This window comes from Bariatricus sp. TF06-38A, from assembly GCF_027690675.1.
Taxonomy (GTDB): Bacteria; Bacillota; Clostridia; order Lachnospirales; family Lachnospiraceae; genus Allocoprococcus; species Allocoprococcus comes.
Genome location: NZ_JAQFCE010000001.1, coordinates 328,650 through 386,320, shown reverse-complemented (window position 1 = coordinate 386,320; position 57,671 = coordinate 328,650). Strand labels below are relative to the sequence as shown.

Here is a 57,671-nt window from a genome sequence, read left to right as displayed (position 1 = left end):
GCCTTCGGCATTGCGATATAATCTTTAAAACGTCCCGGTACCGGTGTATACATCTCATGGATAACTCCAAGTGCCGCATAACAGTCTTTTACAGAATCTACGATAATACGGACTGCAAACAGATCATAGATCTGATCCACCGTCTTATCCTGGTTCACCATCTTCTTATAAATGCTGAAGAAATGCTTCACACGTCCGTTCACTTCTGCATCAATGTTCGCATTCTTCATATGCGTGGAAACCTCATCCACGATCTGCTGGACAAATTCTTCCCTTTCCGTTTTTCTTGCATTGATCTGCTTTACCAGATCGTTAAAAACCTCCGGCTGGGAATATTTGAGTGCCAGGTCATCAAGCTCTGTCTTGATCTTGGAAATACCAAGCCGTTGTGCGATCGGAGCATAGATATCCATGGTTTCTTTTGCTTTTTCCAACTGTTTCTCCGGTCGCATATACTGCAGGGTACGCATATTGTGCAGACGGTCGGCAAGCTTGATGATGATAACACGGATATCTTTTGCCATCGCAAGGAACATCTTACGAAGATTCTCAGCCTGGACCTCCAGCTTATCCGCTGAATAGGAAAGCTGTCCCAGCTTTGTGACACCGTCTACCAGAAGAGCCACCTCATCTCCGAATTCCTGACGGATTTCTTCGTCCGTCATCACCGTGTCTTCTACCACATCATGAAGGATGCCGGCAACGATCGTCTCTTTGTCCATCTCCAGTTGTGCCAGAATTATTCCTACCCACAGAGGATGGATAATATACTCTTCTCCGGATTTCCGTGTCTGCCCTTTATGCGCATCTCTTGCAATATGATATGCTTTTTCGATCATAGAGACGTCCGCCGAAGGATGGTACTTTCTGACTCGCTCGATCAGACTTTTATAGAGCAGTTCCGGATTCTGATAATCTTCCACATCCTTTACCGCATGACCATCTACGATCTCCAGTTTTTTATGTGTTGGTTCGATCAGCATCTCCTGCTGGATTCCGATATCGTCTGCCATAGCCTTCCCTTCTTTCTCATTAGTTTCCCGGATACTGGATTACGGAATCTACTTTGTATCCTTTCAGTTTTTCCCGTCCTTTTAATCCCATCAGTTCGATCAGGCAGAGAACTTCTACAACCTCACCGCCAAGTCCTTCGATCAGTTTGATCATTGCTTCTGCCGTACCGCCTGTTGCCATCAGGTCATCTACAATCACAACCTTGTCTCCCGGTTTGATCGAACGCTTGTGGATCTCGATCTCTGCACTTCCATATTCCAGATCATACTTGATCGATGCTGTCTCGCAAGGAAGCTTTCCTTTTTTACGGATCGGCACAAATGCTTTTTGCAGATTATATGCAATCGGCATTCCAAAAATAAATCCTCTGGACTCCGGTCCGATCACGATGTTGAAATCCATGCCTTCAAGCTTATCCTGCAATTCCCGAATAGAAAGCTGAAGCCCTTCCGGATCTTCAAGGATGCTGGTTACATCTCTGAAAATAATTCCTTTTTCCGGATAATCCGGAATGCTGACAACATATTCTTCAAGTTTTTTCATCTTTCTTCTCCACCTTACCTACAAATATATACAATATCTATTAGTATAGCATAAAATTGCTGTTTTTCAAATTATTTATAATTTTGGATCACAATCTGTGGCGTACGGACTCCCCGATACTCATTGATATCAGGATAATAGGTAAATGCCATAACAATTCCATGCCCATGTCCGCGCAGCAGACACTCACAGGCAATATCTCCAAATTTTTCACGCACATATTCCACAAAGGTATTCACATCTCCAAAATACATGGCATCCATCCTTGTACCGTGAAGATCCTTCACCTGCAACTTCAGCACATTTTTATTCTTACCAAGGATTCTCGCACTTTCCACCTGTACCTGTCTTTCTGCAAAGACCGGACGTGCATTTCCTTTGCCAAATGGTTCCAGAGCCGCAAGCTCTCCGATAAATTTTTCATTGACACATTCAAACGGGAGCTGCATATCTATGGCAATCTTTTCATTCAGATCCTCTGGTGTGATCCCGGATTTTTCGTTAATCTCCTTACGGAACTGTTCCAGATTCTCCTCCGGCATGGAGAGACCTGCCGCCATCTTATGCCCGCCAAATTTTGACAACAGATGCTTTACCCGGTTCAGTCCTTCGTACATGTGCCAGGTCTCGATCGATCTTCCTGAGCCCTTTAAACCTTCCGCACCCTTCGTCAGCACAAAGACCGGACGGTAATATTTTTCCCGGATCCTTCCTGCCACGATCCCGGCAAGGCTTTCATGACATTCCGGCAGGTAGACCACCAGCACGTCTGCATCCTTAAGTTCACTGTTCTCCACCTGGATAAACGCCTCTTCTACCGCCTGCGCCGTCATATCCTTCCGGCTGTCATTGAGTGCTTTCAGATCACCTGCCAGCAGATCCGCCTCCGCCACTTTCTTTGCCTCCAGAAGCTCCAGGGCACGCTTTGCTGTATCCAGTCTTCCACTGGCATTCATACACGGACCGATCACAAATCCAATGTGATACGGAGACAGCTTATCTACATTCACACCAGTACATCCCATCAGCGCCTTCAGTCCCAGATTCTCCGTCCGTTTCAGCATATCCAGTCCCTGTTTAACGAAAATACGGTTTTCGTCCACCAGATCCATAACATCACCGATCGTTGCGATTGCCACATTTTCCATCAGATAATCTGCATCTTCCGCATCTTTTCCCATGGCTTCCATCAGAGCCTCCACCAGCTTGTAAGCAACCGCAGCCCCGCACAGCCCTTTGAACGGATAAGTACAGTCCTCCTGCTTCGGATCCACAACCGCATCTGCCTCCGGCAGAATATATCTTCGTCCCGCGCCAATTTCCGTATACGGGACCTCATGATGATCCGTCACCACAATCGTCATTCCCATACTTTTTGCATAGGCGATCTCCTCTGCCGCCGCAATCCCGTTATCACAGGTAATGATCGTATCCACGTCGGCCTCCAGCGCCCGGTCGATCAGGTTCCGGTTCAGACCATACCCGTCCTTCATACGATCTGGAATGTCACTGTCCACATCAGCTCCGAGCATCCGGAATCCCTCCAGAAGAATATAGGTCGACTGGATTCCATCAATATCATAGTCTCCGATGATCCTGATTTTTGCATTTTCTTTTATCTTTTCTCCAAGAACCGCTACTGCCTTGTCCATATCCTTCATCAGCATTCCATCGTACAGATCGGCGATCGTACCGTTTAAATATTTCTCGATTGCATCATCCCCGATCACATCCCGGTTTCTTATCAGGGAAGCCACTCGCGGACTGATATGGAATTTCTCACTGATATGCTGAAAATCCGCTCCTTTTCTCAGAAGTACCCAGTTCTCCATTTTCTCTTTTCCTTTCTTTGGTAGTCAGATAATACAAAGATGCCGGAGGATTCTCCTCCGACACCTCATTTTCTGTCAGTTATTTCTTTTTCGCTGCTTTTTTGCCGCCGATTTTTGTTTTCATTACATACCATAATGCACCGGTGATACATACAGATGAATATCCGCCACCTGCAATACCAACCATAAGAGGTGCTGCAAATTCTTTAATAGAGCTTACACCCATGATATAAAGAACCGCTACCATGACAAATGTAGTAAATGTTGTGTAAATACTTCTTGTCAGTGTATAAGTGATACTTCTGTTTACAAGCGCTTTCAGATCATCGTTTCTCTTCATGACCCGAAGCTCTTCACGGATACGGTCGAAAATAACGATCGTCGCATTGATAGAATATCCAAGGATTGTCAGCATACATGCGATAAATGTATTACCGACAGATGTTCTTGCAAGTGCATAGAATGTAAGCACAAATAACAAATCGTGTAAAAGAGCAAGAACCGCACTTGATGCGAAACGTACATCTTTGAACCGGAACCAGATATAGATCAGCATACAGATCGCTGAAATGATAACTGCAATGATCGCATCCTGTCTCATCTCGGAGCTTACCGTAGAACTGATATTTTCTGCTGTAATTGTCGATGTGTCTACACCAAATTTATCAGCAAGCGCATTGTTAAGTGCTTCTCTTTCGTCAAGATTCAGCGTCTGTGTCTTGATGATGATCTGATTGCTGTCTTTTACTTTCTGTGCCTGTACATTGTGATCTCCGGTCACATCTTCTACAACCGGAACGATCTTTGAATCAATCTCTTTGATCGAATAATCTTTATCAAATGTTACGGTTGTAGCCGTACCGCCCTTGAATTCCAGGCTGTAGTTCAGCGCACCTTCACCTTTTCCCGACTGGACTCCCATTGTTACAAAACCTGCTGCGATCACAGCAATTGATATTGCAAAGAAAATGGCTTTCTTTCCGAGAAAGTCGATAACTTTTCTTTCTTTTTTGAATTTCTTCGCATAAAATTTCACATCACGAAGACCAATCGCGTACAGAGAGAAAATGATGATCCTGGTAATAACAAGTGCCGTAAACATTGACACAACAATACCAAGTGCCAGTGTCTGTGCAAATCCTTTTACAGAACCTGAACCCTTGAACCAGAGAATAGCTGCAGCGATCAGAGTTGTTACGTTACCGTCAACGATCGCAGACATTGCTTTGTGGAAACCATTCTTCAGGGAAGTCTTAACACTGATACCTGTTGTCACTTCTTCACGCACACGGGCGAAAATGATAACGTTGGCATCCACCGCCATACCGATTCCAAGAATAATACCTGCAATACCCGGAAGGGTAAGCGTGATATTGAATGCATTTAAAAGCACCAGAATCAGTCCTGTATAGATCAGAAGTGCAAGACCTGCTGCAAGTCCCGGAAGCAGATATACGAAGCACATAAATACGAAGATGATGGCAAGTCCGATGGCACCAGCCATTAAGCTTGTGCTGATTGCTTCTTCTCCGAGCTGTGCAGCTACTACATTAGAGCGAAGTTCTTCCAGTTCCAGAGAAAGTCCACCGATTCGGATGGTAGCTGCAAGATTGTCTGCTTCTTCATAGCTTGACATCCCTGTGATAACGGCTTCTCCGCCTTCGATTGCCTGATTAACTCTTGGTGAACTGATTGTCTGTCCATCATAAATAATGGAAATCTGTTTTCCTACATTTGCTGCTGTTGCTTCTGCAAATTTGGTTGTTCCTTCTTTGGTAAGCTGCAGAGCTACAACATATTCTTTATTCTTAGTCGTAGAGTTTTCCTGCGTCTGGGCCTCTGCATTTTTAACATCTGTTCCTTCAAGAACGGTGTTGCCATCTGCATCCTGAAATACCAGTGATCCTGGTTTGCCGAGTTCTTCCAGAACTTTATTGGCATCGGATACACCTGGGATCTCGATGTTGATCCGGTCGTCCCCTTCTTGATATACACTTGCTTCTGTACTGTACTGCTCTACACGCTTCTGTAACTTGTAGATGGTATCCTTCATATCTTCTGCGGAAGGATTTTTGTCTTTTGCCTGATAAGTGATGCTGACACCACCTGCAAGATCAAGACCAAGATTGATATTTCTTGCAGAACCTGTGTGGGAGGAACCAAATCCCTGCCAGCAGGTAAATCCAAGAAGTCCTAAAAGTGCAGCAATCAGAACAAGGCTTACTATTCCTTTACTCTTCTTCATGTCCAAGTCCCTTTCTTAGTTTTCGTCTGCCATTGCAGCCTTTATCATAATCGCGCATTCCACGCGCTTACGTTCCATCTCACAGCCCAGATCATAAGAATCATTTAATCCGTCTGCATACTTGTATGCGTTTGCCATACACCCGCCACTGCAGTAGAATCTTGCAAAACATTTCTTGCATTTTTCTTTGGTATATACATTGCAGCAACGGAACTCATCTGCGATCTCCGGTCTTGTAATTCCTTCGTTTACATTTCCCATCAGGAAATTTTCATCACCTACAAACTGATGACACGGATAGAAATCTCCCCATGGTGTAACAGCAAGGTATTCTGTTCCCGAACCACATCCGGACAGACGTTTGTACAGACAAGGTCCTCCTTCCAGGTCGATCATAAAGTGGAAGAAATTGAATCCTTCTCCCTTTTTGTCTTTCTCAATGATATATCTTGCAAGCTTGTCATACTCATCAAAGATCTGCGGAAGATCTTCTTCACGGATTGCATACGGATCAGATTCATCCCCGACAACCGGTTCGATCGACATCTGCTTGAAGCCAAGCTCTGCAAAATGCTTTACATCCTCTGAAAAATCCAGATTGTTTCTGGTAAATGTTCCGCGGATATAGTAGCGCTCCTGATTACGTGAATCAGCAAGCTTCTGGAACTTCGGTACGATCAGATCATAGCTTCCCTTTCCATTTCTGAACGGACGCATTCTGTCATTGACTTCTTTACGTCCGTCAAGACTGATGACTACATTGTCCATTTCTTTATTGATAAACTCCTGGATATCATCATTCAGAAGTACACCATTCGTAGTTACAGTAAAACGGAAGTGCTTGTCATGAAGCTTTTCCTGCTCTCTTCCGTATGCCACCAGGTCTTTGACAACCTGCCAGTTCATCAGCGGCTCCCCGCCAAAGAAATCAACTTCCAGATTTCTTCTTGTTCCGGAATTGGCAATCAGGAAATCCAAGGCTTTCTTACCAACTTCATAAGTCATAAGTGCTCTTCTTCCGTGATACTCTCCTTCTTCTGCAAAACAGTATTTGCAGGCAAGATTGCAGTCGTGTGCGATATGCAGGCAGAGTGCCTTCACAACCGTCTTACGCTTGATAACCTCCCCGATAAAAGGTTCATATGTATCAACAACAAAAAGCTGTCCGTTTGCAGTCAGCTCTGTCACATCATCCAATATATCTCTAAGTTCTTCTTCGGAATATTTCCCTTCCAGCTCATCTTTCAGCTGGTTCCATGTACTTTCTTCTTTCAGCGTCTGCACTGTCTGATTCTCGTTCATACGGTTCAGACATGCAATAACTTCGTACCCCGGCTCGTCCACTACATGAACGCATCCGCTGTTGACATCAAGTACAATATTATATCCATTGTTCTGGTACTGATGAATCACAACCGGTACCCCTTTCTATCCTTATTTTTCAAATTTTTCCTCATACGTCAAATGACAGCGGCTTTAAAGCCGCTGCCTGCTTGTCATACTTATTCACTACACTTACAAATATCTCTTATTTGCTGTGTTCGCAAGTCTGATTTCCTACTGTACAAGAAGTCTTGCATGCTGACTGACAGGATGTCTGGCATTCTCCGCATCCGCCCTTCTTTACTGTATTGTTCAGAGTCTGTGTATTCAATGTTTTAATGTGTTTCATTGTAATATCCTCCTTCTTTGCTCATTATGTGATACAGTATAGCACATTTTCCAACTTACCGTCAACGCAAAAATCCAATCTAAAACAAATGACAGGAGGTATTTTCCCTAGAATTTGCTGCCTCCGCCACCGTGGGTTCTTCCTGCTGAAGAAGTATGTGTACTGCTGCCGCCGGAAGAGCTCTTCTTTTCTTTCGCCGTTTTCGAAGTCGTTTCATAAAGGAACATATCTCTGCTTTCTGTAATATCCAGACTATCGTCTTTTACATAGCTGCCTGCCGCTGACTGGAAACGCACTGTTTTAAGCTGTGCCTTCATCCTGCCGACAATGATAAGTGACAGAACAACTCCTACCCCAAGGGAGATCAGAATCCAGATTGGGGATAATGGCTCCTTTGGAAGACTTTTCCTGTCATACGGCTTTCCGTTTCTTGCCTGTGTAATGAATTCGTCACACAGCTCTGAAAAAGTCTGAAATGCCGAAAAATAATTTTCATCCTTCAGATCACTCGTCATTTCTTTTGAAATGTATTTGATCCCTGCATCGGTAAAAGCTGTGATTCCGTAACCACAGGTTGAAATATAACAGTCATTCTCTTCTCCCAGACTAATGAGAAGAAGGATTCCATCCTTATCCTGTCCATATCCGAAGTTTCCGTAATCATAAATATCATCGGCGTATTCTTGCACCGTTTTTTCATCCAGCGTATTTGTTGTCACAACGACAACATCCATTTTCTGTCGGATACTCAGTTCATCAAGTATGTCATTTAATTTTGCTTCCTCACTATCCGTCATAAGTCCCGCCATGTCCTGCACACGACAATAATCATTTGCAAATCCTTCTGCATCTTCGGCTGAAACCGAAAACGTCATCCCCAGGCAAAGGGCCAGAACAAGCAGAAGTGATATTATTTTCTTTTTCATTCCGTCACCCCCTAAAACAGTCCGAGAAAGTGCAGAAGTGTTGCTGCACCGTATGTTAATGCAGTGAACGCACCTGCCAGTACCAGTGTCCAACGGGTTGCTGCCGCCTTATCTACCGGCAGGTCGCCGACGAATTTTCCGGTCTGTCCGTTCATTGCAAATGTATATTTGTTACCATTCCATGTGGTATTTAAAAGCCACACCGGATATAAAGCATACTTGGCTTTTCCGCCATGGAACTGTACACTGGTATTTTCAGCTACTACAGTATCGTAACCAATGACTGTTTCGGCAAATGCCTGCTCCGTAGATTTTTTCACACGCTCATTCGCCCGGTCAATGCTTTCTTCTGCAGTCACATCATACTTATCTGCCAGGTAACCGGCAAGATAAGCCGTCTGGAAATCCACTGCCTCCCTACAGTTAAACGGTTCGATGGATTCCATCAGATCATCCGCCATTTTTGTAGAGCCATCTACCGGAACGTATTCAAATCCAACACTTCCGCCTCTGTGCACCATATAATAACTGGTCTGGGTATAATTGTAATCACTGTCACTCCAAGTACGGATCTTGGTTGCCTTATAACGGACCTTAGCGTCTACATCGGTATCAAATAGCCAGAACGGTACATAGACTCCTTTGATCTCGTCAATATGGTTCTGATCCTTAAAAATCTTCGGCAGAAGACGTTTTCCTGTAAGATGCTTCATGAGCCCTTCTTTTGCTGCTTTTTTATCCAGTTTAAACGGAATGACCAGATCCGGTTTCAGGGAGCCGGAGAATTGTCCCATCATAACGATTGGATTATCACAGAATGGGCAGGATGTTGCCGCTGTATTTGCGTCACCTACAATTTCTCCTCCACAGGATTTACACACATAAGTACGCAGACCATCCGTTTCTCCTTCTCCCCATTCACCGCCTGCTGCGGTTTCCCATTCCATGCTGTCTGTTTCTTCGTCCTGCAGTTCGGCATCATATCCCTTCAATGCGTCCATTTCGAACTCTGTGTCGCAATACGGACACTTCATCTTCTGGATCGTACTGTCAAAGGCTATCGCACCGCCACAGCAGGGACATTTATATTCCTGCAAGCCTGCCATAAAAATCCTCCTCTCTTAATGCGCCTGTCGGTCAAATTCCGCAAGTGCTTCGTCCGCTCTCCGGATCCATTCTGTACGGTCGCCATAGATTGCACATTTGTTTGCCATAATTCATCCTCCTTTCAGCCAATACCGGATTTCCGGACATTTTCTTTTCTTATTTATGATTCTCCTGTTGCTTTTACGACCCATTTGGCATTGTCTACCTGGAAGCTATAACCACAGAAGGAACAACAATTGTGTTCATCCGGTATGAAATTGGCTCCACAGGATGGGCAATCTTTTTCCTTGAAAAATGCTCCGTCCGTCTTCCTTCTTTCTGGATATCTCGCCCTCTGCAAAACGAGTGTCGTTTTTGTTTTCTTTGTATACGGTTTTCCACTCTCAGGCAGGTAGGTTTCACTTCCATATGCCGTAGCGGTGATTTCTGTTGTTTTGTCTGTATTTACAACATTTTTAAGTATGATCGATCCGATTCCATAATCCATCAGATCCGGCTTGTTTACATCCTTATAAAGTGCATCATTGATGCAGGATCTCAGATAATTTTCCGAGTATCTGACGATCTCCTTCGGCAGCTTTTCCTGTTTCTCTTCCTTGGATTGAAAAATTTTCGCAATTCCCAGAAGTATAAGCAGTGTAGCAATTACACCTATGGTAAGAGAAATATCCGTGTCTTTAATCAGGTAAAAGCACAAGGTCAGACACAGGAACATGATGCCCGAGTAAGCAAGCAATAACAATCCATATTGCATGTTCGCACCCATTTTCTCATAAATTTCGAATGCCTCTGTCTGCCAGTCGTAGAATTCACTTTGTATCACACCGCCACAATATGGACAGATGACTTGCTGACTGCTCAGTTCCACCTCAGCTCCACAGGATGGACAGATGATCGTCCCTTTATCGGAATAAAATTCCTTGTTCTTACCCTGACGGTCAGAATGACGGATATGCCTTGACTGAAGAATCCGAAGGTAACTGTTTTTCCGATAGATCTGATGCACTGTCTTACCAGATTGAGGAGAAATAAGACGTTCCAAAGAACTACATTGCAGGATAGACTCCCTCCACTCCCGTCCGTCATCATTCCATCTTTTGAAATTATTTTTTGGAAGTGGTACAACGTCCGTCACCTGGATATCTCGGCAAAGCTTACGCTTTCCCAGCAGTTCCACCTGATGAACCATCTTTCTGCGAAATGTAAGATCCATTCTCTTTGGAAGATAACCCTTATCTGCTTTTCCAAGTGGAAGTAATACATTTTCAAAGGAATCCTTGATATCCTTCTGAAGCCTTGCCCCCTGCAACGGTGTTTCACGCTTTGCAAGAATTCTTTTCATTTTTGCTTTTTTCAAATTCTCTGGCATAAACTGTTCAAAGTCTATGTCAATGATTTTCTCAGCAATGGCAAACGCACAGATTATGGTAGCTGCAAACGCAAACAGCATTGCCTCTGACAATCCCATATTTATCCCTCCTCATCTATCATTCTATCTGGTTGACCTATTGTTCCTCTTGTTCCTTCTCTTTGCTCTTACCAAATATTTCATAGATCAAGAATATGGAGATAATGATTCCCGCCGGGATCATCATAACGGAGGTAATGTTATCACCTATATCGCCTGTGTAAAGCTTGTATTCTCCATTCAAAGCCCGGTAAGCCTTCTCTGTCACTTCATCCCCCCGGGATATATCTCTGGAAAATACATCTTTTCCTGTATAGGTTTTTCCATCCACTTCAAAGGACAGAATTGCGTGATACTTTACATTTTCATTGCCATTTTCATCGGTCTTAACACTTATCTGATAATCTTTTACAACGGCGGTTACCTGACGAACATCGGAAGATAGTTTATATTCTATACTGGAAAAAATATGAGTAACTCCATATACAACGAGCCCAATCGAACCAATCAGTAAGAATACACATATCACCTTATTTTGTGCTTTATCTGAAAGTATCTTCATGCAACTCCCTCCTTCCATACTTACAGTCTTCTACCCTCTTTTTCTTCCCGATGATACTTGATAAGATCTTTACTTAATCCAATGAAACCAATGAGACCTAGCGGAATCATTACAGCAAATGCAAGGAAGTAAATCGGAGTTGGTCCCGGTTCCAGTTTATATTTTCCTTTTGAGTTCCGGTAAACGGTGATCAGTACAGTATCTCCTCTCCTTATTTCTTTATTGCGAAATTCAAAATCATCATATGTTGTTCCATCGATTTCATAAGTAAACCTTACTTTATATTCTTCTTTTCGGTCTCCCTGATTGTCTTTTTCATGCGTTTGTTCACAACTGTAAACGGTTGCATGAAGCGTTCGAACATCCGTGGAATTCTTAAACTCACTGCTTTCATGCTTCGTATATATCATGCCGCCGATTCCTGCGATAATAATGAAGATACTTAAAATCAAAGCACCGATTGTGGTCTTATGTTCCTCTTTTTCTGATGGGAGTCTAAACATAGAATTCCCTCCTCTCCCGCGAATTACTGTCTATCGTTCTCGTCAAAGATGTCGCCACATTCTGGGCAGAATTTTGGTGGGTGTGTCGGGTCTTCCGGTTCCCATCCACATTTGTCACAACGGTAAAGCAGTGCACCTTCCGGTTTCTTTGCTCCACAGTTTTGGCAGAATTTTCCTTTATTCACTGAACCGCAAGAACAGGTCCATCCTTCTTCCTCTACCGGTTTTGGTGATCCGCATTCCGGACAGAACTTGCCGGTAACAAAGTTTCCGCAGCTGCACTTCCATCCGTCTGCCTGCGGTGCCGGCTGCTGAACGGCCTGTTGTGCAGCCTGCTGCGCCGCCATCTGCTGTGCCTGTTGCTCCTGCTGTTGCTGACCCATTGCAAATAAATTCTGTGCGTTCATACCGCCGCCCTGATTCATTGCCATGCCCATGCCCATGAAGCCTGTCATTGCACCGGCCTGATTACCGGCTGCAGTCTTCATTGCATCAGCCTGTGCTCCGACCAGCGTTGCTGCTGCCATTGTAGGATCGCGCATGATCGCTGTACGCTGAGCCTGTTTTATAAGTTCTGCATCTTCATCCGGAAGTGTCACAGATCCAAGGGCAATACTTACAACCTTCAGTCCGCGAAGTGCGCCCCATTTTTCTGAGAGTGCCGTATTCATCGCATTTTCAAGATCTGTATTATGTGTCACGATCTGATTCGGACGAAGCTCCAGTTCAGACAAATGTCCGAATGCCGGCTGAAGAGCAGAGATAAACTCTGTCTTAAGAGTAGCATCCAGTTCCTCTCTGGAATATTCCTGCTCCACATTTCCGCAAACATTAGAGTAGAACAAAAGCGGATCGGCAATCTTGTAAGAATAGACACCTGAACAGCGGATCGATACGTCGATATCAAGTCCGATCTTGGAATCCACAACACGGAACGGAACCGGATTCGGCGTTCCGAAGCGATTTTCCAGAATCTCCTTGGTATTAAAATAATAGATTCTCTGATCCTTTCCGGTATCTCCTCCGTAAGTAAAACGTTTTCCTACAGTTTTAAAGGTTTCTTTGATACTCTCTCCAAGGCTGCCTGCAAAAATAGACGGTTCGGAAGAAGTATCATAAGTAAATTCTCCCGGTTCTGCACAGACTTCTACGATCTTGCCCTGTTCTACGATGATCATACACTGTCCGTCTGCTACAGCAATTCCAGAGCCGTTCGAGATAATATTGTCATTTCCTTTGGTGTTCGCTGAACGTCCGGTGACACGTTTTTGTCCTTTTGTAACGAGTACCTCCTTTGGCATCGATTCACAGTAGAAAAATTCCTTCCATTGATCTGCAAAAGTACCTCCAAGAGCACCCATACCTGCTTTAATAAGTCCCATAATATTTTCTCCTTTCCTTTTTGAAATGATCTTCCTCTATGTTATCCGGTTACACCGGAAGAACACGGTTTAATATGCGGCATTCCATGTGTCTGTAAAAACATCATAAATATAAATGAGATTATCACAAACGCCGTAAAGCTGTTCCTGCACAAACTGTTCTCCATTATCAGTTCCTAATACAAAAAGCATACAGCTGCCTCCGTTTATGATCTCTGATTCTCCTGTATACATAAGCTTCATTCCATTTTCCAGTCCCTGTCTGACCTCTCCATACTCCAGCAGGATCTCTGTTGCGATTTCAACTGAACGTTCATCCGGTGTTTCCTCATAGACTGAGAAATCATATACTCCGGCAAGTTCCGCCAGATGGCCGTCCATTAATGAAATCGACGGATGGAAATCTATGGCATCGCCACCATCTGTCACCGAAACCAGTACATTGGAATAGATCTCACTGAAATTACAACGTAGCACAAGCGCCTCTCCTGGTTTTCCTTCAAATAACGGATGACTCTTATCATCTGCATATTCACCATTTTCCGTGATATCAGAAGGATAGACGGTCACTCTGCCTTTTTCATTTGGCGGAACGATGGCATACAGCTCCTGCCCATCCGCCATGTAACAGGCTGCTTCTGACAAAAACGGATACTCTTTTGTTAAATGATGAAATTCCAGGTAAAATGAAAGATCTGTCCTTGTAAATTCACTGTCCACATACCCGAAAAGTGCAACCCCTGCACCGCAGCTGTTTTGATTGATCTGTTTTTTGAGAAGTGACAGTTCCGTATCTTCCGTCTCGACGATTTCTGTCTTCCCCGGCTCTTCTTTTTCCTTCTCTTTTTCTTCCTTCTTCTCTTCTTTTTTATCATCCTGCACTTTCACAAGACCGCTTTTATTCTCGCCTTCCACAGGCTTTTGCGGACTGCTCTTATGAGGCAGTCTGCATCCGCATAATAAGCCGGCCTGCAGGATTATCAAACAAAACAGTAATGATATTTTCTTCATATTACATTTCTCCTTGTAAAGACTGAACCTTTTTTCTTTCTCCAAAACGGCAAGCATCTATTTGCCGTTTTGGAGAAAGGGCTTTCCTGATCAGAAAGCCGCTTTCTTAGGTATGTCTATTTTCTTCTGTGGGAAACGGTTGTTAATCCTATAAAAGCAAGAGCAGCTGCAAGAATCATTGTAGTCCAGATAACCATCAGGCTGTCGTTACCGGTCTTAGGAGATTTCATTTTATCGTCCGGAGCCTTCTTCTGTACCGGAGCTACTGCTTTCTTCGCATTATAACTGTTCGTGAAAACAGCTTCCCGTACTTCATCCTCCTCATTAATATATCCATCTTTATCAAGCTTATAAAATGCCCAATCCTCTACACCGTTCTCATTGATATATGGTACTACATAATAGCTTGTCTCATCATAAGTCCATCCGCTGGCATTTCCTTTAATCTGACGTAACACAAAGCCTTCTGAAATATTTCCAAGCAGGTTACTGTTGATCGTAAAAGCAAAAGTGCCATTATAGGTTTTTTCGCCGTTTGTTTCGATAGCATCGGAAATAATCTTATAATCTACCGGTGCTCCGAACTCTTCGATCACAAACTTAAATGTTTCTTTTGTCGGATCAGCTTCGCCGGTCTTTTTCACAACAAGTTTGTATGGAAATTCCATATGGATCTGTTTTATTTGTTCTTCCATTACCCATCCACATACCTTACAGGTAATTGCATAATCTTCCGTAGCGTGTCCTTCATGATCCGGAATATGTACAGCAAAATCCAGTTTTTCTTTGCAGTCCTTACATTCATGCCAGTGTCCGGAATAATCACTTTCCCAGACATCGGACGGATTATGCTTTTCAGGATTTTTTTCTCCTTTGAAGGTATGATTTCCATCACTTTCAATCGCTCCGCATTTTTCACAAGTATAATAGAACACTGCTTCATTAACACAAGTACCCGGAGTCATTACTGCATCCCCCGAAGCTTCTGCTAATGAAAACTCATGTTCACACGTATCCGGTTCCACCCCTTCTTCGGAAGCATGCACCGGCACTGCAGTAAACAGTAGACCACTTATCATAACCATAGATAATAATAAAGATGTAATTCTCTTTCTCATAATCAAACTCCTTTTTCTTTGTTTTTCTTTTTTGTATGGCTCTTTTTTTCCCCAGCGACTTGCCAAATCACCGTCCCTTTTTTCACCTCTCTTTTCTTCTTTATTTCAGTCGGATATATACGCAGTTTCTTCTCGGTGGTTCTTCCATTTCCTTACATCGCATAAATCTGATCCATCAGATATTCAGCAGTCATGGATCCATAGAAGAACTGGTCGATAAGACCGTTTTTCTTCGCATCCCGAATGTCTTTTGCCGCCTGCTTTTCTGTATTGGAATCCACGATGAAAGCAATTTTACAGTCAGGACACACCCTCTTTACTTCATCCCGAAGCTTCATTCTTTCACAAAGCTTCCACGGAGTATAGCCCGTCACCTCCATGATAAGAACAAACGGTTTATAAAGCTTACAAAGTTCAACCGTATCTTTTGGAGACTCCGTACGGACTACATCAATCTCATAATCCGATTTTTTGAAGGCAGTCGCTACGGAATCCGCAAACAGAAAATTCTGCATATCAACCACTATTTTTCGCATCGAACCATCCTCCTTTCTTTCAGCGATATATCCGATGTGTCTGCTACATTTCTTTTTTTCTTTAGTCTAACAGAGAAAAATAGCTCTGTCTGTCCTCATAAATGTGGACAAATAAGCATTTTACACAAAAAAATCGCTCTACCTAATAAAAAGCAGAGCAATTTTCACATCTAAATCCTATTTTATTTTCTTCTTATACGTCGAGCTGACTGCTCGGTACGACCAGGCGTTTGCTTACCGCCGCAACCATCAGGCGATTGCGGTTTGTGTATCCTGTTTTCTCTAACATCCGGTTGATATAGGTACGAACCGATGATTCTGCCACATGAAGCTTAGCCGCAATCTCGGCATTCGTCTTCCCTTCACACAACAAACGTAAGGTTTCCATTTCCTGATCGGAAAGGTCACAGGAAAGTGCTTTTCCAAGCTGCACAGCCGGCACCTTGTCCGGCCAGAAATTTTTACCTGCAAGTGTCCCTTCGATCACGCTAATAAGATCACCGGAAGGAGAATCCTTATACCAGAAGCTGTCCGCTCCTATTTTCCTTGCACGATCCAGAAATCGTCCTTCTAACATGGAGGTCACCATTACGATCTTGATCCGTGGATAGTATTTTTTGATTGCTTCAGCCGCATCTAATCCATCCGAATCATTTTCTGTACAAATATCCATCACCACCAGGTCAATATGCCCCTCACCACATCTCTGCAATGCTGCATCTGCCCGGGTCAGGGCAGATGCCATTTCACATTCTGTGCTTTTTTCTATGCAAGAGCACAAATACTTACGGGCAAGCATCTGATCTTCAACAATTAGTATTTTTTTCACTTTCATTCCTCCCTAACGTGTTAAATCTTAGGAATTTCTATTACCAGAGCAAACTCCGGAAAACTCTGTACGAGCATCCTTCCGCCTTCCGTTTCAATCCGGTGACGCAGATTGGTAAGTCCTCCACCTTCCCGGATTTCTCTTTCCGGAGGCTGTCCGTTGTTATAGATCATCACGGTATAGCTGGTTTCATTTTCAAAAACATTTGCCTCCAGTTCTGTCGCTCTCGCATATTGAAGGGCATTATTCAGACATACCTGCATAGCAGCATACATCATCTCTGCTGCTTTTCCCGGTGGTTCCTTTCCTTCTATCTGCACAAGGACACCACTGCTTCTTGCACTGGCAAACAATTTCTCTTTTTCTGATAAATGTTCGACCTCCCGAAAAACAATATTCTTCTCCCATTCCCGCAGAACTGTTTCCACATCGATCCCGCCGAAATCTCCGGAAAGATACTGCTTTATTACAATAATACTGGCTGCAAGATTATCATGCATAGCAGATTTTGCCGTCAAAAGTTCTTTCTCCCGGGCAATCTTCTCCACATTTTCAGATAACCTTTGCAGATGTTCTTCATCCTCGGCAAGCTTCTTATTTTCCACAAAAAGCAATCCGAGCACATGGCACAATTCCGTAACATCCGCAGCTGTAAGCTGGATATAGGTTTCTCCATATCGATCCGTTACTTCTGTTTTCTCAAACTGCCATATGGTATTATCCGGAAAACGATAGGTACCCTCCATATTCGAAAGCTGCCGAATTCCTTCCGGGGGGCTCGCAAGTGCCCGCTCAACTTCACCGAGATACTGCATATCACTTTCAAATAAATAATGACTCAGACGATACATCTGCCTGTTGCAAAGAACAATACTTCCTCTGCTGTCAAAAAAGCAGATCGCCGTAGGAAGCTGGTCAAATCCTTCCTTGATAAGATTAAACCCAAAGCGCCTCAACCTACGCATTATCCTCTCCTCCTATTGCTGTACGTATCAGCCACAATCCATCCTCCCTGTCGGCCGTTACCTCAGAAGAGATAATTGGGGACAAATCAGCCGCGCATTCTACAGACAGATTCATCTCCTGATCGGACACAGAAATAAACAGCGAATGCAGCTCATTTATCGTCATTTCCGTTACCGTTTTTAGCAGTTCGAACAAACGCACAACCTCTTTTGATGCTATCGGTTTTGTGGTTAAATAGACCGCACCACATTCAATTTTGCAGGAATTCATTGCACGTACCAGTTCATCGATCGTCAGCCTGAGTTCCTGCTGTGGAAGCTTTTCGTATTCCTGAGAAAGAAAATACAGATTCGCACTTCGCTTGATATAAGTACCGAGCAACAGAATCTCTTTCATACACGCCTGCATTACCTCAGGCTTTGCATTCTTACACTGTTCAAGAAGTTCCTTTATCCTCCTCGTCTGGGTTTTGTGTTTTTCTTCCAGTTCATCATAAATACGGTTCTTTTCCGTTAGTTCGTATAGCTCCTTCTGCACAAGATAAGCATCCTTTAATTTCTTTTTGTTACTCTCTCTTTTTCTTTTATTCTCATCAAGCTGCTTGCGAAGCTTGGTAAGGTGCTGCAAGTTATCTCCCCAGATGACAAAACCATCTTTAATCGGTGCCGAAGAGATGCGCATTCCATCCGGATAAACGATACTCTCCCCATCTTTTGGACATACCATATCCTCTCCTGCTGTGCGGGAACGAAGCAAAATCCGCCCATTTTGATCTGCAATGCAGGAGGCAAGCGTTGTCGCCTCATATAACTCGACATACCCTGTGTTTGACTGTATCATACGGCAATGGATACAGCTTTCGTATATTGCAGCATAAAAGAGACAAAACATTACATTCATATCTCCAAAAACATCACGGATGACCTGAAATCCCAAAAGATAAAGTGCTCCATACAAGAGCATCACGCAGCTCAAAACAAAAGGCATCATTCTCCGCTTTCCAATACTTGGAAGCCTTGTTTTTTTCAGCAGCTGAAATACTGAAAAAAATACACAGCCTATCGTCCATCCAACACTCACAAAATAAAGCGGACGATGGAAAAAGACCTTGTTATCCGGCACCCCCGGAATTCCGCTCGCAAACGAAAATACTTGCTGGTGGAAATCATTTGTGATAACAGCCAGAAACAATGCTGTCGGAATCAGCGATAACAACCAGCTTTTTCTGGAAAGCTGATAATCTTCGGATTTTCCCAGAAAAATTGCAGTATATGCACCAAGCAGCGGAATAAAAAGAATCGGCAGGTAATAAAGATACCACAAATAACGTGCCACGGTCAGATCTGTAACCACCTCATATTTCAAAGTACGCAAAGTCAACCAGATAAGCATCAGAACATCCATCAAGCGAAGACAGTGCAGCACCGGTTTCTGAATAATCCGCTGATCCAGAGAATACCCCCACAAGACAAATAATAATAAATACAATGCGGCACGCACATAGCTTGGATAGTTCCCTCCTATATCAAACCATGCCAGCAGCCGGCAGGAATATGCTGCTATGATTATCGCAAAAACAAAAAACATCAAATAAAGCTGTCTGGTGTTCCTTTTCACGAGTTCCTCCCTCTTACCCGGCTCATCACCTCCGGGCATTTTTATCACCTATAGTATAGTATAAGCTTCCTTTTGGCGCAACTGCTTCCTCCGGATTAAAAAATAAAAGTATCGCCCATATCCCTTGATACCGTCAACGCAAAAATTACATCTCCGCCCCTTCAGGACACCATACCACCGAGCATTCCGCCTGCTCCACAGAGGATCCAGGCAATCATCATCTGCATTCCACCCTGCACGCTCCGGTAGATCCCTGCTGAAATTGCAAGCAGTAGCAGAAAATAGAGCATTCCAAGCATAAATCCCCTCAGGAATTTCCTTGTCTTCCCCATTTTTCCCATGGCAAATCCACCGGCAAATGTGGAAATTATGTAAACCGCAAGGATCCCGATCCGGACTGTTTTCTCACTTAAGTCAAACTTATACAGTCCAAAGGACAGTCCGAGCAGCATCAGCATCGTAAGAAAGTAAGAAAGCATCAGTGCTTTCACAAGTCTTGTAAAACAGATATTTCCAAACAGCTTTTTTTCCATAAGAACCCCTCCTGTCCTTTTATACTATGAGAGATTCTTATGAAATATTCCTTTACTGTTCCATCTGTCGTCCCAGAAATCCTGCTGCGCAGAGTATCATCTTCTGTTCCAACTCACCGGGTTTTTTCCTGCCGTCCTTTGCCAGGATCACAACAGAACCGATCGCATCTCCGGCGCAGATGATCGGACTTACCACCTGCCATTTCAGTTCTGCATTCTGTCCCGACACGATGACCGTGAACTTCCGATCCATAGAGGATGCCAGAAACTGCTCCCTTCTTGCGATCACTTCCGCAAGCTGTCTTGTGATCAGCTGTTCCTGAAATTCTTTCTTCCCCGGTCCTGCTGCTGCGATCACCTGATCTGTATCTGTGATACACACCAGATATCCAAGCGTCTGTGCCAGACTTTCCGCATATTGGTCTGCAAAATTTCCCATTTCCCCAAGCGGTGAGTATTTTTTGAGAATGATTTCTCCTTCCCGGTCGGTGAAAATTTCAAGTGCATCACCCTCACGGATACGTAGCGTGCGCCTGATTTCCTTCGGAACGACAATTCTGCCAAGATCATCGATCCGGCGGACAATTCCTGTAGCTTTCATATTGATTCTATTCCTCCTGTGTTCCACATATTTTCCATATTTTATTCGATATGGGTAGTATGTGGAAATACGCAGAATTTTATTACTCCGTATCCCTGAAATCTTTATTTATAATATCTTTCTTCGATCATATCCAGAAAATCCCGTTTTAAATAGTCTTCCATCTTTTTAAATGTTTCTTCGTTGCGGATCAGTCTTCCCGGCTCCTGATATTCTACCCACGCCATTGCACACCATGTAATTCCCCTGAGACACGTGATCGGAATAAAAATGTTCAGACGTTCTTCGATTCCACTCACATCAAATCTGCCATTTACCGCCTGGATATATTTTCTTGTAAAATCAGCCATCTCTTCTTCTGTCAGAATCACATCTGTTTTCCAGAAAGTTGTCGTTGGTGCAAGGAAATGCCCCAGATCCTGAACCGGATCACCATAAAGCGGCTTTTCCCAGTCAACCAGATAATTGTCTTTTCCTGCGCCATTCATCAGGAAATTTCCTGAATTCAGCTCTGTGTTAATACAGCATCTGTATCCACTATAATCCCGGATCTCATTGATCTTCTCCTGTCCCAGCTCCAGAAGACGCCGGATCTGTACTTTTTTCTTTTCTTCTCCCAGATCAGACTTGTAGTATGTCTGCACCATCTGATTACATTCATCCAGAATCGCCTGCAGTGGATTCGATGACGATATCAGTCCATCCGTTTCTTTTACCGGAACACTGTGGATATCCGCAAGACATTCTGCCGCTTCCATCAGATTCTTCCGATAATCCAGTGCACTCCCTTCCAGAAACTCCATAACCATCACACCATACGGCAGTTCCTTCTTACTTCCATCTACAAAAATCGGCACTGGCGTCCGTCCTGAATCCGCCAGAAGCTCCAATGCATGATATTCGTATTCAATCTGATTTTCCAGATGCATCTGGCTTCCTGTATTGACACGAAGCACCAGTTTCTTTCCGGTCAGTGGGTGTACGAACCAGTAGTTGATATTATATTCGCCCTGTGCCAGTGGCTGATAGGCAATCTGAATTTCCTTCTGCTCTTCTTTCCCGATCCCGATTCCTTCCAGATAATGTTCTGTCTGTACATATTCTTTTAATCCCTGAATTCTTTCCATCTTATTCTCCCAGCCTTCCCCACTTTTTATCTTTTTCACTCATTCTGTATGGCACATCAAGCTCTGGCCATGCAACGTTGATCGTCGGATCGTTCCAGGCAATCCCGCCCTCATCATCCGAATGATAAAAATCCGTACATTTGTAGCAGAATTCTGCCTGGTCGCTCAGCACCAAAAATCCATGCGCAAATCCTTCCGGAATGTAAAACTGCTTTTTATTCTCTTCCGACAGTTCAATTCCATACCATTTTCCATAGGTGGCACTTCCTTTCCGGATATCCACCGCCACATCAAATACGGTTCCCCGGATCACCCGGACTAGCTTTCCCTGCGGATATCTCTTCTGAAAATGAAGTCCTCTCAACACTGCTTTTCCAGAACCGGACTGATTATCCTGTACGAACTTCATCGTAAGTCCGGCTTCCTCCATATCCTTCTGATTATAAGTTTCCATAAAATATCCACGCTGATCACCATGCACCGACGGTTCGATCACGCAGAGTCCTTCGATTCCACCTGCATTTTTTTCTACTTTTATCTGTCCCATTTTCCTTTTATCCTTTTCTCTCTGCAAGAACTTCCTGCAAATATCTCTCCAGCGCATTCTTCCAGACCGGCAGTGGCTGAAATCCTTCTTCACAGATCCTTTTTCTGTCAAGTCTGCTGTTAAACGGTCTTGCTGCTTTTGAAATTCCGTATTCTGCTGTCGTAACCGGAATCACTTTTACATCTGCATATTCTTTTTCACCAAGTTTCACAGCCTGTGCGAAGATTTCTTTTGCAAAATCATACCAGCTGACATATTCTCCTTCATTAGTCACATGATAGATCCCATATCGCTTTGTCATCGACAGATTTGCAAGAAATTTTGCAAGATCTGCTGTGTAAGTCGGCGTTCCAATCTGATCACACACCACTCGAAGTTCTTTCCGTCTTTTCCCCTGCTCCAGCATGGTCTTCACGAAATTATTCCCGTTTTTCCCGAATACCCAAGCGATCCGCACAATAAAATACTCTTTCAGTTCTGCTTTCACTACCTGTTCACCCTGTAATTTCGTTTCACCGTATCGGTTCAGCGGCGAAAACTCCTCACAATCCGGTTCCCACGGTCTGCTCCCCTGTCCACCAAACACATAGTCTGTACTGATATAAACCATTTTAGCATGAATTTTCTGGCAGGCGGATGCAAGATTTTCTGTGCCCTTTCCATTAATTTCCCATACTTTTTCATAGTTTTCCGGCTCTTCTGCCGCATCCACCGCCGTCCACGCCGCACAGTGGATCACAATATCCGGTCTGAGCTTTTTCATTACTGCCTCGACTTCGTTTCTGTCTGTGATATCCATCTTCACATAACGACCTGCTGTTTTTCTCTTTTTGCTGCCGCTTCCCGTCACTTCATATCCCCGGTTTTCCAGTTCACGTACAACATCCTTTCCAAGCTGCCCGGCAGCACCCGTCACCAAAAACTTTAGCATTTTATTTTCATTTCCTTTTCTACGATCGGTCTCCACCACTCCTGATGATTCAGATACCAGTTGATTGTTTTCTTAATTCCTTCTGCAAAAGAAGTTTCCGGAAGCCAGCCAAGCTCTCTGTGGATCTTTGACGGATCGATTGCATATCTTCTGTCATGCCCTTTCCGATCCTCCACATAAGTAATCAGCTCTTCCGGCTTTCCAAGCTCCCTGCAGATCAGCTTCACAATATCAATATTCTTCATCTCGTTATGCCCGCCGACATTGTAAATTTCCACTTCTTTTCCGTGACGCAGGATCAGATCGATCGCCCGGCAGTGATCCTTTACATAAAGCCAGTCACGAACATTTTTCCCATCACCATAGACCGGAAGCGGCCGATCATGAAGCGCTTCGACGATCATCAGCGGAATCAGCTTTTCCGGCAGATGATATGGTCCATAGTTGTTGGAACAACGGCTGATTGTAACCGGAAGTCCATACGTTCTGTGATAGGACTGTACCAGAAGATCTGCCGCTGCCTTGGATGCACTGTACGGACTGCTCGTATGGATCGGCGTCTCTTCTGTAAAAAATAGATCCGGCCGTTCAAGCGGAAGATCCCCATACACCTCATCCGTAGAAACCTGATGATAACGCCAGATTCCATATTTCCGGCACGCATCCATCAACACTGCCGTTCCCTTTATATTGGTATCCAGAAAGACTTCCGGATTTTCAATCGACCGGTCCACATGACTTTCCGCTGCAAAGTTAACTACTATATCCGGGTGTTCTTCCTCAAACAGCCGGTATACAGTCACCCGATCCGTCACAGATGCTTTCACAAAACGGAACGCTGGATTTTTCATTGCTACTTCCAGGGTTGACATATGCCCTGCATAAGTCAGTGCATCCAGACAGATGATTTGATCCTCCGAATGCTTTTCCATCATATAATAAATAAAGTTGCTGCCAATAAATCCGGCGCCGCCGGTAACAATGATTTTCATAAACTCTCTCCCCTGTCTAAAATAGATTCTCTCTGAACTTTCCTTCTGCTACGTCATGCAAATATTGTCCATACTGATTCTGTCTGTATTTTTCACAGACTTCCAGCAGTGCGTTTCTGGAAATCCAGCCATTCATATAGGCAATTTCTTCCAGACATCCAATTTTCCGGTGCTGATGAGTCTCTACCGTCTTCACAAAATTGGTCGCATCTGTCAGACTCTCATGGGTGCCCGCATCCAGCCAGGTAAAGCCCTGACCCAGAAGCTCTACCCGAAGTCTTCCCTGTTCCAGATAGATCCGGTTAAGATCCGTGATCTCCAGCTCCCCGCGTCTGCTTGGCTTTAACTGTCCTGCATAATCGCTCACCCGGTTATCATAAAAATACAGACCTGTCACACAGTAATTACTTTTCGGATGTTCGGGTTTTTCCTCAATGGAAACCGCCTTGCCCTTTTCATCAAATTCCACGATACCAAACCGTTCCGGATCATCCACATAATATCCAAATATGGTTGCACCGTCTCCTCTCTCCGCTGCTTTTACCGCTTCTAAAAGACGTTTCTTAAGCCCATGCCCGGCAAACAAATTATCCCCCAGGATCATTGCCGCCGCATCATTGCCAATAAATTCTTTTCCTATTATGAACGCCTGCGCAAGACCTTCCGGTCTTTCCTGCACCGCATAGGTTAATTCGATGCCGAACTGATGCCCGTCCCCGAAAAGTTCTTCAAATCTTGGTGTATCCTGTGGTGTACTGATGATCATGATCTCCCGAATTCCTGCACTCATAAGAACTGACAACGGATAGTAGATCATCGGCTTGTCATACACAGGTAAAAGCTGCTTGGATGTCACCATCGTAAGTGGATAGAGCCGGGTTCCTGATCCGCCTGCCAAAATAATTCCTTTCATTTTCATATCCCCGTTTTTCATTTTTATCTTTTTATTCTACCACGAAACAGCAGTTAGTTTAATAAAATCTCTCAATTATACCTATAGATTTTATCTATTTTATTTTTATATATAGATTAAAACAATTATGAAATTTTTGTGAAAACTGTTACAATGTAATCGTAACCTAATTTTGAGAGTAAGGAGGAAAAATGAAAAGAAAATTATTACCAGTATTTCTGTCTTTCGCATTACTTGCGAACGGCTCTCTGACAGCTTTTGCAACTGATTCAAGTGTTGATACCGTTACAGAAAGCGATGCACAGACTACTGTTTCTGAAGATCAAGAGAATCCAGAAGAAACTACTCAGGAAGAAGTTTCTGAAGACGAAGCAGTTCCAGCTGATGAATCTGATGCTATCACAGATTTCGAAACTGCATATAAAGCATATACTTTTGGTGCAAATGTAAGCGGCCCAGATGCTATTTCAGCCGATAAAAATACCGTTGCTGTTTTAGACGTTCGTTCTTCTGCAAACTATGATATTTCTCACTTAGAGGGTTCTTTCTCAACACCTGTATTTAATGAGGATGGCAGTATCATCCAAACTTCTGAAGATGCTACTGCAAAAGCTTTCACAGAAACTGTAACTAATAACGCAAATTTCCAGAACAAAGAGCTTTACCTTCTTTGCAACAGTGGTGCAAGAGGGGCTCGTGCTGCTGCTGTTTTATTACGACGTGCTGGATATGATACCAGTCGTATTCATACCATTACAGGCGGAGCAACAGGTCTTGAAGTTCGTTACGCATTCCTTGGAACAAGCAACGCTGTAACCGGTGCTGAAGCCGTAGCTGCTGTTGATTCAAATGACGTGGTTATCGTAGATGTACGTACAAAAGAGAACTTTGCAAACGGTCATTTGAAAAACTCTCTTTCTCTTCCTGTTTTCTATCTGAATGAAGAAGGAAAACAGGTTGTAGCAGAAACCAACCAAGATCCATATGCAAAAACCTTTGCTGAATATGTGCAGGCTAACCTTTCTACCACCTTCTCAGGCAAAAAAGTATACGTCCTCTGTAACAGCGGCCAAAGAGGTGCAAGAGCCGCCACTGCATTACTTGCAGACAACGGTGTTGACAAGAACACAATCTACACCATTACCGGTGGTGCAGGCGATAAAACAGTACAAAGTGCTTTTGTAACTGTAGACGGCTACAAATTCGTAAGCGGAACTGATGCTATTGCCGCTGCAAAAGACGGAAGTGCATACATTATTGATGTACGTTCTTCAAACGCACAGACAAAGACAGGTACTTTGAAGGGATCTATTTCTCAGTCTCTGTTTGATGATAACAACAAACTTGACACAGCTGAAGCTGAAGCACTTGAAAACGCTTTCAAAGAAAAAATTCCTTCCATAATAACAGAAGACAAACCAATCTACATCATCTGCAACAGTGGTGCAAGAGGGGCTCAGAAAGCAACCAAACTTCTTGGAGAACTTGGCTATAACATAAGCACTAAGGAAGATGGAAAAGTATACACCATAACAAACGGTGCAAAAGGCCTGGAACTTCTGTATGCAATGTCTGGAACAGACGGAAATGCCGTAGACGGAAAAACAGCTGTTGCTGCTGTCGGAAAAGACGACGTAGTAATCCTTGACGTCCGTGCGACAGGTAACTATGGAAGTGGACACTTAAAAGGCTCTATGTCAACACCTGTATTCAATGCAAACGGAGTTGCCAAAACTACAGATGACCAGCTTTCCAAAGATTTCACAAAATATGTAACAGACAACAAAGCCACTCTTGAGAAAAAAGAACTCTATCTTCTCTGCAACAGTGGTGCAAGTGGTGCAAGAGCAGCTACTGCTTTATTAAAAGCTGCCGGATATGATCTTGCAAAAGTGCATACTATCACTGGTGGTGCAAAAGATGCTGATGTAAAAGCTGCTGCAATCTATGTTTCTGACACTCATGTAATCAATAAAATGGCAGATACAAAGAACTACCTGATTCTTGATGTACGTTCTACAGCTTCTTACACAAAAGGACACTTAAAGGGATCTCTTTCCCTTCCACTTTTTGACAAAGATAACAAACTTCCGGATGATCTCGCAAAAGCATTTACAGAATATGTAACTGCTCACAAAGCAGATTTTGAAGGAAAAACAATTTACGTTCTTTGCAACAGTGGTGCAAGAGGTGCTGCAAAAGCAACTCAGCTTCTCAAAGAAGCCGGAATCACCAACGTATTCACCATCGAAAACGGTGCAAAAAGTGAAGTGATCCAGAAGCATTTTGTAACAGATCCTGTCGCTGATCCTGATACAAAGAAAGACAACAATGGCAAAGATAACAATAAAAACCTGAATAACGGTAAAACCACTACTGCTGCTACAACAAAGACAGGAGATACCGCTCCTATCGCTGCTCTCGCAGTTGCAATGCTCGCTGCTCTTGGCGCAATCATTGCATTCGGTAAGAAAAAAATTGTAAAATAATAATTATTCCCAAAAAGGTTACAAAAGCGGGACGTTGACTAAATTGCCAACGTCCCGCTTTTTCAAATTCATTCATATTCATACGATGTTCAGATCTCGTTGATCTGCTTCTCTTTTATTTCTCCAGATCTCCTTCCACACACCATCTGTAAAAAGATTCGTCATAGTTCTCTGAATTTTCAAAGCCACACATTTCCATTACAAGCTGCATATAAGCTGAACGGATTCCTCCGGTACAGTAAGTAATAATATGATCCTCTTTTGAAAGTCCTGCATCTTCAAACATCTTGGTCAGATCTTCATTACTCTTTAATGTACTGTCACTGTTAAACAAATCCGTATAACGGATCTGGATTGCCCCTGGAAGATGTCCCCCATTTGCCTCCCCATACATTGTCTTTCCATTATATTCTTTATCTGTACGGGTATCCACAATTTTACAGTCGTCATAAATCTCTTTCAGCTCATCCGTATTGATCACATGCGTTTCATCAATCGAATCAATTTCTACCGATACCGGTTTCGGCTCTGCTGCTCCTTTGACAGTCTCAACTCCTGCTGCTTTCAGTGCTTTGATCCCGCCATCTACGATTTTCACATCCTCATAGCCTGCCGCGATCAGCTCCCATGCAATCCTGCCATCTTCTCCCCAGCCTTTCTCCGCATTTGAAAAAAGCACGATTTCCTTATCTTTTGCCAGCCCAAGCTCTCCTAATCTTTCGCTCAGGCGCTTTGTATCAAGGATACATCCCCAGTTTGCATCTCCCGCTTCCCCGTCTTCACAGGTTGCCAGATACTGCCATGTCGTTGCCACTGCACCTTTTACAGTACCTTTTTTCGCCTCATCTTCACCTCTTGCATCCACTATGATGATATCGTCCAGATTTTCTTTCACATAATCGGCGGTTACTACATACTTTCCTTCAAATGGTTCACTGCTGTCTGATGCCGAATTCTTTGCACCACATCCTGAAAGTGATGAAATCGCAAGAATTCCTGCAAGAAATAATGCTGTTCTTTTCATAATCTTTTCTCCTCGTCTAATCTTCTTTCTTCTAACTATAACATATCTTCAATCTATTCACTAATTGATTGTCCTTATCCCGGATTAAGTATATTCATCTTTTCTATAAATCACTTTTTCAGCAGACGCATGATTTTTCTCATCGGTTCTGTTATTTTCCAGCTGGTTGAATTTGCATATGTCTGGATCATTTCATCCTGCTCCCTGATCTTATCCTCATATTTCTTAAGCTGCCCTGTTTTCTGTTCCATCCGTCTGCCAAGTTCATCCAGCTGTTCTTCATAATGCGCGGCCTGCCTTCGCTGTCCTTCTATATATTCCTGCTGCTGTTCAATCGCTGCATTTTGTTTTTCAAGCTGTTCTTTCTGCTGCCCGATATACTCATCTTTCTGTTTGAGAATATCTTTATAATACGCCAGTTGCTGGCTTCCTTCTTCAATTTCACTCATCAGCCATGGCGTCTTATACATATGTTCTCCATTCCACTGATACAGATCAAAAATATCCAGATGGAAATGCTCTCTTAAAGTCTCCATTGCATTTGCTTCTCTCATAATCTGCCCCAGCATTTCCATCCCCGCTGCTTTCAGTCCCGGTACTTCCTCTATACATTTCATCAACCAGAATGCTTTTTCAAATTCCAGCTGTAAATGTGATACAGAATCCGGATTCCGGAAATCTTCCCGGAAAAACTGACAAAATTTTTCATCCGTCATCGATTCAACACAATTTTTCCGGATCATGACAGATTCATTAAATGCGCGGACTGAATTTTCTCTTGTTGACATACTGATCTGTTTCTTTCCTTTTATATCCCATTGAAAGCGGATCAGTCTCTCTTCCAGAACCGTGATCTCTGACTCACTTACAAGCCGAAGCCACAGGTCATAATCCGCCAGCTGACGATACAAAAGATTGAAATATCCAATCTTGTCCAAAACGGATTTTCTGACCAGCGCCGAAGGATGACAAAGAAAATTCCCAGATTGCAGAAGCGTATGCAGATATTCTTTCTGTGTCGAACACTTCCTGTCAAAAAGCTCTGCCATATCCCTGCATTCTTCTGACAGATCATTGCCACTTTCATCAACCAGATATACTCTCGTAAAACATGCCCCGAGCATCCGATCCTCTTCCATAACCGTCACTTGCTTTTCCAGCTTGTCCGGCAACCATGCATCATCGCTGTTCATAAATGCCACATAGTCTCCTTGGCAGTGATAAAGCCCCTGATTTGCTGCATAACAGTAAAACGAATTCCGATTCAGTTTAAAATATCTGATCCGTGGATCCTGATAGCTTTTAATCAGTTCTTCTGTTCCATCGGTCGATCCGTCATCTACGATGACAAATTCAAAATCCGGATACGTCTGACAAAGTACGCTGTCAATCGCCTGTTTCAAACAAAATCTCCGGTTATAAGTACACATCAAAACGCTAACCATTATTCTACATCTCCAACAACAGCCCATCTCCAGAATGACTGATCATAATTGTATGTATGTTCAAATCCACACATTTCCATTACCAGCTGTGTATATGCCGAACGGATTCCTCCTGTACAATAAGTGACGATCTCATCATCTTTAGACAGTCCGGCATCCTCAAACATTTTTGTCAGTTCTTCATTGGATTTCAGATATCCCGCATCATCGAACAGATCCGTGTACCGGATATGAATTGCTCCCGGAAGATGTCCTCCCTTTGCTTCATCATACAGGATTGCTCCTTCATATTCTTCATCGGTACGCACATCCACAATTTTGTACTCGTCATAATTCTTCTGTAATTCTTCGGTTGTCATCACATGGGAATAATCAATTTCATCGATTTTTACTTCTGCCGGTTCCGGTTTGGATGCGAGGAACTGTGTCTTGATTCCACTGTCTTTCAACGCCTTCCATCCGCCATCTACCATCTTCACATCTTCATATCCGGCTGCCCGGAGTTCCCAGAGAAGTCTCGCATCATCTCCCCATCCATCTAGGGTCTCACCGATCAGAATAATTTCTTTATCCTTTGTAATTCCAAGATTGCCAAGAGTCTCTTCCAGCTGTTCCGGCTCCTGGATGCACCCCCATTTCTCATCTCCCTGTTTTCCTTCTGTAATACTCCAATCCTGCCATACTGTAGCAATTGCACCTTTTACAGTTCCAAGGATTGCCTTTTTTTCTCCCCTTCCATCTACAAACAGCGTATTTTCATCTCCAACCTTGCTGATTGCATACTCCGGCTCAACGATCCACTCTCCCACAAAATGATTTTCATTGGATTTCTCTGCCGTACTTTCCGTCTTCTGTTTCTGTCCACATCCTGTCAGACCAATTGCTGCTACAAGCAATACACTGCATAACCACTTTGTTATTTTTCTCATTCCTTTTTCCTCCTTTAATCATCACCATAATAGTAATCTTCCTCATAATAATCCGGCGGTGTTTCTGTATCCGGCTGCTGTGGTTCTGTCACTGCTGATGAACCAGATCCACTGTCGGCTGATGAATTGCCAGAATCCGTTCCGGCATTTCCATCTTCCGTCACTTCTATATTACTTTCTGTATGATTCGTTTCCTCAGATGTCTTGTCTTCCGACTTTTCATTCTCTTTTTCCGTCTCGTCTGTTTCCTCATATTTTCCACTGGAAAGCGCATCTTTTATTTCATCATCAATTCCTTTTACTGTCCCTGATACCTGATAATCTGTATCTCCAAACAGGAACTGATGTACTTCGGCAACATTGGATGCCAGTGTATCTGCGATTTCTGTACTTCCTACACCAGAAAGCATTTTGGAATACCTTGTATTTGGAAATCCAAGTGTTTCACCTACTTTATATTTTTGAAAATCTTTCGCATAATTCAGAATTTCAGTAAAAGAAAAATTGGTTGCAATCTGTGGAAAAACACTGTCAGCAATCTTATTGATCGTCGTCAGATCCATCTGCTGCAGCTTCTGCATGATATTCAGAAGGACGATTCTCTGACGCACTGTACGCTGCGCGTCTCCACCATCTGTATAACGGATTCTCGCATAAGAAACCGCCTGTACTCCATTCAGATGATAGCTACCTCCGACTTCCGGCTCAATCTTCTTATAACTTTTTCCGGTTACTTCAGAAGTCTCCACACAATAATTATTCATGTGGACTACTTCTGCATCAGTCAGCTCCAGATTCATTCCTCCCACCGCATCAATTACATCGACTAAGGCATTAAAGTTCACAGATACATACTTCTCAATGTTCATATCCATGTTCTCATTCAAAAGAGCAACACCCCCATCCGGTCCGAAATAAGAATAGGCTGCATTCGCCTTATTATAACTTCCATCTTTCAGCCGCATAAAAGTATCACGGTACACCGATACCATTTTCACTTCATAAGTTTCCTGATTCAAACTTACGATCATGATCGTATCACTTCGATTTCCTTTATCTAGTGACCCATCCCTAGAATCCAGCCCGAATACTGCCACATTCAGATATCCGCTTTTATGCTCCACCTCTTCTGTAATAGACTCTTTCAACGTTTCTTTTTTTACTTCAATCTTCTGAATTTTGTTCACTTTACTGGCAGCATATCCGAATACGGCACCTGCCGCCCCCAGAACAAGTGTCAACACTACGCAAATAATCACTATTATCTTTTTCTTCCATGACCATCCTGCAATTTTTTTAAGCATCCTCATCATTCCTTCCTCTCCAGTAATTATGATTCATTGTCAGTTTCATGATGAAACTTTCCGGTAATTGTCGGTAATGTTTTCCCATCTGGTAGCCCAGATATTTGCACCCGCTTTCCACAAACAGCTGTATAATCTGCAAATATTTTCTTTCTTTTAAAAGCTTTTTCACAAGTGTGCAAATCAGGTGTATGCCTTCTTTCTCTGACTTTACTTTTTCAAATATTTCTGGATGACATGCCTGCGATACACCCTGGTCAAAATTTCTCCTTATCAGCTCTCTGTAAGTATACTCATGAGAATGAATCACCCGTGCATCTGCTTTATAAATAATCTTCCATCCATTTTGGATTGCTCCTGCTGCAAAGATCAAATCTTCATTGAAGATGGCCGGATGCGGAAATCCTCCCAGTTCCAGATAGACTCCTCTCCGATAGGCAGCACATACATTGGAGCAAAAATAAGTTTTTATTCCCAGTTTTGGCAAATCCTTCTGCGATTTAATCTGGCTTTTTGGGGGATAATTGAAAACTCTCGTATATTTTTCCAACAGACCACAGTTCTGATCCGGTATCTGTCTGGCATAAGCTGCCACAGCATCCGGATGCTCATTTAATACTTCTGAAAGCTTTTCCAAAAGAAACGGATCTGCCGGAACTGCATCCTGGGTCATCATGACCACAATATCTGCATCTGACATCCAGATTCCCTGCTCTCTGGTTCTTCCATGATCAAATTCTTTTTCCAAAATCGGAATCTCTGTAACAGAAACCCGGTCTTTACAAACCGAAACATCCAGCTTTATCCCATCCCTGGTGTGTAACAGAATGATTTGCTCCGGAAGGTGCGTCTGTCTGCAGAGCCTGTACAATACTTTATGCAGTTTTTCTGTCGGTCTGTAGACCGGTATGATCACATCTATCTTCATCTTCCGTCAAAAAATCCTTTAAAAATTGTCAGAATCAATATTTTCATATCAAATACCATTGTCCAGTTCTCAATATAGTAAAGATCATATTCGATCCGCTTCTCAATGGAAGTATCTCCCCGGTAGCCATTGATCTGCGCCCATCCAGTCATTCCCGGACGTACCTGATGCTTTACCATATAACGTGGAATTTCATCCCGGAACTTTTGCACAAACTGCGGTCTTTCCGGTCTTGGTCCCACCAGACTCATCTCCCCTTTCAGCACATTAAAAAGCTGCGGCAATTCATCTATACTTGTTCTGCGGATCAGCTTTCCAACCGGTGTAATCCTCGGATCATTCCTGGTAGACCATTCTGCTTTTTCCTTTTCTTCATCCTGCATGATCATAGACCGAAATTTGTACATATAAAATACCTGGTTATGCAGTCCAACTCTTTCCTGCCGGTAGATCACACTCCCTTCCTCTGTCAAGGCAACCACCAGCACAGTAAGCAGCATGACCGGTGAAAAAAGAATGATTGCAACCGTTGCCCCAATCAGATCAACTGCCCTCTTTGCCGCCCTGTTCCGCATGATATTCAGTGGAACTCTGCGGACATGGATCACCGGAATCCCCTGCACATCCTCAATATAAGGCCTGGTAGAAATCACATTTCCAAAATCAGGAATCATTTTCGTGTGTACCCCTGCCTTCTCACAGACATCCACAATCCGCTCCAGTTTTCCATAATCCTCTGCACGAAGCGCAATCACAACCTCATCCAGTTCATTCCCCTCCAGTATTCTTTCCAGTTTCTCTTCATCTTTCAGATGGGCAAACACTTGATATCCCCACTTTGGATTCTCTCTCAGCCTGTCCATATACTGTTCTGCCATCTGACTCTCTCCAATCATCAGGATATGTTTCTGATTCAGTCCCTGCTTTCGCATTTTCCACAAAATTGTGCGAATCAGATATCTCGAAGCAAATTCCAGCGAGATGTTTATAAAGAAGAAAATACACAGCATCTGTCTTGAAAAATGCTCCTGCTTTATAAAATAAAGTACCAGGATAAAGATCATAAATCCAATTCCATTGGCACGGATGATATCCATCAGCTCCTTACGGTAACTTTTTACCCTCCTTGGCATATAAAGCTGAAAAATACTATACAAAAGCAGATATCCAGGGATTATTAAAAACAAAGCTGAAAAATACGTTTTCGCCGGAAGAACCCCTACGTCCTGCACAAAAAACCCACTTTTAAATCTCAGATACCATGAGAAAAAATATGTAGCACCAATGATTCCCGCATCCATACATACCTGCGCTTTATTTAACATCCGCTGATTGTTCTTTATCAAAATACCACCATCTTTTCTCTATCCATCTTCTTTTGCAAAGAATAATCACACTTCACCAGCGTAAGATTAGGATTGTACATCGGATCTCCTTTTTCCATGATTTCAGACCAGTTCCGGCGTACATAATCAATCTCACACTGATATCTTCTGATCTTTTCCTCATTATCTTCTGCCCCTCTCGATCTGGATTCATAATGATACAGTTTCACATAAGGATCATACACTACAAGATATCCACATCTGCGTACCTTCAGACAGAAATCAATATCATTGAACGCCACTGCAAGTTGCTCTTCAAATCCACCCACTTCTTCATATACAGAACGCTTTACCATCATACATGCTGCGGTCACCGCTGACAAATCCTGCTGAGTACTTGCTTTGTGCAGATACCCGGAATAACCTTTTGGAAGTCCCCGGAACATATTACCAGCAATTCCCCGAATCCCAACAATGACTCCAGCATGCTGCACCTGACCATTTGGATAATAAAGCTTTGCTCCGACAATCCCGACTTCTTTTCTCTGGCAGTTCGCAAGCATTTCTCCTAGCCAGTCCTTTCCAATCACTTCTGTATCATTATTCAGAAGTACCAGATATTCTCCATCAGTCTCGCTTACTGCGTAGTTGTTGATCGCCGAATAATTAAATGGCCCATCCCATCTCAGAATTCGGATATGGTCCGATTCTATTTTATCATAGTAAGCAAACGTCTCTGCCTTTTTACTGTTATTTTCAATAATCGTAATCTCATAATTCTTATAAATCGATTTGGAAATGGACTGCAGACATTTTTCCAGATCTTTCACATGATCTTTATTGGGAATCAGAATGGAAATCTTCGGATTCCCCTGCACCTTATACCGGACACGATAAAACCCTCTATCCAGTTCCGGTAAAACTTCTGCATGTTCACCACATCTTAGCAGATGTGCTTCTATGGCACGCTGTCCAGCTTCAAATGCATAAGTTTTACTGATTGGATTGTCCGCAGTAGAAACCTGATGTACCCTCCAATGATAAAGAATCCTCGGCACATGCGCCGTTATCGTTTTTTCCACACACCTGAAAACCAAATCGTAATCCTGCGCTCCGTCAAATTCACTTCTCAGACCGCCCATTTCTTCAATCAGACTTTTTTTTATCACACAAAAATGACAGATATAATTATTCGCCCGCAACAGATCCAGATTGAAATCCGGTTTAAAATGCGGCTGAAAATGTTTTTTCAGATCTGCCGTCACTTTATCTTCATCTGAATAAAGAAGTCCGACCTCCGGATACTCATTCAACTTCTTTACCATCTCGTACAATGCATCCGGCGCAAGCAGATCATCTTGATCCAAAAAACCGATATATGTTCCGGTAGCTTCCTTTATCGCTGCATTTGTATTTTCAGAAATTCCTCTGTTTTCTGAAATACCGATCAGGTGAATCGCTTTTTCTTTGAACTCATCCTCTTCCAGAATTTCTTCCATTCTGTGTCTTTCTTCATCTGAAACAGTCATACATAATTCCCAATTTTTATACGTCTGACGGCATACAGACAGAATCATCTGTCTCAAAAATTCTTCCGGTGCCTGATATACCGGCACGACAATACTGATCAGGGGTGCATACGCAAATGCTTCCTGCCTTTGACTTTCCAATTCCTCTTCTGTTCGTCTGTGATTCTCATACCATTTTTCATAATCAATCTTCTGAATACGGATTCTTTCTTTTAATCGTATCAGAAATTCTTTTGGTCCAAAGTACCGCAGATATACGAATCCTTTTTTTACCCGATACAGAGACATTTTATTGAACATCTCCTATCTCCTCTCCACTTTTGCCAGATGATTCAGTCCAAAATCATTATGATCCAGTGTCAGATTCGGACTGTAATATGGATCACCCTTTTTCAGGAAATCTTTCCACCTTGTCTGAAACAGATTTACTTCTCCGTGGAAACGTTCGATTTTCTCTTCCGTATCTTCATATCCTCTTGACTTGGATTCATAATGAATCAGTTCCGCATATGGATCATATACGATCAGATATCCGGCTTTTCGTATTTTCAGGCACAGATCTACATCATTAAATGCCACCGCAAACTTCGAGTCAAATCCTCCAACTTCTTCATACACCCGTTTTTTCATCATCATACAGGCTGCGGTCACCGCACTCAGATCATGGACCACCTGCGCCCTCGCAAAGTATCCCGGCGAATCTCCGTCTATGCCAAGGAATGCATGTCCTGCCACTCCTCCAAGTCCGATGATCACTCCTCCATGCTGAAGCGTTCCATCTTCGTAATACATTCTCGCTCCGACAGCACCTACATCCTCCCGCATACAATAGCTCAACATTTCTTTAATACAGTCATTGCCGATCATTTCTGTATCGTTGTTCAGAAACAGCAGATATTCGCCGGTCGCATGATCAATTCCATACTGATTGATCTCCGGATAATTGAATCCTTCTCCTTTCCAGTACAGAACCTTAACTTTTGGATACTCATGCATGATCCTTCTATAATCTTTAAACGTTTTCTTTTTCTGGCTGTTATTTTCTATAACAAGAATTTCTATATTCTCATAGGTATTTTTTTCCCGGATCGATCGCAGGCATTTGATCAGATCATCTGTGTGATCTTTGTTTGGAATAATAACCGATATCTTAGGTGTTTGTTTTACCGGATATTTCGTCCGGTACATTCCCGGATACTTCGTTGGAATGACTTCTGCTTCAATTCCCATTCTTCTGTAATGCGCTCTTACCGCTTTTGCACCTGCATCCACAATATAGGATTTATTGTCTGCACTGCCTGCTGTAGATCCTTCGCATGCTCGCCAGTGATATAGGATTTTCGGTATATGCCGGATCTTATCGGTCTTCTCAACACACCGGAGTACAAAATCATAGTCCTGTGCACCATCGTATTCGCCGTTCAACTTTCCTGCCGCCTGATATAATTCCTTTTTAACAACCACCAGATGACAGAAATAATTTGTTGTACAAAGCATATCTGGATTAAAATCCGATTTGAAATGAGGGAAGAAATACTCTTCTCCATCCATCGTAATCTTATCTTCATCCGTATAAATAAGCTCTGTATCCGGATATTCATTCAATTCTGCCACACACTCATACAATGCGTCCGGTGTCAGCAGATCATCATGATCCATAAAAGCGATATAATCTCCCGTTGCCATATCCAGTGCCACATTTGTATTATCCGAAATATGCAGTTGTTTTTTATTGTCCTTCACCCGGATTCGGCTATCCTTCTTTGTGTATTCTTCCAGAATCCCTGCAATCGACGAATCTTCCCCGCTTCCATCTGAAAGACAGAGCTCCCAGTTCTGATAGGACTGTCCTCTTACAGAATCCAGCATTTCCCGCAGATATCTTTCCGGTGTCCGGTAAAGAGGAACAACAATCGAAATCTTCGGCATCCGGGTAAATTGCTTTCTCTTCTGCCGGTACAGTCTGATCCTGGACGGCTCATGTCTTCGCAGCCATTCTTCATACTCTGTACCGTTTTTCCCACTCAATTTGTCACCCGCCCTGATAAACGCTGCACGGATTCCAAACTGACGATAATAGATTCTGACTTTGCGAAAATCATCCAGCATTTTCTGACGTCGCAGTTTTCTTTTGAGATTCATGATCTCTTCCGCATTTTTCTCTTCTTCTTCAAAGCATACTTCCAGTTTTCGCGGAATACCTTCCTCATAAAATGCCTTAAACCCGGCAATCTCTTCCTTTTTACATTCCGGATACTCTCGCAGCACATCCAGACGCCGGATTTTTTCTTCTTTCATCTCCAGTTCATTCTGATTCTCATCCAGAAACCGAATCGATGCATTTTTCCTTCTATAATACCATCCCTCGACTGAAAATCCTTTTTCTTCAGTATTCACCTTATCTATGCTGTTTGCCAGCCATTTCTCCAGATTCTTCAATTCACTGACTGCAAAGGTCTTCATCAATTCTTCTTTTCCACGATACGACTGCAATACTTCCAGTCTGGACGCTTCTCTCCAGTCTTTCGGAAGATGTATCCAAAGAAAAAACTGTTTGGTTATAAGTCTTTTTCTTATCTTACGGAACTTCAACGGATGAAGACGGATTCCATCCGTTGTATAAAATAGTTTCTTTCCATCCAGCCGGATTTCAATCCGGTTTCCATCTGGTCTGTTATCCAGAAAATATCCCGTAATAAGTAATCTGTCTTTTTCTTTTACATGAAACCGACATGTTGCGATATAAAAAGCATTTTCCATTTTTCAAATCCTCTCACTTCCACACTATCTGGAAAATAACCAGTTCAAAAACTGAAAGAAAACACAGATATACAATACTAGCAGCAGAAATACGCAAAATGTTTCTATATCGAACCGATATGTAACCGTCTTTAAAATTAAAGTTCCTTCACTTTCTTCACTATTTATTTTCAAATTTGTTCCTTCCTCTGATGTCTTTTCCGTATAAAGTGCAATAGAATCTTTTTCAAATACTACTTTATACGCCTTCCCCCTGCATCTGGTTACCGTATCAAACGAAAATTCATTGAATTTGCCCGTTTTTATATCTCCCACCTTCTTCACAGATTCCGCAACCGTTTCTCCATTTTCACAATCCTGAAGATAAATTCGGATCTCTGCTTCTGGATCTTCCTGCAAATTCTGGCATTTCACCTGAATTCCATCCAGCGAATCTTCCTCACAGATAAACTCCTGTGTTATCTGACTCTGTGATCCGTCCAGCATGATATACTGATCATTTTCAACCGTCCGGTCATAAATCGCATGGGTCTTATGAATATGTCCATAAATAAATGCAATCAGAATCAGTATAATAACTGCTGCCATCTTTTTTATTTTTTTCATTTTTCCCTCTTATTCTGCTTCCTGATATTCTCTGCACAACTCATCTGCATCCCCGATACTGCGAACTCTTCCATGTTCCAGCCATACAATTCGGCTGCACAGATTTCTCACCTGCTCCATATTATGCGAAACAAACAAAATCGTAGCTCCATTCTCCTTCATCCGGTTAATTCTTGCTTCACATTTCTGCTGAAAATGGAAATCGCCTACCGATAATACCTCATCCACGATCAGAATATCCGGCTGTCCGATTGTTGCTACCGCAAACGCGAGACGCGAAAACATTCCCGATGAAAAATTTTTCACCGGTACATCCATAAACTGGTACAGTTCTGAAAACTCTACAATCTCTTCATAGTGCTTCTCCAGATATTCCCTGGTATATCCAAGCAGCGTCCCGTTCAGAAATACGTTCTCCTTTGCAGTCAGGTCAAAATCAAACCCTGCTCCCAGTTCGATCAGCGGCGCGATCACACCGGAAGTCTTAACGCTGCCACAGGTTGGTTTCATGACACCGGCAATGATTTTCAACATCGTACTTTTTCCACTTCCGTTTACACCGATCAGTCCCAGTGTTTCTCCTTTATAGACTTCAAACGACACATCCTGCAGTGCCCAGAAATCCTGATAGGTAATCTTTTTCTTTACTCTCTGTATAAAATATTCCTTAAATCCATCAAATTTCTCTGATGCCAGACTGAATTTGATGGAAACATCTTCTACTTTTACAATTACTTTTTTCTCCATCCTTACTCCTACAAATCAAAGATAAAACCATCCTGATGCTTATAAAAAAACCAGCATCCCACTCCAAGACACAGTACAGCTTCTGCTGCTGTCACCAGAAGCATCACCAGACCTGGAAGTCTGCCATAGATCACAACATTCCGGAACATGATCAGAATACTGGTCAGAGGGTTTATCATTACCAGATGGTATAACCATTCCGGCAGAATCGACATTGGATAGATAACCGGTGTCAGATACATCAGCACTGCCATCAGCACCGAATACAAGTGCAGAACATCCCTGTATTTCACCGCAATCGTCGCCAGAATCAGTCCAATCCCCAGAGCCAGAACCACCAGCAAAAAAAGTGGCACAACTGAAAGAAGCATTGTCCAGTGAAGCTCCGCACGCATACCGATCATAATCAGAAATAACGCTGCACAGGATGCCATCAGATTGATCAGACTGGAACACACCCTTGACATCACGAATACATATTTCGGTACATACACCTTCTTTATCAGAGATGCACTCCCGATAATTGCTGACATTGCATTTGTCGTAGCGTCATTGAAAAAGTTAAAAATAACCTGCCCACATAACAAATACAACGGAAAATTCTCTATATCAAATTTAAACAGATTTGAGAAAACGATGGATAAAACCGTCATCATAAGAAGTGGATTCAGCAGTGTCCATAAAACCCCCAGTATGGAACGCCGGTATTTCACCTTCACGTCTCTTGAAACCAGTTCTTTTAAAAACGGCTTAAATTTGACAAAATTTTGAATATAAACTGACATATTTTCTTCCCCTTTAAATTATAATTATATTATTTTTTCAGTCTTTATTCAATCAAATCCCTTACACTTATCATTGATTTTCTCTATTTCTTTTATTGATTTTCCGAATAAGTAAAGGAGTCTGCATAAAGCAGACTCCCTAACGGACATCCTTATATAATTTTGCAATCTCTTCTGCCGGAACACCATCCCGGTACATGGCTCTCAGCCGGTTCATAAGCCACATTACTTTCAGCTTTTCGATTGTATTTCCGCCAAATCTTCTGTCTGAAGTATAAATCCTGTGTCTTGTCATCCCGAGCGGAATCCCTTTTTCTTTGAGGATCAGTGAAAACTGATAATCCTCCAGAATCGGCATCTCCGGAAATTTTCCCACTTCAAAAAACAACTTCCGGTCAATGAAAATCCCCTGGTCTCCAAACATTACTTTTCTGTCTTTAATCCTGTGATTGGAGATCACCCTGCAGGTGAACATAAAAAAGTTATATGAATGAAATGCAATTCCAAAACACCCTGCCCGGTATTTTTTCATTACAGTCTCAATCTCTTCTAATGCTGTAGGTGGAACTTCACTGTCGCAGTGCAGGAAAAAAAGTACATCTCCACTGCTTTCTTCCGCTCCCATGTTCATCTGCTTTGCCCTTCCTTTCGGGGACTGAATCACCGGATACCGGTCCTTCAAAAGTGCCAGTGTTCCATCCGTGCTTCCCCCGTCTACAAACAGAATCTCACATCTTTCATTCAGCGGCTCCAGTGTCTCCATCAGCCTTTCAATTGTCGATTCTTCATTGTATGTTGGTATAATAATTGATATTTTCATCTCTACTTCACGGTTTCAATTTCTACGTTCATCCAGGTATCATACAGATTTCTACGGAACTCGTCCGCATCTCTGATCACCGGGATCTTGAGGGTGCAGTTCTTTTTCGTTTCATCCTCTGCCAAAATCAATCTTCCCTTTGTAAGCTTTTCTGTTGACAGCTGCATGTCCACTCTCTGTATCTCAAAAAGTTCCGGATGCATCAAGTAAGCCGCAGCAATCGCATCCCAGTTATAATATCCGGGAATTCCATATTCATCCCAGTTATTGTCAAACCAGTAATCCGTCTCATTCTTGATCAGCCTTACAACTCCCTTACTCAGATCCGAAAGTTCTCTTTCATACTCTTCTCTTGTAAAAAGTACCTTCAGGCAATTATTACCCGTAATAACCGCAACATCCGTTCCACTGGTAAGTGTCGTATAAGTTGCCAGCGGATCACAGGAGAAATTAAGTTCATCCATTTCCCGCTTTGCAAAGATCAGTGGTTCTGTTGTTCCTCCCATCAATACGATACTCTTCACCTGATGAAAAAACTCAGGATTGTGTTTCCAGGCTCCATAAAGATTTGTCACGGAACCCGTCACCAGAATTTCCAGCTCCCCGGCATATTTTTCTGCCATCTCGGCAAGATAATGTGCCGCTTCACTTTCGGTTTCTCCCGGTGTTGCTCCACCTTTGTAAACGCGCAACTCGTCATGCCCGATTTTCTTTACAAACTTCTTTGTATTTTCGTAAACCTTCTCTAGCGTATTGTTCCCATAAGTTGTCGTCACTCCCAGGACCTCTGCTTCCGGATCCCCCAGAAGATACAGCAGTGCCAGTCCATCATCTACATCACACCCGTTAATTCCAAACGTACAGTCACAATCATGAATTATTTTTCGCATACCATTCTCCTTTTATCACTTCTGAAACAAAATCCCCTGTCTTTCATCAATTTTGATGCCAACCAGTTCTCCTGTTTTTACCCCCAGTTTCATCCAGTCACGGTGAAGCATCCATACTGTCAGCTTTCCATCTGCATACTTCAACAGGATTTCTGCTGTTTCCCCCTCAAACATAACTTCTTCAATCTGATACATTCTTTCCGTCTCATCTACGGTCAGCGTGATCGCCGATGGTCTGACCATCAGTTCATACTCTCCTTCCGCTTTCTGCGTCTCAAATGAAACTGCCCGGCTTACGAATCTGCCATTCTCCACTTTCCCAAAAATATAATTTGTCTGTCCCATATAATCTGCCACCGCTCTGGACTCTGGATGGTAGAACATCCTCTCCGGCTTATCATGCTGAAGCACTTCTCCAGCTTTCATCAGAGCGATCCGGTCAGACACTTTCATCGCTTCTTCTTTATCATGCGTGACCATAACGACCGTAAGCCCCATCTCATGATGCAGCTTTCTTACCAGATCTGCCATCTCGCACCGCAGATTCTCATCCAGGCTTGAAAATGGTTCATCAAGAAGAAGAATTTTCGGATCTGCCGCAAGCGCTCTTGCCAGCGCGACCCTCTGACGCTGTCCACCGGACATTTCCCGGATCTTACGCTTCTCAAATCCTTCCAGCTGGACAGCTTTTAACAGTTCTCCTACCTGCGCCTGCTTATCTTTTTTCGGGATTTTTTTCAGATCCATCGAAAAGCTGATATTCTGTTCTACCGTCATATGCGGAAACAGTCTGAGATCCTGAAAAACAATCACGGTTCCTCTTTTTTCCGGTGCAAGATTTGTAATCGATGTGTCATCGATCCGGATATCCCCTTCCTGCGTTTCAAGAAGACCTGCAATGCTTTTTAACAGTGTTGTCTTTCCGCAGCCTGAGGCGCCAAGAAGCGAAACAAATTCTCCCGTTCTAATCTCCAGATTTATATTCTTCAGTATTCTTGTCTTTTGTAAATCTACACAAAGTTCTTTAATTGTAAGACTCATGTGCTCCTCCTGCCTAATAATATTCTACTTCCTGTGCCTTTGTAAAACGTCCCACGATCCATTCCAGTATTCCAAACACCAGAAGCATGATCACCAGGAATATCACACTGTAAATGCTGGCAAAATTACGTTCTCCGCTTCCGAGATATGGAACCATGACGATTGCAAATGTTTTGACATTTCCCCCGCCGATCATCAACGTCAAGAAATACTGACTGAACGAAACAACAAATGCCATCGAAAACGCAGAAAGCATGACCGGAAACAGATTCGGAAGTGTCACTTTAAAAAACGCCTGAAGCGCACCAGCCCCCAGAACTCTTGCCTGCTCCTCCAGCTTTACCCCAATTGCTCTTGTTCCATCCTGCATCAGCGTAACTGCATACGGAAGAGAACAGATCAGATGGACAATAATGACTCCCTGAACGGTTCCGCTTAATCCACATTTGATAAAGGTAATCTGAACCCCCATCGCAAACACGGTTCCCGGAACAAGAAACGGAAGCATCGACATAAATGAAAACAGCCGCTTTCCAAAAAAGTCATAGCATTCCAGCGCCCTCGCCGTCATTGTTCCAATCACAACCGACAGGAACGCGACCGAAGCCGATATGAAAAGACTGGACATACAAAGTCGCACAAGCTGCTGCCTGTTTCTCAGTATTCCATTCACCGCTCTCATAGAAAATTTCTGTGGTATGAGCGACGGCCACGCCCATCTCTCAGTTCCCACCCAGACAAGGATTGTAAGGATCGGTACGATAACCAGGAAAATAAAAATGCCTATGATCAGGCCTTCCCAGATGTTCTTTTTTCTTTTCATCTTCCTATTCCTCCTAACCTGCCAGCTTCTTCGTGCTCCGGCGAAGTAATATGTAATATAAAACTGCTGCAATCAGAGAGATCACGATCAGGATTCCATTGATCGCCATCGCATACGGTCGCGCCCGCAGATCCGGCTTGGTATATTCCAGATAAGCCAGAACCGGCAGCGCCTTTGGTGTCGTTGCTCCAAGTATGAACGGCAGCTCATATGCTCCAAGTGCAAATACAAAGATGATCAGGAAACCACTGAGCACTGTATTCATACATAAAGGAAGCGTTACTTTCATGAAGGTCTGAAGTTTATTCGCTCCAAGATTGGCCGCTGCTTCTCCAAGACTGCCATTGATATTCGCCATCAGAGCAATCACAAAATAGATTATGAATGGAATTTCCTTCCACAGATAGGCAAGAATTACACCAAGTCCATATCTGTCATAGATCAGCATCGGAAACTGCTGCTGATCCGTAATCAGTCCTGCATTTGCAAGGATTCTCGCAAGGATTCCATTTTGCGAAAGAATGTTTACAATAAAGAGTGCCACAACAACATGGGGAACAATGATCGGAATCTGAACGATCCGCATAATGATTCCGCGCACTTTTCCGGCACTCACCAGAACTGCACACAGAAATGTTCCTGTTACTGTGGCAAGAAAAGCCGACATAAATGCAATGTACATACTATATTTTAATGACTGCAAAAGATCCGGCCTTGTCAGTACCTCCTTATAATATTTCAGCGTCGGTTCCGTTAACCCAAAAGCTGGAATCACCCCTAAACTTTGGATGATTCCAGTTCCCAGACCAATAATAAAAACTACGCCTAATATAAGTTGCGGCACCAACAGTATATAAGGTGTCATTTTTTTCTTCATTTTATTTTCCTACTACTTCCTCTGCCCAGATCTCTTCGATGATCGGTACAAGTGCGGAAGGCATTTCCGGAAGACGTTTTGATAAAAGTTCATCCTGAGAGATTACTCCCTTACCGATTTCAACTTTATCAAATGCTTCTTTCTGTGTATCGTTTAATTTTTTGTAATCTACAACCGGAATGGTACGGATCTCTGTGAAACGATCTGCCTGTACTTCCGGATCCATCATCTCGTTGATTGCTACCTGGGCTCCTGCTACGTTTCCTGAATTTGCTGCAATTGCAATGTAATTTGTATTTCCAATTGTTCCTTTATCGAACTGGAAGGATTGAGATGTTTCTGTGTAAGTACCATTTTCAATATTGGTAGCTGTTGAATATGCACTGTAAGAGATATCCATTACAACTTCTCCGTCAGAGTACATATTGGTCAGTGCCGTAGAATCCTTCGGGAAAGTCTTTCCTTCATTCCACAGGTATGGATTCAGTTCACGCAGATATTCAAGAGCTGGCTCAATTGCTGCTTTTACAGTCTCTTTATCAGCTTCCATATCCATGAACTGTTCATATCCGCAGATATCGTAAATCACATTACGAACAAATGCACTTCCTGTAAAGTCAGGTAATGCAGGATAAGTTACTTTTCCTTTGTTCGCTTTGCAGAACTCCATGAACTCATCTGTGTTTGTCGGAAGATCCGGTGTTACTGCTGTATCTGCGATCATAACAAGCTGTGCTTTTCCGTATGGAGCTTCATATCCCTCAATCGGAAAGCAGAAGTCTGCATTTGTCTCTTCATCATCTGTATCAATATAAGACTGGAAGTTCGGAAGTTCTTCTGCAAACGGTCCGTAAAGCATGTTGTTTTCTTTACAGGTCTTGAAGTTTTCTCCATTAATCCAGATCATATCGATATCGCCATCTTTTTTATCTGTTGAAATTTCACCGGAAAGCTGACTTAAAATCACATCAATATCCATCGGTACACGTTCCAGTGTGATGTCATATTTTTCTTTCAGACGCGGTGCATAGTAGTTGTCAAGCCAGTCATTTAAGCTATCATCTCCGCCCCATCCGTAAAATGTAACGGTTGTACCCTTGGCTGCATCCACCATTTCATCGAAGCTCATATCCTCTACGGCTTCGGTTGTCTGCTTGGTTTCTTTGTTGTCTGCTTTTTCTGTCTTTGCGCTGTTTCCACATGCTGTTAAGGAAAACGCCATCACAGTACTTAAAAGCAGCGCTGCAATTCTCTTTTTCATTAAAATTTTCCTCCTTCATTTTCTCCGTCCTTCATTATAACAAATTATTAACAAAAAGCACGCTGTTTTTCATTCCTGCTTTGTTGTTGCCCCGCAACACTTCGTTTAGCTATTGTAATTTTCTATATACTTATAGAATTTTTCTACCGATGATTCCATTGCTCTGTCCTTCAGCGTAAGAAGACCGATTTCCCAGATCATATCATCTTCTGCGAAAGGAATCATGACTAGCCCCTCTGTATTCATATCTTCATGGACAAAGTCAATCGTCACAGAAATCCCTCTCTTCAGCCGGCACATTTTATAGCAGAGATCAAATCCATTTGTCTCAAATACAATATCCGGTTCAAATCCCCGGTTCCAGCATCTGCTCTGAATAAACTCATTGAGTTTAAAACTGCTGTTTTCAAGATAAAGAGGCTCGCCTTCCAGATCCAGAATAGTTGCTTCTCTTTTTTTCGCCAGAGAATGTTCTTCATAGACCAGAAGCCCCAGACTGCATTTTTTTAAACTTTTCATATCAAAACAATCTCCTGCAAATGGTCCAATCGACAATGCCACATTCCCTTCTTTGTCAAGCAGCATTTTCTCTACGATCCGATCCGGATATTCCATATAAGAAAATGTCACATTCGGATATTTCTTCTGAAATTCCAGAATACAGTCTGGCGTCAGGTAACGCAGGATATCATAGGCAACCAGAAGTTCTACTGTCCCTTCCTCACTCGCACGTATCATATCAATTTCTTTTTTCAATTTGTCATATTCGCTAAGAACCGTATTCGCATAATCATACAGCCTCTGTCCGCTCTCTGTCAGTTCTATCCCGGAGGCAACCCTGTCAAGCAACGTACATTCCAGTTCATTTTCCAGATTTTTCAGTACACGGCTGAGTCCCTGTGGTGACATAAAAAGCTCTTTTGAAGCCCTCGCAAGACTTCCTCTTTGACAAATCATCCGAAATTCCTCTAATTCTTTAATCGTCATTCTTTTCCCACGACTCCCCTATTTAAATTTACATTTTGCCCGATTCAAAATAGGTGTTTTCCCAAGAGGTACCTTTTCATCGATTCCCATAATAAGCGGTAGCAAATGCTTTGCATCTTCATATCCTCTCCTTCTGAAACTACAGATGCACGAAGCGCAATATGTATAAAGTTCCGGCTCCCTCGATGCTTTTACACGGTCTGTCAGTGCCTGTGCCACATCCGCTTCTTTTCCAGCTGCGCATCCACCAAGCCCGCAACACTGTACATCTCTGAATGCATCTTCTACCTTTCCGACAAGGAATGGCTTCATATCATATTCAAACTTTCTGTCTTTTCGGTCCGGACATGGATAATACATTGGAATCCTATCTTTTTGATAAATATTTCCAATTTTAAGCTCTGCCATTTTTTCGTAAACACTGATAATCTCCGCATCCAGTCGTCCTTTTAAAAAATAATAGCAGTTCGGACATGCCATGATCACCTGTTCTACTCCTGACTCTTTTAATTTCCAGTTGATTCGCTCAATGATCCCCGCTGCCTCTGAAACAAGTCCCAGTTCTTCAATCGGTTTCCCACAACAGTCATATACAACTCCCACATCATATTTTGCGAATTCTTCCACCAACTTATCTGTCGTTTTCGGAAAAAAAGACGGAAAATTACATCCCGTAAAAAAAACTGCTTTCTTTTTTGAATGGCGGTAATTTGCAAATTTGTACGGATTCTTTTCTAAGAGCAGTCCGTCATATGAATTATCAAGAAGCTTCCCACCTCCGTCTTCAACCAATTTTCTCCGACTGTCAAGTGCAATCTCTTTTCCATCAATTCCTTTTGGACAGACACACCCGCAGGTTCCACACAAGAAACAATGATATGCCAGCTCCGGTTTTTCTTTTAATACCGGCAGATCAATTCCGTATTTTTCCAGAAACAGACAACTTCTGGTACATTTTCCACAATGGATACATGCATCCAAATCCCACTTATTCATAATTTTTATCCAGCTTTCCTTTCAGTCCCAGTTCCAGATAATCAATCGTAATTGGACAGTTACAAATTGCTCCCTTTTCAATATCCTCATACAGGTGGTACAAATCTCCCTTATCATCCACATCATAATACATCTGACCTACCGCCGTAGAGAGCTTCTCATTTCTCATGTGCTGTAAGGTATCATAAATAACTGTATTCGTTCCGTATCGTTCAATTTTCCATATAGAATCATATTCTTTTTTCATTCCGATCAGATAGTACCCTCCATCAAATGTAGGATGAATCACAATATCTTTTCCCCCAAGATTATCAAATGCATTTTTCAGTGTTTCCGGGTGAATCTGCGGAATATCTGTCCCGATCAGAATTACTTTCTCATACCCCATTCTCAGTACGATTCCAATCGCATTCTTCATCCTTTCACCAAGATCATCACCAAATTGTGGAAGACATACTGTCTCATTATCAAGAACTTGCTGTAGTAGCTTCTTTTCATCCTTTGGTGTAAAAAACACGAAAATATCCGCATCCACCTGCTTTGCTTTTTCATATATATCCTTTACAAAGCAGGCATGCAGACGCGCGCACTCTTCCCCAGTTAGAAAAGGCATCAGCCTGGTCTTTGTCTGTCCTGGTATCGGCACCCTCGTAAATAAAATAAGTGCATCTTTCATCTATAATATTTCCTCCAACATTTCAATCACACTTCCCACTACTTTAGGACAAAAATCCAGCATTCTGCCACTCGAAAGTGCTTCTTCAAGCTGTTCCGGAAGCGATACATCATAGCCTAGTAACTCTTTGCAACTGTTTGTTGCAAACTTTTCCAGAAACAATGCTCTAAATTCTGCATATTTGTTCATCATTTCTTCTTTTTGCCGAAGCAGAGTATTCACATCCCAGTGTCCATATTTTAATCCAACAACCATGATTGCTCCGGTAAATGCACCGCATGTATCCCCATGCATCATTCCACCTCCAAAACAAGCCGAGACTTTATTCGCCATCTCTTCCGTAATCCCAAGTCTCTCTGCGAAATAAGACAGAACGACCTGAGAGCAATCATATCCTTTTATAAATTTTTCCCGAATCATACTTTCTTCTATCATTTTTCTCTCTCCTTTGTCATCTTACATCACTTTTTCATTCTAACATCAAACCAGTCCTATTTCTATAGATTGTCTTATCGTATTTAACTATAATTTGCTCGTCTTATTTATAAATCAAATAATTCGTGCCTTTTACAAAAAAATCCCTCATCTGCGGTTTCCCGCAAATGAAGGATTTCTTTTACTTTATTCAATTCTTACAGTAATCCACCGATTGATAAGAATAACGGTGCAAATACAAGTGAAACAATTGTCATAAGTTTAATCAGGATGTTGATAGACGGTCCTGATGTATCCTTGAACGGATCACCTACTGTATCACCAACAACTGCTGCTTTGTGAGCTTCGCTTCCTTTTCCGCCATGATGTCCTGTTTCGATGTATTTCTTAGCATTATCCCATGCTCCACCAGCGTTGGACATGAAGATTGCCATAAGTACACCTGTAACAAGTGCTCCGGAAAGTAATCCACCGAGGGATTCCACACCAAGAACGATACCAACGATCAACGGTACTACGACTGCCATCACACCCGGAAGCAGCATTTCGTGAAGAGCTGCTGTGGTAGAGATTGCAACGCATGATGTATAATCCGGTTTTTCTTCACCTTTCATAATGCCCGGTTTTTCACGGAACTGGCGTCTTACTTCTTCGATCATCTTGTATGCAGCCTTTGATACAGACTCCATAGTAAATGCTGAGAAGAGGAATGTAAGCATACCACCGATAAAGATACCGATGATTACTCTGTAGTCAAGAAGGTTGATTGCTTCAAGACCAACTGCCTGTGCATAAGATACGAAAAGTGCAAGTGCGGTAAGGGCTGCTGATCCGATCGCGAATCCCTTACCCATAGCTGCAGTTGTATTTCCTACTGAGTCAAGCTTATCTGTGATTTCACGAACAGATTCATCCAATCCTGACATTTCTGCGATACCACCTGCATTGTCTGCAATCGGTCCGTATGCATCAACGGCAACTGTGATACCTGTTGTAGAAAGCATACCTACTGCTGCAAGTGCGATTCCGTAAAGTCCTGCAACTAAGTAAGATACAAAGATACCTACACAGATCAGGAGAAGCGGGATTGCTGTAGATTTCATTCCTACCGCAAGACCACTGATGATTGTAGTAGCTGCACCAGTCTCTGACTGTTCTCCGATTCCCTGAACCGGTTTGTAGTCTGCTGATGTGTAGTACTCTGTGATGTTACCGATGATCACACCAACAACCAGACCTGCGATAACGGCAATTGCCGCACTCATCTTTCCGAAGAGTACATTACTCAGTACAAGTGCTACAACAATAACTACGCTAGAAGCTGCATAGCTTCCCTTTGTGAGAGCTTTCTGTGGATTCGAATTCTCATCACCTTTCACAAAGAAGGTTCCGATGATAGAAGCAATCAGACCACATCCTGCGATCGCAAGCGGATAAAGAACTCCGGATACAGCTCCTGCTGCTGCTCCAAGAGTCAGTGCTGATACAAGTGAACCAACATAAGATTCAAAAAGATCAGCTCCCATACCTGCAACGTCACCTACGTTATCACCTACATTGTCAGCGATAACAGCCGGGTTACGCGGATCATCTTCCGGGATACCTGCTTCTACTTTACCAACAAGGTCTGCACCAACGTCTGCTGCTTTGGTGTAGATACCACCACCAACACGGGCGAAAAGTGCGATTGAAGATGCACCAAGGCTGAATCCTGAAAGCACATCTACGTTCTTTGTAACAATGTACACAAGGCTTACGCCAAGTGCTCCAAGACCTGCTACGCACATTCCCATAACGGCCCCGCCAGAAAAAGCGATTGATAATGCTTTATTCATTCCGCTTTCTTTTGCTGCGTTAGCAGTTCTTACGTTCGCTTTTGTAGCGACTGTCATACCACAGTATCCTGCAACTGTTGAGAAAAGTGCTCCAATTACAAAGCATACTGCTGTTACCCAGCTGATACCAAATCCGATCAGTACAAAAAGTACTACTACAAAAATGACCAGAATCTTGTATTCAGCCATGAGGAAAGCTCTTGCGCCCTCCGCGATTGCGCCTGCAATCTCTTTCATGCGGTCCGTACCTGCATCCTGTTTTCCTACTTTACCAGCAAGATATGCTGCAAATAATAAAGCAATAACAGCTGCACTCGGGACCAGATACATGTAATTATTCATTTCTTGTTCCTCCCTGAATTATTGTACCTCTAAAGACAATATCATAAAAAGAACAAGAATGCAAAACAATTTTTTGAATTTTCAATAAGTTTTATTTTGTTTATCTATAAATGTGGTCTTTCTCTATTTTTTTAATTTGTATCTCACCGTCCACATTCCACTTGGATTTACACAATATCAAGATATGTTTTTTCCGAGGTGCCGGAAAAGCAGCATCTAATCTGGCATATTCCTCCTCTGTCAAATGAACCTTTCCCGCCTCCAAGTTCTGCAGTACATGTTCTGCCTTTCCACTTCTTGGAATGGCAATCACATCCATTACTCAGTTTTATCTCCTTTTTATTCATGATTTCCACTCCCTGCATTTTGTTTTTCTGTTCCTTACTGTCTGTTTTTACTATCTTATGATATGAGTGTCAAAAGTAAATTTTGCCACTCACTGATGTAACCGGATTGCTTCATTGCTTATTTGTGCGAGCACAAACGCAATTGATACTTTTGACACTTACATCATATTATAGGAAATATCCCACTTTTTGCAAATGTTATAAGGGACATATTTTTATGTTTATTTATTCTTTTTATTATTTCTTATAACATTCTTTTTTTCTTCAATCCATGATACACTGGATTTATCATAAAATAAATTCAATGATAAGGAGATTAGAAATTATGAAAGTTGTAGTTGCAATTGATTCATTTAAAGGAAGTCTCACTTCGATTGAAGCCGGAATGGCTGCAAAGGAAGGAATCTTAAAAGCACACCCGGATGCGAATGTTGTCGTAAAACCACTTGCAGATGGTGGTGAAGGCACCACAGATGCCCTGATTGCAGGACTTGGTGGTGAGCGTATTGATCTTACAGTGACTGGTCCTCTTGGTACTCCGGTAAATGCACATTACGGATATCTAGCAGAAAAAAATACTGCCATCCTCGAAATGGCTGCCGCTGCCGGAATTATCCTGGTAAGAGAATCTGAAAAAAATCCACTTACTGCAACCACTTACGGTGTCGGTGAAATGATCGCAGATGCCATGGAACGCGGTATCCGCAATTTCATTATTGGAATTGGAGGAAGCGCAACAAATGATGGTGGAATTGGAATGCTTAAGGCACTTGGCTATCAATTTTCCGATGAAAATGGACAGGATATCGGCGAAGGCGGACAGGCGCTTGAACGGGTATCTTCTATTATAAAAGAAAAAGCTAACCCAATTCTCAAAGAATGCAATTTTCATATTGCCTGTGATGTAACTAATCCACTTTGCGGAAAGAACGGAGCTACCTATATTTATGGTCCGCAAAAAGGTGTCACACCGGAAATAGCAGAAGAACTGGATCAGGCAATGAATCATTATGCTTCTGTTACCTCCAAATTTCTTCATAATGATTATGCATCTGCAGAAGGTGCTGGTGCTGCAGGTGGTCTTGGCTTTGCATTTCTCAGTTATTTAAATGCTACGCTGACTCCTGGAATCGATTTGATTCTTAACGCTGTCGAACTGGAAAAAGAATTAGAAGATACAGATATCACTGTTACCGGCGAGGGACGCCTCGATCACCAGACCGCTATGGGAAAAGCTCCTGTCGGTGTGGCAAGACTTGCAAAAAAATACGGCTCCAAAGTCGTTGCTTTTGCCGGAAGCGTCACCCCGGAAGCAACAGCCTGCAATGCGGCCGGAATCGATGCATTCTTCCCGATCGTCCGTGGGATCACAACACTAGCCGAAGCAATGGATCCCGAAAATGCAAAATCAAATATGACAGCAGCTGTAGAACAGGTATTCCGTCTGTTATAGTTTTAACATTATTTACAAATTTCAGAGAGTGTTTTTGTATAGTTTTTACAGAAATACTCTCTTTTCTTTATGATTTTCTTCTTTTCCTACACTGATCATCTGTGTGGTCGCAGCCATGTTTATCGGACTAACCGTCCTTGCCTGTGGAAAAACAACCGGCACAGATCTGTCCAGTCAGCCAAAAATACTTACCATCAATAACACAACGATCTACGACCTGACAGATCTTCATTTCATCTGTAACAATGATTCTTCATCAAATGAAAAGCTGTCACTTGTGAAGACCGGTTCTTCCGAAACCGTAGAACTTCCTCGATCCAGTGTTTATTCTATCCATGTTTTCGGAAAAGTTGCAAAGGGAACATCCTTTTCTAACACATTCTCCGGAACCATTGATAACAGTTCTTCTGTTACCATTTCTCTGGATGACTCTGCAAACCTCTCAGTGATCGCAAATATTGCAGATTAAGTTTTGCCGTAAACAATCCGTCTATGTAGTTTTAAGCAATGACAAATATGCAGGCAACTTCCATAACGCAAATTGCCTACATATTATCCATAAAGGGACACTTTCCAAACTGAATTGCAAGTGCCCATTCTTCTTTCTTTTTACCGATTGCCAGTCCCAGCATCATTCTAGTTGATTCGCTCATATTTGGTTACCTCTTTACTAATCTTTCCTCTACTCGTTCATTATGTCAGCGCGCTGTCATTTATCTGACAATGCTATTGTACGAAAAAAAAGACATAAATTCTATTGACTCTTTCATCAATACCTATGTACTTTTTTTATGTATTCTTTACAATTTTTCATATACCGTAATGAAGTTTTCAAAATCATTTCATTTTCATTTCAACATGATATTTTTCTGTCAATCTATACTTTTTCAGCAATTGTTTTATTTCATATTTTGAAATCTTTCATTCATATATTGCATTTTTGTGAATCATATACATTTTCCAGTTCTTCTTTTATGCAATCTTCCCCTTGTACCTTTCGACCTTGTTCCTCTCTCCAAATAATGCTACAATTCTTAAATAAGTGGTAATGATACCGTTCTCTTTATCCTGTTAAATACTGGATAAGCATCTGCATCATTCCCGCAACTTCTTTTCCAGAATCGGAGGATGTTTAAAATGAAGTTAGACAAATCACTTGCCTTTCAGGTAGTAAACACGATCAAAGACACCTGCGGACAGGACATCAATTTTATCGATAAGCAGGGAATGATTTTTGCAAGTACCAACGCCGACCGGATTGGTACGTTTCATGCCATCGGTCACAAAGCCGCCCAGACAGAACAGACAATCGAAGTTTTTTCAGATGATGATTTTCCCGGAACACAAAAAGGGATCAATATGCCACTCTATTATCACGGCAGTTTTCTTGCAGTGATCGGAATTACCGGAGAACCGGACCAGGTCCGCCAGTACGTCCATCTTGCCGACCGGATTACCCATCTGCTGATCCGTGAAAAAGAGCTGAACCGACTGAGCCGCTCTCTGGAAGATAAAAAACACTTTGTTATCGATGCCCTGATCCGGAATGAGATTGCTGATCCGGATTATCTGGACACCTGCCTTTCAGATCTTCAGGTAAATCCAGGGACAAAGAAACGGCTTCTAATCATCCAGTCATCACCGGATGGACACAACAACTCTTCTTCCCTTGAACAGAAGATCATCGGACTTTTCGGCACGCTTGGTATTACTCTTTATACCTTTTATTATCCAAATGAATATCTTGCCGTGCTGGAAAACTCCGGCAAAGCCGCTCTCTATCAGATACTGGCTGATTTTACCGCAGACTGTGGAGCTTTGCTCTCCATTGCAGTCGGAAAGAAATGTCAGCTTTTCCAGCTTTCTCTTTCTTACCAGTCTGCACTCACTGCGCTGAAATACTGCCGGAGTTCGGAAAACGGGATTGCTTTTTTCGATGATATGACACTGGAAATTCTGCTCTCTTCCATCTCGGAGCAGGAAAAAAATGCTTATCTGCAAAAAACGATCTCTGCACTTTCTGATGAAGAAAGAAATCTGCTTCAGACTTACTTTGAAGCAAATATGTCTCTTCTCGGAACCAGCCAGAAGTTGTTTCTTCACAAAAACACAGTGCAGTACAAGTTGAATCATATTTACCAGAAATGCGGGCTGAATCCGCGTGTTTTCAAGGATGCGGTGCTTTTATATCTTGCCTTGCAGTTGTGATATTTTTAAATCCCAGACACGGATTCCTGTGCACATATCTTCCATATCCGTGTACAGTTTTGCCTATATAAGAAAATATTCTTGACAGATAAGTTTACTTACAGATTTTCGTCAAAAAACAGGACAGCCTTTCCTTCACCCTCACAACGGGTATTAAAAAGTCTGTCCTATCTTTTTTTATTCTTTATTTCTCATCAGCTATTCATCATACTTTGCTTCCACGCCATATTTCTTCATCCTCCGCCAGAGCGTCGTCGTACTGATCCCCAGCTCTTTTGCCGCAAGGTTCCGGTTTCCGTGGCACCTTTCCAGAATTTCTGACAGCTCAATACTCCCTGGCTGCCGATTATTTCAATTGTATTTAACAATATGCCTTTTTTGCCTCGTCTATTCTCCGGAAAAACTCACTGTAAAATTCTTCCGTCCGATACGGAGTAAGGTAAAATCTCTTCAGTACATCCATGCTGACCGCCTTCGCACTCTCCGGATGTGCTGCAATGTATTCCTGTAACTGAATCAGTAATCCATGCCATCTGGCAATATACGCTTCATACTTTTTCAGATCCGGTGTATCAAGCCATTTTTTGACCTTTACTTTCGCCCGATTCTTTTTCTGACATTCATGTACCTGAAGGAAATAGCGGAAACCATTTTCCTCATAATATCTTCCAAGTGGGAAAAGCCGACAGATTCCCGGACGAAATGGATGAATTCCACATCTTCCTTCCTCAGTCAGAAAACCACAGCCATCTTCCGCTCCTGCCATCTTCAGATTCGGCAAAATGATTCCGTCTACCACATTCAGTTCAATCTTTCCTGCAAGCAAAGTCTCAAAAGCCGCTCCTGTTCCCCTGCAAATCCGGACAATATCCAGCGGATCCAGCACAATCGAGCTTCCCATCCCCGTACAACAGGCGTGGCATCCCTCACAATCGCCACAGTCTGCTTTTACCAGATCATTGCTGGCATATAATTTTCCATCTGAAATTTCTTCCATTGTCACCTGTCTTTTCATATCAATCTCCTTTCCTATACTCCTTCCAGTGTAAACGGTGGAATAAAGCTCTCCTTTGCCGTATCCCCTTCCTGTATAAACGCCTGCATCACACCAAGCGAGATCGCATAGTCCACCAGTTTCTCATACGCATACTCCGGCACTTTTCGATTCAGCTCCGGATATTTTGCCGCATCCAGACTCTCAAGTGGCGTATACTGGCTCATCAGGCTCATATAAATCCGGTTTCCATAAGTTTCATGCAAATATTTCACCACTCTTTTTCCATCCGCAAGACATCCCGGCAAAAGCAGATGACGCACGATCACGCCACGCTTCATCATTCCGCGCTCATCAAATACCGGCTTCCCTGCCTGTCTTACCATCTCAGCAATAGCCGCCTTCGCAACCTCCGGATAATCCTCCGCCATCGAATATTTTTTCGCATGATCTGTATTTAAATATTTGAAATCCGGCAGGTAAATGTCCACCAGACCATCCAGCATTTTCAAGGTTTCCACTCTCTCGTAACCGCCTGTATTATAAACAACCGGCAAATACATCCCCTGCTCCTTCGCACTCTGAAGCGCCCGGATGATCTGCGGCACAAAATGCGTCGGCGTCACAAGATTGATATTATTCGCACCTTTCCCCTGAAGTTCCAGAAAGATCTCCGCCAGCCGCTCTTCTGAAATCACTTTGCCAACCTTGCTTCCCGCAATCTCATGGTTCTGACAGAACACACATCTTAAAGTACATCCCGTAAAAAAGATCGTCCCTGATCCTTCCTTTCCGGAAATACAGGGCTCCTCCCACATATGAAGCGCCGCTCTCGCCGCCCGGATCTCCCCTGTCTCTCCGCAAAAACCTGTCTTCCCATTCTCCCTGTCCGCCCCACAC

General features: G+C 42.7%; 54 protein-coding genes and 1 pseudogene (2 of these 55 cut by a window edge). 4 read left to right on the top strand and 51 right to left on the bottom strand.

Features of this window, described 5'->3' with window-relative positions:
• From PG418_RS01855 to rfbA, 25 genes are all read right to left on the bottom strand, one after another.
• Positions 1 to 1,013: the 5' portion of a RelA/SpoT family protein gene (locus PG418_RS01855; protein WP_173685102.1), read on the bottom strand. The gene continues 1,312 nt to the left of window position 1, outside the view; 1,013 of the gene's 2,325 nt are visible here — the first part of the coding sequence; its start codon is at positions 1,011 to 1,013; its stop codon lies off the left edge, out of view.
• Positions 1,014 to 1,032: 19 nt separating this feature from the next.
• Positions 1,033 to 1,557, bottom strand: coding sequence for an adenine phosphoribosyltransferase (locus tag PG418_RS01850; RefSeq protein WP_022221132.1), 525 nt, complete (start codon positions 1,555 to 1,557; stop codon positions 1,033 to 1,035).
• A gap of 71 nt (positions 1,558 to 1,628) precedes the next feature.
• A complete protein-coding gene (gene recJ / locus PG418_RS01845) occupies positions 1,629 to 3,389 on the bottom strand; it encodes a single-stranded-DNA-specific exonuclease RecJ (RefSeq protein WP_270476132.1) in 1,761 nt (586 codons plus the stop codon).
• Positions 3,390 to 3,468: 79 nt separating this feature from the next.
• Entirely contained in the window at positions 3,469 to 5,634 is a 2,166-nt protein-coding gene (locus tag PG418_RS01840) for a protein translocase subunit SecDF (protein ID WP_055297511.1), read from the bottom strand.
• Positions 5,635 to 5,649: 15 nt separating this feature from the next.
• Positions 5,650 to 7,047, bottom strand: a complete 1,398-nt coding sequence (gene scfB / locus PG418_RS01835; protein ID WP_055156781.1) for a thioether cross-link-forming SCIFF peptide maturase — start codon at positions 7,045 to 7,047, stop codon at positions 5,650 to 5,652.
• 115 nt (positions 7,048 to 7,162) lie between these two features.
• Complete coding sequence (gene scfA, locus PG418_RS01830) at positions 7,163 to 7,306, bottom strand: six-cysteine ranthipeptide SCIFF (RefSeq protein ID WP_008369659.1); 144 nt, start codon at positions 7,304 to 7,306, stop codon at positions 7,163 to 7,165.
• 107 nt (positions 7,307 to 7,413) lie between these two features.
• Positions 7,414 to 8,232 (bottom strand): TPM domain-containing protein, encoded by an 819-nt coding sequence (locus PG418_RS01825; protein WP_175305213.1) that lies wholly within the window; start codon positions 8,230 to 8,232, stop codon positions 7,414 to 7,416.
• A gap of 11 nt (positions 8,233 to 8,243) precedes the next feature.
• Complete coding sequence (locus tag PG418_RS01820) at positions 8,244 to 9,338, bottom strand: TFIIB-type zinc ribbon-containing protein (RefSeq protein ID WP_008369663.1); 1,095 nt, start codon at positions 9,336 to 9,338, stop codon at positions 8,244 to 8,246.
• A 161-nt stretch (positions 9,339 to 9,499) separates the two neighbouring features.
• The gene (locus PG418_RS01815) at positions 9,500 to 10,807 is read right to left on the bottom strand and encodes a zinc ribbon domain-containing protein (protein WP_498836975.1); all 1,308 of its coding nucleotides are present in this window, start codon (positions 10,805 to 10,807) and stop codon (positions 9,500 to 9,502) included.
• Between the two features lie 37 nt (positions 10,808 to 10,844).
• Complete coding sequence (locus tag PG418_RS01810; RefSeq protein ID WP_498836974.1) at positions 10,845 to 11,309, bottom strand: hypothetical protein; 465 nt, start codon at positions 11,307 to 11,309, stop codon at positions 10,845 to 10,847.
• 20 nt (positions 11,310 to 11,329) lie between these two features.
• The gene (locus tag PG418_RS01805; protein WP_195254767.1) at positions 11,330 to 11,812 is read right to left on the bottom strand and encodes a DUF3592 domain-containing protein; all 483 of its coding nucleotides are present in this window, start codon (positions 11,810 to 11,812) and stop codon (positions 11,330 to 11,332) included.
• Positions 11,813 to 11,835: 23 nt separating this feature from the next.
• The gene (locus tag PG418_RS01800; RefSeq protein ID WP_498836973.1) at positions 11,836 to 13,194 is read right to left on the bottom strand and encodes an SPFH domain-containing protein; all 1,359 of its coding nucleotides are present in this window, start codon (positions 13,192 to 13,194) and stop codon (positions 11,836 to 11,838) included.
• Positions 13,195 to 13,263: 69 nt separating this feature from the next.
• Positions 13,264 to 14,205, bottom strand: coding sequence for a hypothetical protein (locus PG418_RS01795; protein ID WP_498836972.1), 942 nt, complete (start codon positions 14,203 to 14,205; stop codon positions 13,264 to 13,266).
• 116 nt (positions 14,206 to 14,321) lie between these two features.
• Positions 14,322 to 15,323 carry a hypothetical protein gene (locus PG418_RS01790; RefSeq protein WP_498836971.1) on the bottom strand — a complete coding sequence of 334 codons (1,002 nt, stop codon included), beginning with the start codon at positions 15,321 to 15,323 and terminating at the stop codon, positions 14,322 to 14,324.
• Positions 15,324 to 15,475: 152 nt separating this feature from the next.
• Entirely contained in the window at positions 15,476 to 15,859 is a 384-nt protein-coding gene (locus PG418_RS01785; protein WP_008369677.1) for a hypothetical protein, read from the bottom strand.
• A 193-nt stretch (positions 15,860 to 16,052) separates the two neighbouring features.
• A complete protein-coding gene (locus PG418_RS01780) occupies positions 16,053 to 16,694 on the bottom strand; it encodes a response regulator (protein WP_055247786.1) in 642 nt (213 codons plus the stop codon).
• Positions 16,695 to 16,708: 14 nt separating this feature from the next.
• Positions 16,709 to 17,653: a sensor histidine kinase gene (locus PG418_RS01775; protein WP_498836970.1), complete on the bottom strand. Its 945-nt coding sequence runs from the start codon at positions 17,651 to 17,653 to the stop codon at positions 16,709 to 16,711.
• Positions 17,646 to 19,271, bottom strand: a complete 1,626-nt coding sequence (locus tag PG418_RS01770; RefSeq protein ID WP_498836969.1) for a histidine kinase N-terminal 7TM domain-containing protein — start codon at positions 19,269 to 19,271, stop codon at positions 17,646 to 17,648. Before PG418_RS01770 ends, PG418_RS01775 begins: the two co-directional genes overlap by 8 nt.
• A gap of 161 nt (positions 19,272 to 19,432) precedes the next feature.
• Positions 19,433 to 19,804, bottom strand: a complete 372-nt coding sequence (locus PG418_RS01765; protein ID WP_008369690.1) for a TIGR04086 family membrane protein — start codon at positions 19,802 to 19,804, stop codon at positions 19,433 to 19,435.
• A gap of 52 nt (positions 19,805 to 19,856) precedes the next feature.
• A complete protein-coding gene (gene spoVT / locus PG418_RS01760; RefSeq protein WP_022220492.1) occupies positions 19,857 to 20,405 on the bottom strand; it encodes a stage V sporulation protein T in 549 nt (182 codons plus the stop codon).
• Positions 20,406 to 20,509: 104 nt separating this feature from the next.
• The gene (locus PG418_RS01755; RefSeq protein WP_055247779.1) at positions 20,510 to 21,532 is read right to left on the bottom strand and encodes an aminoglycoside phosphotransferase family protein; all 1,023 of its coding nucleotides are present in this window, start codon (positions 21,530 to 21,532) and stop codon (positions 20,510 to 20,512) included.
• Between the two features lies 1 nt (position 21,533).
• Positions 21,534 to 22,079: a dTDP-4-dehydrorhamnose 3,5-epimerase gene (rfbC, locus tag PG418_RS01750; RefSeq protein ID WP_055247873.1), complete on the bottom strand. Its 546-nt coding sequence runs from the start codon at positions 22,077 to 22,079 to the stop codon at positions 21,534 to 21,536.
• Positions 22,080 to 22,086: 7 nt separating this feature from the next.
• Positions 22,087 to 23,010: a dTDP-4-dehydrorhamnose reductase gene (gene rfbD, locus PG418_RS01745; RefSeq protein WP_498836968.1), complete on the bottom strand. Its 924-nt coding sequence runs from the start codon at positions 23,008 to 23,010 to the stop codon at positions 22,087 to 22,089.
• Positions 23,004 to 24,002: a dTDP-glucose 4,6-dehydratase gene (gene rfbB / locus PG418_RS01740; RefSeq protein WP_498836967.1), complete on the bottom strand. Its 999-nt coding sequence runs from the start codon at positions 24,000 to 24,002 to the stop codon at positions 23,004 to 23,006. The genes rfbD and rfbB overlap by 7 nt, the downstream gene beginning before the upstream one ends.
• A 16-nt stretch (positions 24,003 to 24,018) precedes the next feature.
• A complete protein-coding gene (gene rfbA, locus PG418_RS01735) occupies positions 24,019 to 24,915 on the bottom strand; it encodes a glucose-1-phosphate thymidylyltransferase RfbA (protein WP_055247871.1) in 897 nt (298 codons plus the stop codon).
• 191 nt (positions 24,916 to 25,106) lie between these two features.
• On the opposite strand from rfbA, the gene PG418_RS01730 reads away from it, so the two are divergent.
• A complete protein-coding gene (locus PG418_RS01730) occupies positions 25,107 to 27,404 on the top strand; it encodes a rhodanese-like domain-containing protein (RefSeq protein WP_270223419.1) in 2,298 nt (765 codons plus the stop codon).
• 115 nt (positions 27,405 to 27,519) lie between these two features.
• Here the strand turns inward: PG418_RS01730 and PG418_RS01725 are convergent, their stop codons facing one another.
• The 23 genes and pseudogenes from PG418_RS01725 to PG418_RS01615 form a co-directional block, all read right to left on the bottom strand.
• Complete coding sequence (locus PG418_RS01725) at positions 27,520 to 28,428, bottom strand: rhodanese-like domain-containing protein (protein WP_008369706.1); 909 nt, start codon at positions 28,426 to 28,428, stop codon at positions 27,520 to 27,522.
• 110 nt (positions 28,429 to 28,538) lie between these two features.
• Positions 28,539 to 29,858 (bottom strand): glycosyltransferase, encoded by a 1,320-nt coding sequence (locus tag PG418_RS01720; RefSeq protein ID WP_416387073.1) that lies wholly within the window; start codon positions 29,856 to 29,858, stop codon positions 28,539 to 28,541.
• Positions 29,859 to 29,872: 14 nt separating this feature from the next.
• Positions 29,873 to 30,802 (bottom strand): rhodanese-like domain-containing protein, encoded by a 930-nt coding sequence (locus PG418_RS01715; RefSeq protein WP_055156750.1) that lies wholly within the window; start codon positions 30,800 to 30,802, stop codon positions 29,873 to 29,875.
• A 14-nt stretch (positions 30,803 to 30,816) separates the two neighbouring features.
• A complete protein-coding gene (locus tag PG418_RS01710) occupies positions 30,817 to 32,106 on the bottom strand; it encodes an LCP family protein (RefSeq protein ID WP_242856259.1) in 1,290 nt (429 codons plus the stop codon).
• Positions 32,099 to 33,034, bottom strand: a complete 936-nt coding sequence (locus PG418_RS01705; RefSeq protein WP_175305219.1) for a glycosyltransferase family 2 protein — start codon at positions 33,032 to 33,034, stop codon at positions 32,099 to 32,101. The genes PG418_RS01710 and PG418_RS01705 overlap by 8 nt, the downstream gene beginning before the upstream one ends.
• Positions 33,031 to 34,380 carry an undecaprenyl-phosphate glucose phosphotransferase gene (locus tag PG418_RS01700; RefSeq protein WP_243172262.1) on the bottom strand — a complete coding sequence of 450 codons (1,350 nt, stop codon included), beginning with the start codon at positions 34,378 to 34,380 and terminating at the stop codon, positions 33,031 to 33,033. Before PG418_RS01700 ends, PG418_RS01705 begins: the two co-directional genes overlap by 4 nt.
• Positions 34,377 to 36,188, bottom strand: a complete 1,812-nt coding sequence (locus PG418_RS01695) for a glycosyltransferase family 2 protein (protein WP_498836966.1) — start codon at positions 36,186 to 36,188, stop codon at positions 34,377 to 34,379. Before PG418_RS01695 ends, PG418_RS01700 begins: the two co-directional genes overlap by 4 nt.
• A gap of 3 nt (positions 36,189 to 36,191) precedes the next feature.
• Entirely contained in the window at positions 36,192 to 38,648 is a 2,457-nt protein-coding gene (locus PG418_RS01690; RefSeq protein ID WP_270246924.1) for a glycosyltransferase family 2 protein, read from the bottom strand.
• Between the two features lie 24 nt (positions 38,649 to 38,672).
• Positions 38,673 to 39,254 (bottom strand): hypothetical protein, encoded by a 582-nt coding sequence (locus PG418_RS01685; RefSeq protein ID WP_055247767.1) that lies wholly within the window; start codon positions 39,252 to 39,254, stop codon positions 38,673 to 38,675.
• 9 nt (positions 39,255 to 39,263) lie between these two features.
• Complete coding sequence (locus PG418_RS01680) at positions 39,264 to 40,001, bottom strand: ABC transporter ATP-binding protein (RefSeq protein WP_270246922.1); 738 nt, start codon at positions 39,999 to 40,001, stop codon at positions 39,264 to 39,266.
• 8 nt (positions 40,002 to 40,009) lie between these two features.
• Positions 40,010 to 40,786: an ABC transporter permease gene (locus tag PG418_RS01675; protein WP_270246921.1), complete on the bottom strand. Its 777-nt coding sequence runs from the start codon at positions 40,784 to 40,786 to the stop codon at positions 40,010 to 40,012.
• Positions 40,787 to 40,925: 139 nt separating this feature from the next.
• Positions 40,926 to 41,603 (bottom strand): annotated as a pseudogene (locus PG418_RS01670) (TIGR04283 family arsenosugar biosynthesis glycosyltransferase); the annotation flags it as partial.
• 5 nt (positions 41,604 to 41,608) lie between these two features.
• Positions 41,609 to 42,496, bottom strand: coding sequence for a nucleoside hydrolase (locus tag PG418_RS01665; protein ID WP_270246920.1), 888 nt, complete (start codon positions 42,494 to 42,496; stop codon positions 41,609 to 41,611).
• Positions 42,497 to 42,511: 15 nt separating this feature from the next.
• On the bottom strand, positions 42,512 to 43,537 hold the full coding sequence (locus PG418_RS01660; RefSeq protein ID WP_270246919.1) for an ABC transporter ATP-binding protein: 1,026 nt from the start codon (positions 43,535 to 43,537) through the stop codon (positions 42,512 to 42,514).
• 13 nt (positions 43,538 to 43,550) lie between these two features.
• Positions 43,551 to 44,360 (bottom strand): ABC transporter permease, encoded by an 810-nt coding sequence (locus PG418_RS01655; protein ID WP_270246917.1) that lies wholly within the window; start codon positions 44,358 to 44,360, stop codon positions 43,551 to 43,553.
• A 13-nt stretch (positions 44,361 to 44,373) separates the two neighbouring features.
• On the bottom strand, positions 44,374 to 45,237 hold the full coding sequence (locus PG418_RS01650; protein WP_055158570.1) for an ABC transporter permease: 864 nt from the start codon (positions 45,235 to 45,237) through the stop codon (positions 44,374 to 44,376).
• 1 nt (position 45,238) lies between these two features.
• The gene (locus PG418_RS01645; RefSeq protein WP_270246916.1) at positions 45,239 to 46,498 is read right to left on the bottom strand and encodes an ABC transporter substrate-binding protein; all 1,260 of its coding nucleotides are present in this window, start codon (positions 46,496 to 46,498) and stop codon (positions 45,239 to 45,241) included.
• Between the two features lie 105 nt (positions 46,499 to 46,603).
• Positions 46,604 to 47,485: a LysR family transcriptional regulator gene (locus tag PG418_RS01640; RefSeq protein WP_055158573.1), complete on the bottom strand. Its 882-nt coding sequence runs from the start codon at positions 47,483 to 47,485 to the stop codon at positions 46,604 to 46,606.
• Positions 47,486 to 47,503: 18 nt separating this feature from the next.
• Complete coding sequence (locus PG418_RS01635; protein ID WP_195488118.1) at positions 47,504 to 48,481, bottom strand: heterodisulfide reductase-related iron-sulfur binding cluster; 978 nt, start codon at positions 48,479 to 48,481, stop codon at positions 47,504 to 47,506.
• Entirely contained in the window at positions 48,474 to 49,157 is a 684-nt protein-coding gene (locus tag PG418_RS01630; RefSeq protein WP_022221077.1) for a TIGR04282 family arsenosugar biosynthesis glycosyltransferase, read from the bottom strand. The genes PG418_RS01635 and PG418_RS01630 overlap by 8 nt, the downstream gene beginning before the upstream one ends.
• Entirely contained in the window at positions 49,158 to 49,592 is a 435-nt protein-coding gene (locus tag PG418_RS01625; protein ID WP_270246915.1) for a C-GCAxxG-C-C family protein, read from the bottom strand.
• Positions 49,593 to 49,789: 197 nt separating this feature from the next.
• The gene (locus PG418_RS01620) at positions 49,790 to 51,769 is read right to left on the bottom strand and encodes a sodium-translocating pyrophosphatase (RefSeq protein ID WP_498836965.1); all 1,980 of its coding nucleotides are present in this window, start codon (positions 51,767 to 51,769) and stop codon (positions 49,790 to 49,792) included.
• Positions 51,770 to 51,936: 167 nt separating this feature from the next.
• Positions 51,937 to 52,116, bottom strand: a complete 180-nt coding sequence (locus PG418_RS01615) for a hypothetical protein (protein WP_270246913.1) — start codon at positions 52,114 to 52,116, stop codon at positions 51,937 to 51,939.
• Between the two features lie 325 nt (positions 52,117 to 52,441).
• On the opposite strand from PG418_RS01615, the gene PG418_RS01610 reads away from it, so the two are divergent.
• The 3 genes from PG418_RS01610 to PG418_RS01600 all read left to right on the top strand — a co-directional run bounded on the left by PG418_RS01610 (position 52,442) and on the right by PG418_RS01600 (position 55,777).
• The gene (locus PG418_RS01610; RefSeq protein ID WP_270246912.1) at positions 52,442 to 53,569 is read left to right on the top strand and encodes a glycerate kinase family protein; all 1,128 of its coding nucleotides are present in this window, start codon (positions 52,442 to 52,444) and stop codon (positions 53,567 to 53,569) included.
• Positions 53,570 to 53,684: 115 nt separating this feature from the next.
• A complete protein-coding gene (locus tag PG418_RS01605; RefSeq protein WP_270246910.1) occupies positions 53,685 to 54,038 on the top strand; it encodes a DUF5300 family protein in 354 nt (117 codons plus the stop codon).
• Between the two features lie 668 nt (positions 54,039 to 54,706).
• Positions 54,707 to 55,777: a CdaR family transcriptional regulator gene (locus PG418_RS01600; RefSeq protein WP_330583852.1), complete on the top strand. Its 1,071-nt coding sequence runs from the start codon at positions 54,707 to 54,709 to the stop codon at positions 55,775 to 55,777.
• Between the two features lie 198 nt (positions 55,778 to 55,975).
• Here PG418_RS01600 and PG418_RS01595 read toward each other — a convergent pair whose 3' ends face one another.
• The 3 genes in view from PG418_RS01595 to PG418_RS01585 are tightly spaced (at most 49 nt apart) and all read right to left on the bottom strand, a layout consistent with a single transcriptional unit that may run on beyond the window.
• Positions 55,976 to 56,089 carry a helix-turn-helix domain-containing protein gene (locus PG418_RS01595; protein WP_243034366.1) on the bottom strand — a complete coding sequence of 38 codons (114 nt, stop codon included), beginning with the start codon at positions 56,087 to 56,089 and terminating at the stop codon, positions 55,976 to 55,978.
• A gap of 49 nt (positions 56,090 to 56,138) precedes the next feature.
• Complete coding sequence (locus tag PG418_RS01590) at positions 56,139 to 56,792, bottom strand: YkgJ family cysteine cluster protein (protein ID WP_270246908.1); 654 nt, start codon at positions 56,790 to 56,792, stop codon at positions 56,139 to 56,141.
• 14 nt (positions 56,793 to 56,806) lie between these two features.
• Positions 56,807 to 57,671 carry the 3' portion of a radical SAM protein gene (locus tag PG418_RS01585; protein ID WP_498836964.1) on the bottom strand. Its footprint extends 29 nt past the window's final position, so the window shows 865 of its 894 coding nt (coding positions 30-894); the start codon falls outside the window, past its right edge; it ends in the stop codon at positions 56,807 to 56,809.

What these genes read in the sequence shown, in the direction of transcription:
- PG418_RS01690 (WP_270246924.1), bottom strand. Translation starts at nt 38,648, where the DNA reads ATGGAAAATGCTTTTTATATCGCAACATGTCGGTTTCATGTAAAAGAA.
- PG418_RS01800 (WP_498836973.1), bottom strand. Translation starts at nt 13,194, where the DNA reads ATGGGACTTATTAAAGCAGGTATGGGTGCTCTTGGAGGTACTTTTGCA.
- PG418_RS01625 (WP_270246915.1), bottom strand. Translation starts at nt 49,592, where the DNA reads ATGATAGAAGAAAGTATGATTCGGGAAAAATTTATAAAAGGATATGAT.
- PG418_RS01725 (WP_008369706.1), bottom strand. Translation starts at nt 28,428, where the DNA reads ATGAAAAGAACAGCATTATTTCTTGCAGGAATTCTTGCGATTTCATCA.
- rfbA (WP_055247871.1), bottom strand. Translation starts at nt 24,915, where the DNA reads ATGAAAGGAATTATTTTGGCAGGCGGATCAGGAACCCGGCTCTATCCA.
- spoVT (WP_022220492.1), bottom strand. Translation starts at nt 20,405, where the DNA reads ATGAAAGCTACAGGAATTGTCCGCCGGATCGATGATCTTGGCAGAATT.
- PG418_RS01705 (WP_175305219.1), bottom strand. Translation starts at nt 33,034, where the DNA reads ATGAAGATAGATGTGATCATACCGGTCTACAGACCGACAGAAAAACTG.
- rfbB (WP_498836967.1), bottom strand. Translation starts at nt 24,002, where the DNA reads ATGAAAATCATTGTTACCGGCGGCGCCGGATTTATTGGCAGCAACTTT.
- PG418_RS01780 (WP_055247786.1), bottom strand. Translation starts at nt 16,694, where the DNA reads ATGAAAGTGAAAAAAATACTAATTGTTGAAGATCAGATGCTTGCCCGT.
- PG418_RS01660 (WP_270246919.1), bottom strand. Translation starts at nt 43,537, where the DNA reads ATGAGTCTTACAATTAAAGAACTTTGTGTAGATTTACAAAAGACAAGA.
- PG418_RS01600 (WP_330583852.1), top strand. Translation starts at nt 54,707, where the DNA reads ATGAAGTTAGACAAATCACTTGCCTTTCAGGTAGTAAACACGATCAAA.
- PG418_RS01605 (WP_270246910.1), top strand. Translation starts at nt 53,685, where the DNA reads ATGTTTATCGGACTAACCGTCCTTGCCTGTGGAAAAACAACCGGCACA.
- PG418_RS01695 (WP_498836966.1), bottom strand. Translation starts at nt 36,188, where the DNA reads ATGTTCAATAAAATGTCTCTGTATCGGGTAAAAAAAGGATTCGTATAT.
- PG418_RS01590 (WP_270246908.1), bottom strand. Translation starts at nt 56,792, where the DNA reads ATGAAAAGACAGGTGACAATGGAAGAAATTTCAGATGGAAAATTATAT.
- PG418_RS01610 (WP_270246912.1), top strand. Translation starts at nt 52,442, where the DNA reads ATGAAAGTTGTAGTTGCAATTGATTCATTTAAAGGAAGTCTCACTTCG.
- recJ (WP_270476132.1), bottom strand. Translation starts at nt 3,389, where the DNA reads ATGGAGAACTGGGTACTTCTGAGAAAAGGAGCGGATTTTCAGCATATC.
- rfbD (WP_498836968.1), bottom strand. Translation starts at nt 23,010, where the DNA reads ATGCTAAAGTTTTTGGTGACGGGTGCTGCCGGGCAGCTTGGAAAGGAT.
- PG418_RS01710 (WP_242856259.1), bottom strand. Translation starts at nt 32,106, where the DNA reads ATGCTTAAAAAAATTGCAGGATGGTCATGGAAGAAAAAGATAATAGTG.
- PG418_RS01850 (WP_022221132.1), bottom strand. Translation starts at nt 1,557, where the DNA reads ATGAAAAAACTTGAAGAATATGTTGTCAGCATTCCGGATTATCCGGAA.
- PG418_RS01650 (WP_055158570.1), bottom strand. Translation starts at nt 45,237, where the DNA reads ATGAAGAAAAAAATGACACCTTATATACTGTTGGTGCCGCAACTTATA.
- PG418_RS01640 (WP_055158573.1), bottom strand. Translation starts at nt 47,485, where the DNA reads ATGACGATTAAAGAATTAGAGGAATTTCGGATGATTTGTCAAAGAGGA.
- PG418_RS01765 (WP_008369690.1), bottom strand. Translation starts at nt 19,804, where the DNA reads ATGGAAAAAAAGCTGTTTGGAAATATCTGTTTTACAAGACTTGTGAAA.
- PG418_RS01825 (WP_175305213.1), bottom strand. Translation starts at nt 8,232, where the DNA reads ATGAAAAAGAAAATAATATCACTTCTGCTTGTTCTGGCCCTTTGCCTG.
- PG418_RS01730 (WP_270223419.1), top strand. Translation starts at nt 25,107, where the DNA reads ATGAAAAGAAAATTATTACCAGTATTTCTGTCTTTCGCATTACTTGCG.
- rfbC (WP_055247873.1), bottom strand. Translation starts at nt 22,079, where the DNA reads ATGGGACAGATAAAAGTAGAAAAAAATGCAGGTGGAATCGAAGGACTC.
- PG418_RS01795 (WP_498836972.1), bottom strand. Translation starts at nt 14,205, where the DNA reads ATGAAGAAAATATCATTACTGTTTTGTTTGATAATCCTGCAGGCCGGC.
- PG418_RS01685 (WP_055247767.1), bottom strand. Translation starts at nt 39,254, where the DNA reads ATGAAAAAAATAAAAAAGATGGCAGCAGTTATTATACTGATTCTGATT.
- PG418_RS01655 (WP_270246917.1), bottom strand. Translation starts at nt 44,360, where the DNA reads ATGAAAAGAAAAAAGAACATCTGGGAAGGCCTGATCATAGGCATTTTT.
- PG418_RS01715 (WP_055156750.1), bottom strand. Translation starts at nt 30,802, where the DNA reads ATGAGAAAAATAACAAAGTGGTTATGCAGTGTATTGCTTGTAGCAGCA.
- PG418_RS01805 (WP_195254767.1), bottom strand. Translation starts at nt 11,812, where the DNA reads ATGTTTAGACTCCCATCAGAAAAAGAGGAACATAAGACCACAATCGGT.
- PG418_RS01775 (WP_498836970.1), bottom strand. Translation starts at nt 17,653, where the DNA reads ATGCGTAGGTTGAGGCGCTTTGGGTTTAATCTTATCAAGGAAGGATTT.
- PG418_RS01785 (WP_008369677.1), bottom strand. Translation starts at nt 15,859, where the DNA reads ATGCGAAAAATAGTGGTTGATATGCAGAATTTTCTGTTTGCGGATTCC.
- PG418_RS01720 (WP_416387073.1), bottom strand. Translation starts at nt 29,858, where the DNA reads ATGTGTACTTATAACCGGAGATTTTGTTTGAAACAGGCGATTGACAGC.
- PG418_RS01840 (WP_055297511.1), bottom strand. Translation starts at nt 5,634, where the DNA reads ATGAAGAAGAGTAAAGGAATAGTAAGCCTTGTTCTGATTGCTGCACTT.
- PG418_RS01815 (WP_498836975.1), bottom strand. Translation starts at nt 10,807, where the DNA reads ATGGGATTGTCAGAGGCAATGCTGTTTGCGTTTGCAGCTACCATAATC.
- PG418_RS01790 (WP_498836971.1), bottom strand. Translation starts at nt 15,323, where the DNA reads ATGAGAAAGAGAATTACATCTTTATTATTATCTATGGTTATGATAAGT.
- PG418_RS01820 (WP_008369663.1), bottom strand. Translation starts at nt 9,338, where the DNA reads ATGGCAGGCTTGCAGGAATATAAATGTCCCTGCTGTGGCGGTGCGATA.
- PG418_RS01675 (WP_270246921.1), bottom strand. Translation starts at nt 40,786, where the DNA reads ATGTCAGTTTATATTCAAAATTTTGTCAAATTTAAGCCGTTTTTAAAA.
- PG418_RS01615 (WP_270246913.1), bottom strand. Translation starts at nt 52,116, where the DNA reads ATGAATAAAAAGGAGATAAAACTGAGTAATGGATGTGATTGCCATTCC.
- PG418_RS01665 (WP_270246920.1), bottom strand. Translation starts at nt 42,496, where the DNA reads ATGCGAAAAATAATTCATGATTGTGACTGTACGTTTGGAATTAACGGG.
- PG418_RS01635 (WP_195488118.1), bottom strand. Translation starts at nt 48,481, where the DNA reads ATGAATAAGTGGGATTTGGATGCATGTATCCATTGTGGAAAATGTACC.
- PG418_RS01620 (WP_498836965.1), bottom strand. Translation starts at nt 51,769, where the DNA reads ATGAATAATTACATGTATCTGGTCCCGAGTGCAGCTGTTATTGCTTTA.
- PG418_RS01630 (WP_022221077.1), bottom strand. Translation starts at nt 49,157, where the DNA reads ATGAAAGATGCACTTATTTTATTTACGAGGGTGCCGATACCAGGACAG.
- PG418_RS01680 (WP_270246922.1), bottom strand. Translation starts at nt 40,001, where the DNA reads ATGGAGAAAAAAGTAATTGTAAAAGTAGAAGATGTTTCCATCAAATTC.
- scfA (WP_008369659.1), bottom strand. Translation starts at nt 7,306, where the DNA reads ATGAAACACATTAAAACATTGAATACACAGACTCTGAACAATACAGTA.
- PG418_RS01755 (WP_055247779.1), bottom strand. Translation starts at nt 21,532, where the DNA reads ATGGAAAGAATTCAGGGATTAAAAGAATATGTACAGACAGAACATTAT.
- PG418_RS01810 (WP_498836974.1), bottom strand. Translation starts at nt 11,309, where the DNA reads ATGAAGATACTTTCAGATAAAGCACAAAATAAGGTGATATGTGTATTC.
- PG418_RS01645 (WP_270246916.1), bottom strand. Translation starts at nt 46,498, where the DNA reads ATGAAAAAGAGAATTGCAGCGCTGCTTTTAAGTACTGTGATGGCGTTT.